This is a genomic window from Curtobacterium sp. NPDC088465, assembly GCF_044753165.1.
In the GTDB taxonomy this organism is placed as follows: domain Bacteria; phylum Actinomycetota; class Actinomycetes; order Actinomycetales; family Microbacteriaceae; genus Curtobacterium.
Genome location: NZ_JBIVMR010000003.1, coordinates 280,832 through 334,670, shown reverse-complemented (window position 1 = coordinate 334,670; position 53,839 = coordinate 280,832). Strand labels below are relative to the sequence as shown.

The following is a 53,839-nucleotide window of genomic DNA, read 5'->3' as shown; positions in this document are numbered from 1 at the left end:
ACCCCACGGAGCGTCCTCCTCGAGCGCCGTCTCGATCACGCGACGCAGGGCGTGCGGCGGGATCGTCCCGGGGTCGACTGCGGTGGTGGTGGTCATGCGGGGACTCCCTGCTGGACGGGCGCGGTGCTGCTGGACTGCGCGGTGCTGCTGGACTGCGCTGTGCTGCTGGACTGGACGGAGGCCGGGGCGCTGCCGCGCCGGACGGCGCGGACCCACCCGGTCGACACCGGCGCGGAGGGATCGGTCTCCGGGTGATCGGTGCGCGCGTGCGCCCCGCGCGACTCGGTCCGGGAAGCCGCCGCGAGCGCGGTGACCCGCGCCAGGTCGAGCAGGGCGCGGTCCTCGTGGTCCCGCACGGTGCGCGCCACCGGCGACCGGAGCGCAGCGAGCGCGCGACGTGCGGCGGCGAGTCCGTCCGCGTCCCGGAGCAGGCCGACCCGCTCCGTCATCTCGGTCTGGACCGCCTGCCGGAGGTCGGTGGCACGGTCCGGGTGGGCGGCGCCTCCAGGCCGTCCGCTGCGGTCCGTCCCGTAGGGCGTCGATCCCGGCACCCCTCCGTCCGGCCGGGAGGCACGGTGCGGCTCCGCCTCCGTGCCCACCTGGTCGTCGGGGACGGTGCGCACGGGCAGGGCCGCGTCGCCGCGCAGGCGCAGCTGCGCGGGTCGTGGGGCACCGATCGCGTCGGCGGTCCGCACGCCGAAGACGAGCCCCTCGAGCAGGGAGTTCGACGCGAGTCGGTTCGCGCCGTGGACGCCGGTGCAGGCGGCCTCGCCGACGGCGAGCAGTCCGGGGAGGCTGGTGCGCCCCTCGCTGTCGGTGGCGATCCCGCCCATCGCGTAGTGCGCCGCCGGGGCGACCGGCACGCCCTCCCGCGTCCAGTCGAAGCCGGCCGCGCGGGTCGCGCGGGTGAGGCCGGGGAAGCGTGCGACGAGCCGGTCCGCGCCGAGCCCCGTGGCGTCGAGGAGCACGGGGGCGCCGCCCTGGTCGCGGACGGCGGCCGCGATGCCGCGGGCGACCACGTCGCGCGGCGCCAGCTCGGCGTCCGGGTGCACGGCGCTCATGAAGCGTCGTCCGGCGGCGTCGCGCAGGACGGCACCCTCGCCGCGGACCGCCTCGGAGACGAGCCCACCGTCGGGTACGGCCAGCCGGGTCGGGTGGAACTGGACGAACTCCAGGTCGGCGAGGACGGCCCCCGCCCGCCAGGCCGCTGCGACGCCGTCGCCGGTCGCGACCAGCGGGTTGGTCGTCTCGCGGTACAGGTGGCCGGCGCCCCCGGAGGCGAGCACGACCGTGTCCGCCTCGATGCGTCGGGGCTCGCCGAGCAGGTCGAGCACGTCCACACCGACCACCGCTCCGTCCCGGACGACCAGGTCGGTGAGGCAGGTGCGCTCCAGGACCGTGACGTGCTGCCGGTGCAGGGCGGCGACGAGCGTGCGCTCGACCGCTGCGCCCGTGGCGTCGCCGTCGGCGTGCAGGACGCGCCAGCGACCGTGCGCGGCCTCGCGCCCGCGCGCCAGGTCGTCGCCGTGGCGGTCGAGGGACGCGGGGTCCGACGTCCGGTCGAACGGGACGCCCAGCGCGAGCAGGTCCCGCACCCGGGCGGGCCCGTCGGCGCAGAGCAGCGCGACGGCGCGCGCATCGGCCCCACCGACGGCCGCGACACGGGTGTCGTGCTCGTGCAGCGCGACGGTGTCGTCGGCGCCGAGCGCGACGGCGATCCCGCCCTGGGCAGCGGCGGTGGCGCCGTCGGCGAGCCCGCCCTTCGTCACCAGGGTGACGTCGTGGCGGGCGCTGGCGCGGATCGCGGCGGTGAGCCCGGCGATGCCGGACCCGACGATGACGACGTGCACGGTGCGGTCCCCGGTGTCCTCGCGCGGGGCCGTCAGCCGCGGGGCTTCGCGGCGAGCATGCGCTCGAGCGCGACCCGGGCGTCGGCCTGCACGTCGGCGGGCACCGTGATCTCGTTGAGGACCTCGCCGCGGACGAGTGCCTCGAGCACCCAGGCGAGGTAGCCCGGGTGGATCCGGTACATCGTCGAGCAGGGGCAGACGACGGGGTCGAGGCAGGTGATCCGGTGCTGCGGGTACTCGGCCGCGAGCCGGTTCACCATGTTGATCTCGGTCCCGATCGCGAACGAGGTCGGTTCGGTGGCGGCGGCGACGGTCCGGCGGATGAGGTCGGTGCTGCCCGCAGCGTCCGCGGCGTCCACGACGGCCATCGGACACTCGGGGTGCACGATGACCTGCACACCGGGGTCCTCCCGGCGGGCCTGGTCGATCTGCTCGACCGTGAACCGGCGGTGCACCGAGCAGAACCCGTGCCAGAGGACCACCTGCGCGTCGAGCAGGGTCTGTGCGTCGTTGCCGCCGAGCGCCTTCCGCGGGTTCCACATGGGCATGCGGTCGGTGCTGATCCCCATGGCCTTCGCGGTGTTCCGACCGAGGTGCTGGTCGGGGAAGAACAGCACGCGCTGCCCCCGCTCGAACGCCCACTCGAGCACGGTCGCCGCGTTCGACGACGTGCAGACGATCCCACCGTTCCGGCCGCAGAACGCCTTGAGGTCGGCGGCGGAGTTCATGTACGTGACGGGGATCACCGGCACGCGGCCGTCGGCGTCGGGCTCGGTGCCGTACACGGCGGCGAGCTCGGCCCAGGCCGCCTCGACGCTGTCGATGTCGGCCATGTCCGCCATCGAGCACCCGGCGGCGAGGTTCGGCAGGACCACACGCTGGTCGTCACGGGCGAGGATGTCCGCCGTCTCCGCCATGAAGTGGACGCCGCAGAACACGATGGCCTCGGCGTCGGGCCGGGTCAGGGCGGCGTTCGCGAGCTGGAACGAGTCGCCGAGGAAGTCCGCGTGCCGGACGACCTCGTCGCGCTGGTAGAAGTGGCCGAGCACGACGACCCGGTCCCCCAGCGTCGCCTTCGCCCGCTCGATGCGCTCGTGGAGTTCCGCGTCGCTCGCGGTCCGGTACTCGTCGGGGAGCTGCCCCTGCCGCGGTGCGGAGGTCGGGATGACGTCGGACATCGACGAGCCGGGGCCGTAGCCCGGGCGGCTGTCGAAGTCCCAGGTCGGCGCGGCGAGGTCGGGGGTGCAGGTGCTGCCGTCGGCCTTGCCGTTGGAGATGAGCTCGATCGTGGTGGCGATGGACACTGTGGTTCCTATCGGTTCTGCGGGTGGTGCTGCCGGGGGTGGGCGGGCTGCAGCGGGCCGTTGTCCGCGTAGGCCAGGTCGGGGTTCGAGCGGTACAGCCGAGCCGGGCGGTGCCGGTCACCGCTCGTGGTCTCGTCCGTCGCGATGACGGCGTCGGACTGCGCGACCTGTCGACGGAAGTTCGCGGGGTCGAGCGTCCGCCCGAGCACGGCCTCGTACACCCCGCGCAGCTCGGCGAGGGTGAACCGGTCCCCGAGGAACGCCTGCGCGATCCGCGAGTACGACACCTTGTTGCGGAGCCGCCAGAGGGCGTAGGCGACGATGTGGTCGTGGTCGAACGCGAGTGCGGGGTGCTCGTCGGCCAGGAACCAGCGGACGTTCCAGTCGTCGGGGACGGACTCGGCCTCGTCGGGGTGGACGAGCGCCCAGTAGACGATCGACACCACGCGGCTCGGCGAACGGTCGACGTCGCCGAACGCGTACAGCTGCTCGAGGTACCGCGGCTGCACGTTCGTCGTCTCGCGCAGGCGCGCCGCGGCGGAGTCCTCGAGCCCCTCGTCCGGGCCGACCCAGCCACCGGGCAGCGCCCACGACCCCTCGAACGGATCGGCGACACGGCGCACGAGCGGCATCCACAGCGCCGGGGCACCGGTGTCGGGGTGCGGGCGCAGGGCGACGATCACGGTGGAGACCGCGACGCGGATGCTGGTGGGATGTGTTTGTGTCATGATGACTCGAAGTGTTCGGGTTGCAATGACACTATCAGGCGGTTCACGGAACCGGAACAGCGCCGTAACGTGCAGGGTCCCCGACGTGCCTACATTGGCGCCATGACGACGGTGACGAGGGTGCACGCCGTGGTGTCCGGCTCGGTGCAGGGGGTCGGCTTCCGGTACTGGACCGCACGCAAGGCAGACGGGCTCGAACTCGACGGGTACGCCAGGAACCTGTTCGACGGGACCGTCGAGGTCGAGGCCGAGGGGCCGTCCGAGGCGGTCGAGGCCCTCATGGCGTTCCTCCGCACCGGTCCGCCGACCGCCACGGTCACCGACGTCGCCCGACGCAGCGTGGTCCCGCACGGCGACGGCGACGGGTTCGCGATCCTGCGCTGACCGCGCTCGGGGTGGACCTGTTCACGAGGACGACACACGGAAGCGGAATACTCGGATCCGTTCAGGCGGTTGCCCTGTCTGCGCGATCCGCGCGCCCTCGTCCTCTCCGCCGTACTCCCCCGTCACTCCCCAGGAGCCCCGCATGACCCAGGCCGTCGATTCCGCCCCGCGCACCGGGAGCGTCTCGCAGCCCTCCGCCGGCGAGACCAGACTCGTGATCGGGCTGCTGCTCGTCTCCGCGTTCGTCGTCATCCTCAACGAGACGATCATGGGCGTCGCGCTCCCCCGGCTCATGGAGGACCTCGACATCTCGGCGGCCACCGGGCAGTGGCTCACCACGGGCTTCCTGCTCACCATGGCGGTGGTGATCCCGATCACCGGGTTCCTGCTCCAGCGCTTCAGCACGCGCCAGGTCTTCATCGCGGCGATGGCGCTGTTCAGTCTCGGCACGCTCGTCGCCCTCGCGGCACCCGGCTTCCCCGTGCTGCTCGTCGGCCGCATCGTGCAGGCCAGCGGCACCGCGATCATGATGCCGCTGCTCATGACGACCGTCCTCAACCTGGTCGAGCCCGCGCACCGCGGCCGCATCATGGGCAACATCTCGATCGTCATCTCGGTGGCGCCCGCCGTCGGCCCGACCATCTCGGGCCTGATCCTCAACGCGTTCTCGTGGCGCTGGCTCTTCGGGTTCGTGCTGCCGATCGCCGTCGCCGCGCTCGTGCTCGGCGTGCTCAAGGTCCGCAACGTGACCACGCCCCGCCGCGCGCCGCTCGACGTCCTGTCGGTCGTGGTCTCCGCCGTGGCGTTCGGCGGGATCGTCTTCGGGCTGTCCAGCTTCGGCGAGGCCGGGTCGACCGGGCCGCTCGTCCCCGTCCTCGCCCTGGTCGTCGGCTTCGCGGCACTGGCGTTCTTCGTCGTCCGGCAGACCCGCCTGCAGCGCACCGACAGCGCCCTGCTCGATCTCCGGACCTTCCGCACGAAGGGCTTCACGGTCCCGATCGTCGCGATGGGCATCAGCTTCATGGCGATGTTCGGCACGCTGATCCTGCTGCCGATCTACCTCGAGCGCGTCCTCGGGCTCGAGGTGCTGACCGTCGGGCTCCTGCTCCTGCCCGGCGGCCTGATCATGGGGCTGCTCTCCCCCGTCGTCGGCCGCATCTACGACCGCCGCGGCCCCCGCGTGCTCCTCGTGCCCGGGTCGATCATCATCAGTGCCGTCCTCTGGGCGCTCTCCACGGTCGGGGTCGACACCAGCGTGTGGTTCGTCCTCGGCGCCCACGTCGTGCTGAGCATCGGCCTCGCGCTCACCTTCACCCCGCTCTTCACCGCCGCGCTCGGTGGCCTGCCGCCGAAGCTGTACTCGCACGGCAGCGCGGTGCTCGGGACGACGCAGCAGCTCGCAGGTGCCGCGGGCACAGCGCTCTTCGTCACGCTCCTGACGATCGGTACGGCCACGGCGGGAGCCGACGCGGACGCCGCCGGGGTCGCCGCCGCGACCGCCTCGGGCGTGCAGACCGCGTTCCTGGTGGGCGGCGTCATCTCCCTCGTCGGCATCCTCACCTCGGCGTTCGTCCGCCGCCCGGCGACGCCCGAGGGCGCACCCGCCGGCGCCCCCGCGATGCACTGACCCGCAACACCACCGGACCGCGCCGACGGTCCGCGATGCCACGTCGCCGACGGCGTGGCATCGTGGGCCGTATGCGGTCGACGGCGCGCGAGGTCAACTGGTCCGGTACGGTCACCTACTCGGCCGAACGGGTCGAACGGCCGCGCACCCTGGAGGAGGCCGCCGAGGTCGTCGCCCGGTCGCAGCGGGTGCACGGGCTCGGCACCCGCCACTCGTTCAACGACGTGGCAGACGCCCACGGGGTGCTGCTCGACCTGACGGGGCTCCCCACGGACCTCGTCGTCGACGCCGCCGCCGGCACGGCCTCGATGGGTGCCGGTACCCGGTACGGGGTGGTCGCGCCGGAACTCGACGCCGCGGGGGTCGCCCTGCACAACACCGGCTCGCTGCCGCACATCTCGATCGGCGGCGCGATCGCCACCGGGACGCACGGGTCGGGCACGACGCTCGGGTCGCTGAGCACCGCCGTCCGGTCGTTCGAGCTCCTCGGGGCGGACGGTGCCGTGCGGACGGTCCGTCGCGGTGACGACGACTTCGACGGGGCCGTGCTGCACCTCGGGCTGCTCGGCATCGTGACGCGCGTCGAGGTGGACGTCGAACCGTCCTACCGGATGCGCCAGGACGCGTACGGGCCCGTCCCGTGGGACCGGTTCGTCGCGCACGTGGCCGACGTGCACGCCGCGGCCTACTCGGTGTGCTCCTACACGGTGTTCGGGGACGAGGTCGGCGAGGTGCTGCTGAAGTCCCGCGTGCCGGACGGCGCCGACGACGTCGACGTCCCGGAGGCCCTGCTCGGCGCACCGCGGCTGCCGGGACGCCCGGCCGACGGTCACGTCACCGCTCGCGACGGCACCGTGGGCCCGTGGTGGGACCGGCTGCCGCACTTCCCGATCGACGCGGTGCCGAGCGTCGGGTCCGAGGTGCAGAGCGAGCACTTCGTCCCGCTGCGGCACGCTGCCGCCGCACTGGAGGCCCTCCGCGGGCTCGCCGACCGCATCCAGCCACACCTGCACGTGTGCGAGCTCCGCACGATGGCCGCCGACCCGTCCTGGCTCAGCCCGACGCAGGGCGAGGACGTCCTCTGCATCGCGTTCACCTGGCGGAAGCACCCCGAGGCGGTCGCGGCGCTGCTGCCGGACCTCGAAGCACGGCTCGCGCCGTTCGACGGCCGGCCGCACTGGGGCAAGACGAGCTCGCTCGACGCCGACGCGGTCGAGGCCCTCTGGCCGCGCCTGCCGGACTTCCGCAGGCTGGTGGCGGCGGCCGACCCGGAGCGGCGGTTCGCGTCCGTGTTCGGTGAGCGGGTGCTGCGGACCTGAGCCGCGCCTCCCGACCGGGGCCACCCCTCACGCGACGGGGGTGACCGTCTTCGTCTCGCCGTCCCAGTGGCGGACCCCGCCGACGGTCAGGGTCTCCGGCAGCGGGGTCGCCCGGAGCGCCGCGACCGCGGCGGGCAGGTCCTCGTCGCGCACCCGACGGGCGAAGGTGACGTGCGGCGACCAGCCGCCGGGCAGCGAGGTCTCCACGGCGTCGGGTGCCCGCCGGTGCACCGCCGCGTGGAAGGCCGCGAGGACCGGGTCCACGACGACGGCACGGACGAGCACGGACCGCCCGGCGCCGGCGGGGAACAGCAGGAGGCCACCGAGCCGGAGCGTCGTCGGCACCGCGGCGTCGAACCCCTCCGGGACCGGCAGCGCGTCGCCGGCCGCGAGGGTGACGTGCGGGTCGTTCGTCCCCGACCGGCCGAGGCTCGGCAGGTCGGCTGCCGTCAGGGCGTCCCACGCGGCGCGGACGGCGGCGTCGGAGTCGGGGTCGAGGACGAGTTCGAGGCTGCGCACGCTCCGAGTCAACCAAGCCCCGCAGCGCCCGGTGCTCGCCGTGCGGCACCTGTGGAGAACGGCACGGATGTAACACGGCGGAACGGATCGTGCGTGTCGCGCCGCGGGCAGCCACACTCGGAACCTGGCCGCGGCATCCCGCGGCTCCCCACGCACCGCCCGTGCACGCCGCCGTCCGGGCTCGCCCCGCCCGGCCCCGCCCCACCCGTCCGGGCACGTCCCCCACGAGGAGCACCCATGTCCGCAGCACCCGTCCTGCCCCAGAAGCCGAAGGGCAGGCGCCCCGTCGGCTGGATCATCGCCGCCGCGGTCGTCGTGGTCGCGATCGTCGTCGCCGTCGTCGTGGCGGCCGTCCGCTCCGGCGGGTCCGAGGGCGCTGCCTCCGGTGACGGCGCCGGGAAGACCGTGACGATCGGCGTCGCCGACAAGTCGCTCGGCTACTGGAGCACGTACACGAAGCTCGCGAAGGACGAGCTCGGCGTGACGGTGGAGCTCACCAACTTCTCGGACTACTCGCTGCCGAACCCCGCACTCAAGGACGGCCAGCTGGACATCAACCAGTTCCAGCACATCCAGTACCTGGCGGACTACAACGTCACCTCGGACGACGACCTGCAGCCGATCGGCTCCACCGCCGTGTACCCGCTGCCGCTGTACGCCACGCAGTACTCGAAGCCGAGCGAGCTGCCCGAGGGTGCGAAGGTCGCGATCCCGAACGACTCGATCAACCAGGCGCGCGCGCTCCTCATCCTGCAGTCCGCGAAGCTCCTCGAGCTCGAGGACGGCGGCTCGGCCTTCTCGACCACGACCGACATCGAGTCGTCGAAGGTCGACGTCCAGCCCCTCGACGCCTCGCAGACCGCGAACGCGCTCCAGCAGGGCTCCGTCGCCGCCGCGGTCGTGAACAACAACTTCGCCACCGCCGCGAAGCTCCCGACCAGCGACATCGTCTTCCAGGACGACCCGGCCAGTGCGAGCGCCGCCCCCTACGTGAACGTCTTCGCGGTGCGCGACGCCGACAAGGACAACAAGACCTACCTCGACCTGGCGAAGCTGTTCCAGGACCCGGCGGTGCAGAAGGCCTTCGCCAAGGACCTGCCCGAGGCCGTCGCCCGCGACGAGAGCGCCACGAAGCTCCAGGCCGAGCTCGCGACGGTCGAGCAGGACGCGAAGGCGGCCAAGCAGTAGTGCCCGCCCTCGTCGAACTCCGCGGCGTCTCGAAGCACTACCGCCGCGCCGACACCGGCGAGACCGTGGTGGCCGTCGAGGACGTCTCCCTGGACGTGCACCAGGGAGAGGTCCTCGGCGTCATCGGGTACTCCGGTGCCGGCAAGTCCACCCTCGTCCGCCTCGTGAACGCCCTCGAGCTCCCCTCGTCCGGCACGGTCACCGTCGGCGGCAGGGAGCTCACCGCGATCCCGGAGAAGGAACGCCGCCTGGCCCGCCGGAAGATCGGCATGATCTTCCAGCAGTTCAACCTGTTCCGCTCGCGGACCATCGCCGGCAACGTCGCGTACCCGCTCAAGGTCGCGGGTGTCGCGAAGGCCGAGCGGGACCGCCGTGTGGCCGAGCTCCTCGACTTCGTCGGGCTGCTCGAGCGCGCGCACGCGTACCCCGAGCAGCTGTCCGGCGGGCAGAAGCAGCGCGTCGGCATCGCCCGCGCGCTCGCCTCGAACCCCGAGCTGCTCCTCGCCGACGAGGCCACGAGCGCCCTCGACCCGGACACCACCTCCGAGGTGCTCGCACTCCTCCGTCGGGTCAACCGCGAGCTCGGAGTCACCATCGTCGTCATCACGCACGAGATGGACGCGGTCCGCCGGATCGCCGACCGGGTCGCCGTGATGGAGAACGGCCGCGTGGTCGAGGTCGGCGACGTCTACGACGTGTTCGCCTCGCCGCAGACCGGTGCGGCGCAGCGCTTCGTGCGCACCGCCCTGCACGACCGCCCCTCGGCGGAGCAGCTCGCGCGGCTGCGGGAACACCACCGCGGCCGCCTGGTCACGGTGCAGATCACCGACGAGGTGGGCCTGCAGAACCGGATCGACGCGGCCTTCCGCACCGCCGGGGTGTCGGCCGAGCTCGTGTTCGGCGGCGTCGGCGAGATCCGCGAACGCCGCATCGGGTCGCTGACCTACGAGTTGACCGCGGACGACCCCGCCGCCGTCGACCGCGCGATCGGGGCACTGCGCGACGGACACGTCACCGTCGACGAGGAGGTCGCAGCATGAACGGCAACGGCTTCCAGAGCGTGATCGACACGTCCGACGTGTTCCTCGCCGCGATCCGCGACACCCTCGTGATGACGCTGGTCTCCCTGGTGTTCGCCGGTGTGATCGGCCTCGCGCTCGGACTGGTCCTGTACGCCACCCGTCCGGGCAACCTGCTCGGCAACCGGGCGGTGTACACGGTCGTCAACGTGCTCGTGAACATCGTGCGCCCGATCCCGTTCGTGATCTTCCTGGCCGCGATCGCACCGCTGTCGCGCGTCGCCGTGCAGACCACGATCGGCGTCCCCGCGGTGACGTTCGCGATCTCGCTCGCGGCGTCCTTCGCGGTGTCCCGGATCGTCGAGCAGAACCTGCTCGCCGTCGACCCGGGCGTGGTCGAGGCAGCGCGGGCGTCCGGGGCCCACCCCGTGTCGATCCTGCTGACGGTGCTCATCCCCGAGGGCGTCGGACCGCTCATCCTCGGCTACACGTTCATCTTCGTGGGCATCGTCGACATGACCGCGCAGGGAGCCCTGATCGGTGGCGGTGGCCTGGGCGAGTACGCGATCGTGTACGGCTCGCAGCGGTACGACTGGTGGATCGTCTACGTGTCCGTGGCGGCGATCGTGGTGATCGTCCAGCTCGGGCAGTTCATCGGCAACCGGCTCGCGCGGGCGACGCTGCGTCGCTGAGGCGCGGACCGGTCGCCCCGGCGATCGACGACGGACGGGAGGCACGGTGCCAGCTGGCACCGTGCCTCCCGTCCGTCGGCGGTGGCGTCCCGCCGCGGGGGTCGCGCCGAGCGAGCACGATCCGTCACGCCAGGCGGTGCTGGCAGCCGAACGTGCCCGCTCGACGGACGGACACGGCATGTCACGCCCGTTCGGCGGGACGGTGCCGGAACGCGGGCGAGGGACAGCGAGCACCCGGCCGTGGCGGCCTCAGGCGGCGGGGGTCTCCGGGACCTCGACGGCGGCGGTCGCGACGCCGGGGTGCTCGTAGTGCGCGCGGACCAGGATCGGCCGGTGGTCGGAGATGCCCGCGGGCAGGGTCTCGACGCCGGCGATGTGCAGCCCGACACTCGTCGCGAAGTCGAAGTGGCCGGTGAACTTGCGGTAGCGCAGGTAGGTCGGCTGGTCGGACAGCGACAGCGCGAAGCCGTGCTCCTCGATCTTCCGGCGCAGGTTCGTCTGGAACCACGGGTAGTTGAAGTCGCCGACCATGATCGCCGGAGCCTCGTCGGACAGCTCACGGACGAACTGGTGGGCCGCCTCGATCTGCTTGCGTCGCAGGGAGTTCGTGGCCGTCAGCGGCGAGGCGTGGAACGAGGCCACGATGACCTCCGTCTCCGCCTCGGTGTCGCGGAGCCGCATCGCGATGAGCCGTTCGTGCGCGGGGGCGAGCACCCGGTCGTGCAGCGACTTCTGCAGCGAGTGGATGCTGAAGTCCTGCACCTCGAAGCGGTCGTCGCGCTTGTAGATCGCGAGACCGAGTCGGTTGGCCTTCGTGGAGGCGGCGAGCGAAAGCCCGGCGACCTCCGGCGCGAGGTCGTTGCTGTCGCACTCCTGCACGCAGATCACGTCCGCCTGCGACGCTTCCGCCAGGGCGGCGAGCTCGCTGTTGGCGGTGTGCTCGCGGAGGTTGTAGCTGACGACGCGCAGCTCGGTCGGCTGCACGGCGGTGCCGTCGGCGATCGTCCCCTGCTGCTGTGGCCCGGCCATGCTGCCTTCCGTCCTGGGTGTCTCGGTCACCCTGCCGCGGCAACCGTACTCGGCTGTCGCGGACAGTTGCTGTGACCGTAGCGCACCCGGGGTCCCCCGCGGGTGACCGTGTCGCGAACGGACAGCGGACGGCCGACAGCCCCGCCGGTCAGCGGACGGCTGACAGCCCCGCCGGACAGCGGACGGCTGACAGCCCCGCCGGGCAGCGGGACGGCGTCCGTCAGCGCGCCGCGGCTCGCACCCGGCGCGCCGGTCGCACCGTGTCCCCCGCGGTCCGGCTCATCAGGACACCCTCGACACAGGCCACCACGAGGAGCACGGCGATCACCCAGAAGGCCACGTCGTAGGGCCCGGTCCCGCCGAGCCCGGCCGCAGCCCGGATGGCCACGGCGGCGACGGCGACCCCGAAGCCCGCTGCGACCTGCTGCAGTGTCGACGAGAGTGTGTTCGCCGGCGTCATGTCCGCCTGCTCGACGTCGGCGAAGGCGATCGTGTTGTACGCCGTGAAGCCGACCGACCGCGCGGCGCCGCTCACCACGAGCAGCACGGCGAGCAGCCAGAACGGGGTGTCCTCGGTCAGGAACACCATCGCGACGACGCTCAGCGCTGCGATCGCGCTCGACACGACGATCACCGGCCGGTAGCCGAACCAGCGGAGGAACGGCGTGGTCATCGGCTTGATCCCGAGGTTGCCGACGAAGACCCACAGCACCGCGGACCCGGCGAGCACCGCGCTCCAGCCCCAGGCGTCCTGGAAGAGCAGCGGCAGCACGAACGGCACGGCCGACACGGCGAGCCGGAACAGGCTGCCCCCGGCGTGCGAGACGCGGAAGGTCTCGAGCCGGAACGACCCGAGGCCCATGATCGGGTGCGGGGCCCGACGGAAGTGCCGCACGGCGAGCCAGCAGCAGACGCCCCCGACCACGCCCGACACGACGACCGCGACCAGGGGGATCTCGTCGAGTGCGAGCAGGGACGCCATCACCACGAGCGAGCCGAGTCCGAGGCAGGCGAGCAGCGACCCACGCCAGTCGAACGGGACGCGTTCCGGAGCGCGCTCCTGCGGCACGAGGACCAGTGCGGCGACGAAGGCGATCACCCCGAGCGGGATGTTGACGAGGAAGATCCAGTGCCAGCTGAGGGTGTCGACGAGCACGCCGCCGACGAACGGGGCGATGATCGGTGCCGCGAGTGCGGGCCAGGTGAGGATCGCGATGGCGGTGACGAGCTGTTCGCGTCCGGCACTCCGCAGGACGACGAGCCGTCCGACGGGCACCATGAGTGCTCCGCCGAGCCCCTGCAGGATCCGCCAGAGCGTCAGCTCGACGAGCCCCTCCGACGCCGCGCACAGGGCGGAGGCCACCGTGAAGAGCGCGATCGCGCCGGTGAAGACCGTGCGGGAACCGACCCGGTCGGTGAGCCAGCCGCTGACCGGGATGAACACCGCGAGCGTGACGAGGTAGGCGGTGATCGCGACACCGATCGCGGCGGAGTCGACGCCGAGGTCGCGGCCCATCGCCGGGGCTGCGGTCGCGAGGATCGTGCCGTCCAGGAGCTCCATGAAGAAGGTGCCCGCGACGAGCACGGCCACCGCCGTGCTCCCCCGTCGTCGTGTCGTCGTCATCGTCGTCATCACGTCGAATGCTATGCCCGCTCGGTTTCTGCCCGACGCAGCCGGCAGGCGCCGGGGCGTACCACCGTTCTGCACCGCAGAATGGGCGGGACGAGGACGTTGCCCGGTGGACCCGGCACCGGGAGCGTTGCCCCAGGAGCACACCGCACGACGCAGGAGGACCGATGACGACCACCCCCGCAGCAGCAGGGCACCCCGTCCGCCCGCCCGGCACCGTCACGACGAAGGGCGCAGCCGACCCCGCCGCCCCCGTCCTCGGCCGGCACGTCCTCGACCACGCGCACCTCCCGGTGATGACGCTCCGCGAGTCCGCCCTCGCCCACAACACCGCCGTCATGCAGTCGTACGTCGACCGCCACGGGCTGCTGCTCGCCCCGCACATGAAGACGCACATGGCCCCGGCCCTCGCCGACCGCCAGGTCCGTGCCGGCGCCTGGGGCGTCACGGTCGCCTCCGTCCAGCAGGCCATGGTCGCGTGGGCACACGGCGTGCACCGGATCCTCGTCGCCAACGAGGTCCTCGACCCCGCCGGCCTCGCCTGGCTCGCCTCCCGCCGGAGCGTCGACCCCGACGCCGACGTGCTCTGCAACGTCGACTCCGTCGCCGGTGTCACCGCGGCGGCGAGCGCCGCCCGCTCCGTCGACGGCACCGTCCACGTGCTGGTCGAGGTCGGGTTCCCCGGCGGCCGGACGGGCGTGCGCTCGGCCGAGCAGGCGCGCGAGGTCGCCGTCGCGGCGCACGACGCGGGTCTCGTCCTCCGCGGGGTGACCGGGTACGAGGGGGGCCTGCCCGACGTCGACACCGCACGCGCCTGGGTCGCCGAGGTCCTCGCGATCGCCAGCGACGTGCGTCGTCTCGTCGCCGGCCGAACCCTGCTCAGCATGGGCGGCAGCGCCTGGTTCGACGGGGTGGTCGACGCCGTGGAGGGCCGTCCGGACGACGTCGACGTGCTCCTGCGCTCGGGCGCCTACCTCACGCACGACGACGGCTTCTACGCCGAGCGCACGCCGTTCGGCCGCCGCCCGGAGGAGGGCTCGCTCCGCCCGGCGATCGAGGTGTGGGGCCGCGTCACGTCCTGCCCGGAGCCGGGCCGCGCGCTGGTCGCGGTCGGCAAGCGCGACGTGTCGTTCGACGAGGGCCTGCCGGTGGTGCGCGGCGTCCGGCCGGGAGGCGCGGCACACGACCCGCAGGTCGTCCCACCACCCGGGGCGGTCACCGTCACCCGCCTCGACGACCAGCACTGCTACCTCGCCCTGGATGACGGGGCGCCCGGGCTGACGCCCGGCGACGTCGTCGTGCTCGGGGTCTCCCACCCGTGCACGGTCTTCGACAAGTGGCGGCAGGTGCAGGTGCTCGCGGACGACGACACCGTCACCGAGACGATCGCGACGTGGTTCTGATGCCCGACGACGAGCAGTCGCCGCCGTCGCCCGTGCCCGCGCGCAACGCCGCACTGTCGCTCCGCCGGGGCCTGACGGTCCTCGACCACGTGGCCGACCGCACCCGGAACGGCGCCGCCTCGGTGTCGCTCGGCGAGCTCGCGACGACCCTGGGCACCGCGAAGTCGACCGTGCTGCGCCTGACCGCGCCGATGGTCGAGACCGACCTGCTCCGCCGCACCCCGGACGCCGGCTTCACCCTCGGGCTCGGCGCACTGCTGCTCGGCCAGAGCTACCTCGAGGGCATCGACCTGCGCGCCGCAGCGGCGCCGTTCATGCGGCGCACCGCGGAGTCGACCGGCCTGACCTGTCACCTGGTGGTGCCGGACGGCACGGACATCGTCTACGTCGACAAGGTCGAGACCCGCGGAACGGTCCGGATGGGGTCACGCATCGGCCACCGCCTGCCGATGCGGAACACCGCCTCCGGCAAGGCGATCGTGGCGTTCGGCGACCCCGGGCTCCTCGGCGCGGTGCTCGCCGTGCCCGCGACCGCGATGACCGACCAGTCGATCACCGACGACGGACGCTGGCGGCAGGAGGTCGACCGCACCCGGGCGCGCGGGTACGGGATCGACGACCGCGAGAACGAGCCGGGCATCCGCTGCGTGGCCGCGCCCGTGCTCGACCACGCGAACCAGGTCGTCGGCGCGATGAGCATCTCGGGGCTGGCGTCCCGCTTCCCGGCGGCGGCGGTCCGCGAGCTCGGCGACGGTGTCGTGCGGACCGCGCTCGAGATCTCGGTTGCGCTCGGGTCCTCGTCGGCACAGCTCGCCCTGCGTCGCACGGCACCGGGTGGGGTGACCCGGTGAGCGCGGGCACGGGGGTCCTCACCCTCGGCGAGACGATGCTCCTGCTGGCCGGCCCCGGTGTCGGCGAGGTGTGCGACCTCGACCACATGCGCGTCGACACCGGCGGGGCGGAGAGCAACGTCGCGATCGGGCTGGTCCGCGCGGGTGTCCCGGCCACGTGGGTCGGACGCGTGGGGTCGGACCCCGCCGGTGACCGGGTCCTGCGGGACGTCGGGCAGGCCGGCGTCGAGGTCGCCGCGGTCGTCGACCCCGAGCGTTCGACCGGGCTCATGATGAAGGAACGACTGCGGGACGGCCGGACCCGCGTGACCTACCACCGTCGACACTCCGCGGGCTCGGCGCTCGCACCGGAGGACGTCCCCGCCGGGCTCGTCGAGCGGTCGGCGCTCGTCCACGTCAGCGGCATCACGCTCGCGCTCTCGGAGTCCGCCCGGCGGACCGTCACCACGGTGCTCGACCGCGCCGAGGCCGCCGGGGTCCCGGTGTCCTTCGACGTGAACCACCGGCAGAAGCTGCTCGACGCCGCGGTCGCCCGGGAGCACTACCGCGCCGTCGCCGCCCGTGCCGCGGTGGTCTTCGCCGGCGACGACGAGGCCCGCATCCTGCTCGGTGACCCGGACGGTGCCGGGGACGACGGGGCGAGCCCGCTGCAGTCCGACGAGGACCTCGCCCGTGGGCTCGCCGACCTGGCCCGTGGTCGTGCCGTGGTGAAGCTCGGCTCCCGCGGCGCCGTCTCGGTCGTGGACGGGCGGACGACCCGCCGCGCGGCGACACCGGTCCGGGTCGTCGACCCGGTCGGTGCCGGTGACGCGTTCGTGGCGGCCTGGCTCGCGGCGACGCTCACGGGGGCCGACGCGGACACCGCGCTCGACCGGGCCGCCGACGCCGGAGCGCTCGCCTGCACCGTCCCGGGCGACTGGCGGTTGCCCGGCCCCGGCGCGACCCCCGACCCGCTCCCCGCCGACGCGCCGGACCCGTCGGACCCGTCGGACCCGTCAGACCCGTCGGACCCGTCAGACCCGGCCGGCCCCCGAGCAACCGCTGTCGACACGGCGGTGCACGACCGCGTCGACCGCTGACCGCGACCACCACCCGTCCGGCACGAACCCGCCCGACCGATCCGAGGAGCCACACCGTGAGCACCCACCACACGTCCACCGGCGACAGCCCGTCGGTGCCGCACCACGGCACCCGGCACGGCGCGGGTCCGGCCGTCGCGATCCTCCGCGGCGGCACGGGCGAGCACGTCGAGGCGGTCGTCGACACCCTGGTGGGCGCCGGCGTCCGCGCGGTCGAACTCACCACGAACACCCCGCGCTGGCGCGAGGGCACCGCCTGGACCGCGCGACGGTTCGGCGACGGCGTCTCCGTCGGGGTGGGCACGGTCCTCGACCCGGAACAGGTCGACGACGCCGCCGACCTGGGGGCGTCCTTCGTCGTCAGCCCGCACCTCGACCCCGCGATCGGCGAGCGTGCCCACGAGCGGGGCCTCGGCTGGTACCCGGGGGCAGCGACGCCGACCGAGATCGTGCGGGCGTGGCGGCTCGGCGCCCGGGCGGTGAAGGTGTTCCCGGCGGCACAGCTCGGCGGCCCCGCGTACCTGCGGCAGGTGCTCGCCCCGCTCGACTTCGTCGACGTGGTCCCGACCGGCGGCATCGGGATCGACGATGCTGCCGACTACCTGGCAGCCGGTGCGGTGGCGGTCGGACTCGGCTCCCCCCTGGTCGGTGACGCCCTGGGCACCGGGGACACGGTCGCGCTGCGGTCCCGCGCGGAGCGGCTCGTCGCGGGGCTCGCCCGGTGACCACCACCGCGGAGGCCGGTGCGCCGTTAGTGCTCCGCGGCGGGTCCGTCGTCGACCGGGACGGCCCCACCCGCGCGGACGTGCTCGTGGAACGCGGTCGGATCACGGCGGTCGGTGCGACGCTCCCCGTGCCGGACGACGCCAGCACGATCGACTGCGGTGGCCGCACGGTCCTCCCCGGGGCCGTCGACGCGCACTCGCACGCCGGGTCCCGGGTCTTCGACGAGGACGTCCAGCTCGCGCTGCTCCGTCAGGGCGTCACGTCGATCGTCACCGGCCAGGACGGCGTCGGCCCGGCCCCCGGCGACGGCAGGTGGGCGGGCCGGTACTTCGCGGCGATCGACGGCCCGCACCCCCGGTACCGCGGCGGCGGCACCACCGGCCTGCTGGCGACGTACGACGGAGCCACGCCGCTGAACGTCGCGACCCTGGTGCCCGCCGGGACGATCCGGCACGAGGTGCTGGGCGACGAGGACCGACCCGCGACCGCCGAGGAGACCACGGCGATGCGCGCGCTCGTCCGCCGCGAGCTCGCCGAGGGAGCGCTCGGGCTCGCCACCGGGCTCGACTACGTGCCGGGGCTGTACGCCGACACCGCCGAGCTCGCGGCGCTCTGCGCGGAGGTCGCCGCCGTCGACGGCGTCTACGTGTCGCACGTCCGCGGCGGGTACGAGGCGAACCTCCGCGTCGGGCTCGATGAGGTCGCCGAGATCGTCCGGTCGAGCGGGGTCCGTGCGCACGTGTCGCACCTGCACGCTCCGGTCGACACGGCCCTCGGCGTGCTCGAGGACCTGGCGGCCGCGGGGGTACGGCTGACCTTCGACGCGTACCCGTACTCCCGCGGGTGCACGATCCTGTCGATGCTGCTGCTCCCCGCCGCGCTCGCGCGCCCCGGCACCGACGACCTCGCCCGCGCGGTCGCCGACGACGCCGGACGCCGCCGGGTCCGCACCGCCGTGCTCGACCGGGTCACCGCGCGCCCGGACCTCGGACCGGGCTGGGCGGACCAGGTCACGCTCTCCCACGTGCCCTCACCGGCGCACCACGACCTGCAGGGCCGCACCCTGACCGACGCCGCCGCGGTGCGACGCACCGAACCCGTGGACCTGGCGATCGACCTGCTCGTCGCCTCCGACCTGCAGGTGACCGCGATCATGCGCGTACCGCACCCGCGCTCCCCCGCCGACCTCGCGCCGCTCGTCCGGCACCCCGGGCACACCGCGGGGTCGGACGGCATCCACGTCGGCACGCACCCGCACCCGCGGGCCACCGGCACCGTGGCGCGGTACCTCGGCGACTTCGTGCGTGCCGGGCTGCTGTCGTGGCCGGACGCCCAGCGGCACCTGTCGACCACCGCCGTCGAGCACCTGCGGCTGGGCGACCGCGGGGTCGTGCGTGCGGGGGCGGTCGCCGACCTCGCGGTGGTCGACCCCGAGCGGGTGGCGGCGCGGTCGACCTACGACGACCCGACGGCCACGGCTGTGGGGACGGACGACGTCCTGGTGGCGGGCGTGCCGGTGCTCGCTGCCGGACGTCTGACGGGCACCACCCCGGGCGCCGGGATCCGGCGTGCGGGCGCGACGGCACCGAGGGGCACCGGAGGTCGGTGAGGTTCCGCTCAGGGAGCGGGACGGCGGGTGACGATCAGGAGGCGCTGGGCAGCACCGCGACGACGTCGATCTCCACGAGGATCCCGGCCAGGTGCGACTGCACGGTCGTGCGGACCGGGTACGGCTCCGAGAAGTGCTTCGCGTACTCCTCGTTGAAGGCGGCGAAGTCCCGGTCCGAGTGCTCGAGGTGGACGGTCGACTTCACGACGTCGTCGAGGGTCGCGCCGTGCTCGGCGAGGACGGCGGCGACGTTGGCCAGCACCTGGGCGGTCTGTCCGGCGACGTCGTCGGCCATCGCCCCCGTCGCCGGGTCCTGCGGCCCGAAGCCCGCGGTGTAGAGGAACCCGCCGGCCACGATGCCCTGGCTGTACGGGCCGGCGGGTGCCGGGGCGTTCGCGGTGACGATGGCGGTCTTCGGCACGGGGACTCCTCTGGTCGTCGGACGCGGTCCGTCCGGGTGGGCCTCCAGGCTAGGGCCGGCCCCACTGCGCGGACCGACCACCCGCCGGAGCCGTTGCGGTGTGCAGAACGCGGGACGGGCCTCCCGGCCGACCACCGACGACCGACCCGTCCGCGACCGGCCACCGGCGTGCCGGAGGGTGCCAGGCGACGGTCGGTACGCTCGGTCCGTGCCCACCGAGAGCCCTGCGCCCGCCGGAGCGGGCCGGTGAGCCGCACCGACGGCGCCGTCACCGGGACGCTCGCGAACGGTCGACGTCGCATCGTCGACCTGGCGACGAGCCTGCCCGTCTGGGCCGCGGTGCTGCTGGTGTGGGGCGGCGGCCGTCTCGTCTCCACGGTCTGGCTGGCGCTCGCCTACCCGCTGATGGCCCGGCAGATGCCGGACAACGCCATCTGGGGCAACGAGCACGGGTTCGGGTCGTTCCTCACCGCGTGGGACGGCCAGTACTACGAGCAGATCTCGGTGCACGGCTACCCGACGACGTTGCCGCTCGATGCCGCCGGGCACGTCGCCCAGAACGCGTGGGCGTTCCTGCCGGCGTTCCCCTTCGCCATCCGCATGCTGACGGCCTCGACCGGGGTGCCGTTCGCCGTGGGGGCGCCCCTCGTCGCGCTGGCCGCCGGGCTCGTGGCGACGTTCCTGCTGCACCGGCTGGTGAGCGACCGTGCCGGCAACGCCGCGGGCATGTGGGCGGTCTTCTTCTTCACGTGCGGTCCGCTGTCGTTCCTGCTGCAGGTCGGCTACGCGGAGAGCACGTTCCTGGCACTGACGTTCGGCGCCCTGCTGGCGCTCGAACGACGGCGCTACGGCCTGCTGACGGTGCTCGGCGTGGTCGCGGCGTTCACCCGTCCCGGGGCGCTCGCGCTGCCGCTCCTGCTCGGGGTCGTCGCACTCGTCCGCTGGGTGCGTGCACGACGAGCCGCCGCGGGCACCGGTGTGCGGTCCCTCGAGGCCTTCCCGGTGGCGGAACGCGTCCGGGTCGTCGCCGCCGGCGTGGTGATGGCCGCGGCGGGGCTGGCCTGGCCGGCCATCGCGGCGCACGTCACCGGGCGGTCGGACGCCTACCTGGAGACCGAGATGTCCTGGTGGGTGAACTTCATCGGGCGGGTCGACTTCACACCGATGACGCCCTGGTTCCTGATCGCCGGGCGGTGGCTCGGGGTCGGTGGGGTCCTGATCGTGGTCGTCCTGCTCGTGGCGTACCCCGTCTGGCTGCTGCGGCGCTCGACCCGGGCGCTCGGCTCGACGACCGTGCTGTACTCGGCCGCCTACGCGCTCTACATCTTCGCGGTGTCCCTGCCGATGGCGTCCACCCCGCGGCTCCTCATGCCGCTCGCGCCGTTGTTCGGCTCCCCCGAGCTCGTCGCCCGGCCCTGGATGCGCTGGACGTTCGTGAGCTGCGCGCTCCTCGGGCAGCCGGTGCTCGTCGCGGTGCTCTGGCTGCTCGGCCCGCCCTGACCCCGGTCGCGGAGCGGTCGGAAGGCCCGCGAAACGCAACGTCGGCGGTTCCTCGCAGGGCTGTACCGCTGCGAGGGACCGCCGACGTTGCGTGGTGCGGAAGGGGGACGGGCTAGAGCTCGACGGTTCCGTGGTGGCCGGTGTCGGGCTGGCTCTGCTTGCCGATCGCGGCCTTCAGGGTCTGCACGAGGCTGCCGACCGGGCCGGTGTCCTGCGTCCAGTACTCGACCGAGTCGCCCTCGACGGTGAGGAGTCGGATGGTCGGGTCCTGTCGGCCGTCCGGGAACCACGCCTCGGCGAACGGGGACCAGAGTTCGTCGATGACGGACTCGTCGCGGGTGACCGTCGCCGTGCCCGCGATCGACAGGTACCCGCCCTGCGACTCGATGGCGACGTTGACGTGCGGATTGCGCGCGATGTCCTCCACCTTCTCGCTGCCGTCCTGCACCAGGAAGCGGAGGGTCCCGTTGAACGCCTTGTCCTGCACGGCCAGCGGACGGGCGTGCAGCTGGCCGTCGTCGCTGACGGTGGTGAGCAGGGCGGTTCGAGCGCCGTGGACGATGTCCGAGATGGCTGCGCGGTGGTCTGCCTGCGTGTCGGTCATGATGCTCCTGTTCGTCGTGCGCCCCGTTGTGCTCGACGTCCGGCCGGGCACTGCCCGGGCGCGTTCCGTTCCCGCCAGTGTGCCCCTCGTCGCTGGGACCTGCCCGCCCGGGTTCCGGCCCCCGCACGAGTGGCTGCGGCGCGGACGCGTGCCGCGCGGGACCGGGCGTGCAGGGCGGGAACGGGCGCACCTGGCGAGATCGGCGCACCTGGCGAGAACGGCGCACCTGGCGAGAACGGGCGTACCTGGCGAGAACGGGCGTACCTGGCGAGGACGGGCGCACTTCGCGGGAACGGGCGTACCTGGCCGTCCGAGAACGGGAGGTACGCCCGGAACGATCAGGTACCGCGGTCGTCATGGGAAGGAACGGGCACGGACGGGCACCCACACGCTCCGACCCAGCGGCCCCACACCGCGCCGCCCCCGGGGCCGAGGGTGACGCGTCAGGCGGCGGGCTCGCGGATCGTCGTCTCGACGTCGACGACCTGCGGGACGCGCGGCATCGAGGCGAAGCCGAACGCCACGGGCGGGTCGAGCGGGGCCAGGGACCCGAGCGGTTCCCCCGCCCAGGACCCCGTGACGGCGGTGACGTCGTGCGCCCCGGTCACGCCGTAGTACTCGCGGCGGCCACCACCGGCGGTGCCGGCCGTGCCCGCGCCGGGCGCGACCAGTCGTGCGACCGGGTCGATCACGCTGAGCCACCGGGGATCACGCGCGATCGGCTTCGGCACGATGCGGAGCACCCGCCCGAGCGGTGAGATGGATCCGACGTCGATCGAGGCGCGGAGCGGGCCGGCGTCGAGCTCGAGACCACGAGCGGTGCGGCGGGCGTCGATGTCGACCACCGACACCGTGTCGAAGCGGTAGGTCCCGGAGACGTACGCGGCCACGATCTCGTCCGGAGCGAGCAGCACGCTCGATCCGTCCGGCTGCTCCACGAAGACGTCCGTGAAGGCTCCGAACGGCGACTGGTCCCACATGCCGACGACGAACCGCACGCCGGACGTCGTGCCGACGCCCATGATGCGACCACGGAACCGACGCTCGACGATGTTGGGGCGGGGCGACATGCGGTGGACGGTACCCGGCGCTGCCGTGAGTCGGCGTGACGGCGGTGGGGCGCGCCTCCCGGCCGACGGGACGCTGCCGGACCCGGCCCAACGGGAAGCACCCCGCGCCACGGAATCCCGTGGTGCGGGGTGCTTCTCGTTGTGCACGAGCAGGCCGCACCGGCCCGCCCCGAGCCGCACCGCCCCGCCCCGCCCCGCCCCGAGCAGCACCGGCCCGCACCGAGCCGCACCGGCCCGCCCCGAGGAGGCGTCCGCCTACGGCACCGGCACCGGCTCGGCGAGCAGCTCGCGCACCCGCGGTGCGACCCGCGTGCCGTAGAGCTCGATCGACCGCATCATGTCCTCGTGCGGCAGGCGACCCGTCGCGTACCGCATGTCGAAGCGCGAGACGCCGAGGATCCGCATGTTCCGGGCGATCTTCCGCGCCACCGTCTCCGGCGACCCGACGTACAGCGACCCGCCGGCGGACAGTCCCGCCTGGTACTGCGCGGCGTCGAGGGGCGGCCAGCCGCGCTCGCGGCCCAGCCGGTCGGTGACGGCCTTGTGGTACGGCCAGTAGCGCTCGGCTGCCTCGGCGTCGGTCTCGGCGACGAAGCCCGGCGAGTGCATCGCGATGGGCTGCTGCGGGAGCTCGAGCTGCGTGAGCGCCTGGCGGTACAGCCGCGAGAACGGGGCGAACTGCGCCGGCTGCCCGCCGATGATCGCGAGGAACAGCGGCAGGCCGTAGGACGCCGCACGGATGACGGACTGCGGCGAGCCGCCGACGCCGATCCAGGTCGGGATCGGGCCGTGCTCGAGCTTGGGGAAGACGTCCTGGTCGACGAGCGCCGCGCGCTTCGTGCCGGACCACGTCACCGCGTCCCCACCGCGCAGGGCGTTCCAGAGCTGCAGCTTCTCCTCGAACAGGACCTCGTAGTCGGCCAGGTCGTAGCCGAACAGCGGGAAGGACTCCGTGAACGAGCCGCGGCCGAGGATCACCTCGGCGCGCCCGTCCGACAGGGCGTCCACGGTGGCGAAGCGCTCGTACACGCGCACCGGGTCGTCCGAGGACAGGACGGTGACGGCGGAGCCCATGCGGATCGACGAGGTGCGGGCGGCGATGGCGGCGAGGACGACCTCGGGGGCGCTGACCACGAAGTCCTCGCGGTGGTGCTCCCCGACGCCGATGAAGTCGATCCCGACCTGGTCCGCGAGGACGGCCTGGTCGACGACGTCGCGGATGCTCTGCGCGTCCGAGCGGAGCGAACCGTCGGCACGCTCGGTGACGTCTCCGAAGGTGTCGAGGCCGAGCTGGACCGGCCCGATGCGCTCGGGTGCGGGCGGCGGGACGTCCGACGGGCGGTCGGTGCCGAATGCGTTGCTCATGTGCGCCTCCTGATCGATGCGTTTGCATGAACTGTAGCACCGCGGGAGCCGGACGTACAGCCCCGACGGCGCGCGCCCGGCGGGTCACCAGACCGCCGGCGTACCGTGCCGCGCATGGCGAACATCCCCGACCAGACCGGCCGTCGCATCGTCGTGACCGGCGCGAACAGCGGCACGGGCAAGGAGACCGCGAAGCGGCTCGCCGGTGCCGGCGCGAGCGTCGTGCTCGCCGTCCGCACCACCGCGAAGGGCGAGGACGCCGCGACCGAGATCCGCCGGGAGCACCCGGGCGCCGACCTCGAGGTGCGCGAGCTCGACCTCGCCGACCTCGGCAGCGTCCGCCGGTTCGCCGCGGGGATCGCCGAGGACGGCCGTCCCCTCCACGTCCTGGTGAACAACGCCGGCGTGATGGCCCCGCCCGAGCGCTTCGAGACCGCAGACGGCTTCGAGCTGCAGTTCGGCACGAACTTCCTGGGACACCTGGCGCTCACGAACCTGCTGCTGCCGACGTTGCTCGGCACGGCCGCGGGCAGCGACGACGCCCGGCCCCCGCGCGTCGCGACGATGTCGAGCCTCGCCGCCATCCCCGGCAGCATCCGCTTCACCGACCCGCAGTGGGAGCGCGGCTACAACGGCTGGCGGGCCTACTCGCAGTCCAAGCTGGCCGACCTGCTCCTCGCGCTGCACCTGCACCGGCTGTCCGTCGAGCGGGACTGGCCACTCGTCAGCACGGCGGCCCACCCCGGCTACACGCGCACGAACCTGCAGTCCACCGGCCGCTCGCTCGGCCGGTCGCGTCCGGTCCGCGCGAGCGACCGCGCGCTCCCCTTCACGCAGGCGGTGGAGCAGGGCGCGGAGCCGCTCCTGTACGCCGCCGTCGGTCCGGCCGCGGTCGGCGGGGCCTACTACGGGCCGTCCGGGTTCGGGGGCCTGACCGGACCGACCACGACGGTCTCGGTGCCGCGCTCGGCGCGCAGTGCGGACCTCGCCCGGTCGCTCTGGGCGGTCGCCGAGGACCTCACCGACACGCACGCGCCCGCCTGACCGCTGGCTCGGCACCCGCACCGGCCGGGAGGCACGACCCGACCGCGCCCCGACGGCGTCAGAACCGCAGGTGGTCGCGCGCGAACGCGTCGATCACCCCCGCCTTGAGGGCACGCTGTCCACGGGCGGTCGGGTGCACGTCGTCGGACTGCATCCACTCCGGGTGACCGGACAGCGGCTGCCCGACGTCGACGTAGGTGCCGCCGTCGCGCCGGGTCGCCCGCTGCAGGGCGTGCGAGATCGTCGCCAGCTGCGCCGGCGGGGCCTGCTCGTTCCACACGGCGCTCAGCCCCACCACCCGGGCTCCGGGCAGGTCGCGGTGGACGAGGGCCACGAGCTGGTCGGTGGCGCTCGTCACCTGTGCGTCGTCCTCGCCCAGGTCGTTCGAGCTCGCCTGCACGAAGACGACCCGGGGGCGCAGGTCGACCGCACGCTTGACGAGCCCCGGGTAGGCACTGGCGCACGCGTCCGGGTCCCCCGTGGCGACGACGCCGGCCCCGTCGCAGGACAGGTTCGTCAGCTGCCACCGTTCGGTCCGGGCGAGGAGCGCGGGCCAGGCCTGCTCCGGCGTCAGGCCGTGGCCGCCGCTCACCGAGTCGCCGATGACGACGATCCGCTCCCCCGGGGCGTGGTCCCAGGCGCGGCCGGTCGGGCTCGGCGAGGAGGCCGCGGCCACCGAGGAGTCCTCGCTGCAGCCGACGAGGGCGAGCGCGGTGAGGGCGGCGAGCGTCGTCGCGAGGACGGCTCGACCGCGGGGACGGCGCCGCGGAGCGGGGTCACCGATGCCCGCGACGGTGCGCGGGGACGGCCGTGTGGTCGGGGTCACGACGGGGACCGTACGCCGCCGGACCACGGCGGGACCGGCCGGTGCGCTGCTGCTCCTCACAGCATCGGGGACGTCCGGGCGGGACGCTCACGCCCGGTGCAGCTCCACCGAGCCGTCGAGGCGTCCCGGGTGGGCGAGCCGCGCGTGCTGCAGCACCGTCCGACCGGGCCCGACCGCGGCGGCGACGACGGACAGCGTCGCGACGTGGCCGTCCGGCTCGACCGCGTCGCGCAGGATCGCGTCCGGGTGGTCCGGGGGCAGGGCCGCGGAGTCGGCGAGCACGCCGAACCAGCCGCTCCAGCCGTCGCCCGCGTCGTCGCCGAGGTCGGCGGTGCGGAGTTCGTCGAACGGGCCGAGCGCCGGCGGCCCGGCCGGCGCCGGGGCCGTGCGGAAGGCCTCGAGCCACCGGCCGACCCGCGGCGCGGCGGGGTCGTCCGGGGCTCCGTGGGTCACCATGTGCACGCCGGGCTCGAGCAGGGTCGTCCGCACCGCCCTGCCGTCCCAGGTGTCGACGGCGGCGCCCTCGGCCGTGGCCCGCACCAGGTTGAACGCACGCGTGCTCGGGAGCGAGCCGCCCGCGCCCGGCGCCGCGCCGGTCAGCGCGTCGAGCGGCAGCACGCCGCGGGTGGTCCAGGTGCCGTCGTCGCTCGGCACCGGTTCGGCACGGTTCAGCACGACGGCGAGCCCCGCGGCGTCGGACGCGGCGAGCCACGCTCCGCCGGCCGACCGGTCGCGCACACCCCGGACGGCGGGGTCGAGCTCGGGCCACCAGGCGGCGGGCGGGTCCCAGGGACGGTCGGGCGACTCGTCACGGAGCGCCAGCACGGTGACGGGCCACGCGGCGCCGGGGTCGACGCGGACGACGACGGTGCACATGGGCTCGATCCTCGCACGGCCGTCCGGGTAGCGTGACCGACGTGGATGCTGCAGCAGGTCGCCGTCTGTCCGTCGTCGTCGGGATCACCGGGGGCATCGCCGCCTACAAGGCCGTGGGGGTCGTCCGCGACCTCGTCAAGCGCGGCCACGACGTGCACGTCGTCCCGACCGAGGGTGCACTCCGCTTCGTCGGACTGCCGACGCTCGAGGCGCTGAGCCGGAACCCGGTCACGACGAGCGTCTGGGACGACGTGGCCGAGGTGCGGCACGTGGCGCTCGGACGCCGGGCGGACCTGGTCGTCGTCGCGCCCGCGACCGCCGACTCCCTGGCGCGGATGGCCCACGGACTCGCCGGGGACCTGCTCGGGACGACGCTGCTCGCGACCGAGGCGCCCGTGGTCGTCGCCCCCGCGATGCACCCGCAGATGTGGGAGCACCCCGCGACCCGGGCGAACGTCCGGACCCTGCGCGACCGCGGGGTGCACTTCGTCGGGCCGGTGGTCGGCGCGCTGACGGGTGACGACGCCGGGATCGGCCGGATGGCGGAACCCGAGGACATCGCGGCCGCGGCGCTGGCGGTGCTCGACCGACCGACCGAGGCGGGCCGACGGGACCCGGGCGGGGCGGGCCTCCCGGCCGGTGCCGCAGCGGGGTCGGGGACGGGGGCGCGGGGCGACCAGGGCGACCTCGCCGGGGTGCGTGTCGTCGTGAGCGCGGGAGGGACGCGCGAGCCGTTCGACCCGGTGCGCTTCGTCGGCAACCGGTCGAGCGGACGCCAGGGCGTGGCGATCGCCGCGGACGCCGTCCGACGCGGCGCGACCGTGACGCTCGTCGCCGCGAACGTGGACGCCGGGCTCACCGCGGAGCTCGGTGCGACCGTGGTGCCCGTCGGGTCCGCCCAGGAACTCGCCGACGCGGTGCACGCCGCGGCGGTCGACGCCGACGTGGTGGTGATGACCGCCGCGGTCGCGGACTACCGACCGGCCGAGGTCCGCCCCGACAAGCTGAAGAAGGACGACCAGGGCGACACCATGACCCTCGAGCTCGTCCGCAACCCCGACGTGCTGGCCGACCTCGTCCGAGCACGCCGCACGGGTCAGGTCATCGTCGGGTTCGCCGCGGAGACCGAGCCCGACAGAGAGGCCCGGATCGCCCTCGGACGCGCCAAGATCGCCCGGAAGCCGGCCGACCTGCTCGTCGTGAACCACGTCGGGTGGGACGCGGGCTTCGAACGCGAGGAGAACGCGATCGAGGTGCTCGTGCCCGGCGGCGACGTCGTCCGGGAGACCTCCGGCAGCAAGGCGGACGTCGCCACGGCGGTGCTCGACCTCGTCGCGACCGCCCTGACCTGAGCGACGCCCGACACCCGCTCGGGCGAGGGCGTGCACGATGGGCGCATGCGACGACGCGAGCGCGCCCGACGTGCCACCCGGACCGCCACCATGCTCGCCGTGCTCCTCGGCGGAGCCGGCGTCACCCACTTCCTGCGCCCGCGGGGCTACGACCGGATCCTGCCGGAGGGCCTCCCCCCGCGCCTGACCACGGTCGCCTCCGGCGTGGCCGAGCTCGGCATCGCCGCCGGACTCGCCGTGCCGGCCACCCGTCGCGCGTCCGGCTGGGCGGCAGCGGCACTGTTCCTGGCGGTCTTCCCCGCGAACGTCAAGATGGCCGCCGACCTCCTCGACAGCCCACGCGCAGGGCGCGCCGCACGGCTGGTCGGCGTCGCGCGGCTCCCCCTGCAGGCGCCGCTCGTGGCCTGGGCCGTGCGCGTCGGACGACACGCGCCACGACGGTGACCGACGCGGTCCGCCAGCGGGCGGCGGTCCCGCTCGTGCACCGGCCCGTCGCCGTGCACGCGTGGGAGGACATCGTGTTCGCGCACTGGCGGCGGGACCCGGCCTCGCTCGCCCGGCTCGTGCCACGCGGCACCCGGCCCGACGTGGTCGACGGCAGCGCGTGGGTGGGTCTGACCGCCTACGTGTTCCGCGAGACGGCCCTCCCGCCGCTCCCGCCCTCACGACGACTCGGTTCGATGACCGAGGTCACGATCGAGATCGCGACCGTCGACACCAGGGGTCGCCACGGCATCGTCTACCGCACCGTCGACACCGGCCACGTCCCCGCCATCGTCGCCGCGAACACGCTGCTCGGCGTGCCGTACACGTTCTCCCACGTCCGGGCGACGCGTCGCGGGGACACCCTCGACCACCGGTCGGTCCGGCACCCGGCCCGGGCGACGCACCCGGTCCGCTGGGCGCGGGCGCTCGTGCACGCGGGGAACGCACGCCCGCCGCGACCCCGCCCGCGGCACGACGTCCTCGTCCGGGTCACCGCGGGCGACGTCGTGGACACGCCGCTCGCCGCCGCGCTCACCACGCGCGCCGGCATCCACGCGCGGCACCTGGCGCAGACGCTCTTCTGGCAGCGGCAGCACGCGCCGCTGACCGTCCGCAGCGCCCGGCTCGAGCGGCTCGAGGGCGACCTACCGGACGCCGTCGGGCTGCCCGGGCTCCTCGACCGCGACCCCGACTCACTGCTCGTCGTGGACGCGACGACCGTGCGCTACGCGTGGGGCGAGGTGGTCCGGTGAGCGACGACCCGTTCGACCTCGACCGGTTCGTGCGTGCACAGGAGGGCGTCCACGAGCAGGCACTCGCGGAGCTGGCGGCCGGCCGGAAGCGGTCGCACTGGATGTGGTTCGTGTTCCCGCAGCTCGCCGGCCTCGGGCGCAGTGCGACGGCGCAGCGGTACGCGATCGAGGGGCTCGCCGAGGCGCGGGCGTTCCTGGCACACCCCGTGCTCGGTCCGCGCCTGCTCGAGGCTGCCCGCACCGTCGTCGACGCACCGGCCCGGAGCGCGGACGACCTGTTCGGTGGGATCGACGCGCTGAAGGCGCGGTCGTCGGCGACCCTGTTCGCCAGGGCCGCCGAGGACCCGGCTCCGTTCCGTGCCCTGCTGGACCGGTGGTTCGACGGGACCGAGGACCCGGTGACGGTCCGGCTGCTCGACGCCACCTGAGGCACGGCGGCCGACGGACGACCGTTCACATATCAGGTACGGTGATCAGGCGTCGACACCGACCGGTCCGGCGCTCCCGACCGTCCACCGAGAACGAGGACACCCGCATGCCGGTCCCCAGCAGCGCCCCCACCGAGCACCAGCTGCTCCGCGACACCGTCCGCCACAAGATCCACGCCGCGATCATGGACGGCACGCTCGAGCCCGGTGAACGCCTCAACGACGACGAGCTCATCGCCTGGCTCGGCGTCTCCCGCACCCCGATCCGCGAGGCCCTCAGCCAGCTCGCCCGCGCCGGTCTCATCGAGATGGCACCGAACCGGTACACCCGGGTCACCACCCCGAAGGCCGAGGAGGTCGTCGAGGCGATGCAGACCCTCGGCGTGCTGTTCGGCGGGGTCGTCCGGCTGGCCGTCCCCCGGCTCACGGCACCGACGCGGAAGAAGATCCTGGCGCAGCTCGACCGCACGATCACCGAGCTCGACGCGCACGACGTCCCCGCCGTCAACCACGACGCGCTCTCGGTCTTCGGGCTGTACGTCGACGCCTGCGGCAACGAGAACCTGCAGCGGGTGTGCCGCGACACGACCGACGGTCTCGCGTTCCGCCTGCGCCTGCCGAACCTCGACGAGCTCATCGACTGGGACCAGCTGACCGCGGACTTCCGCCGGCTGCGCGACGCGACCGAGAGCGGTGACAACATCGCCGCCGAGCTCGCGACCGAGGCGATCCACCTGCTCCCGGGCGAGAAGCGGCACCGCTCCAGCTGAGCGCACCTGTCACGTCGTACAGGAACGCCCGTCCCGGACCTCGTGACGGGCGTTCCTGCACCCGGCGTCAGCACCCCGCACGGCACTCGGTCACACGCCCGTGGGGACCGGTAGCATCGCTCCGACCCGCTCGAACAGCCTCGACCCGACGACCCGGGAGCACCGCATGAGCCACCGCCAGCCGGACCGCACCGAGATCGCCGCGCGCCTCGCCGCCGCCGTCGGACGCATCAACCGCCGTGCGCGCACCGACTCGGCCGCGCTGGGCTACGGGCTCGTCTCCGCACTCGCGACGATCCAGGCCGAGGGACCCCTGCGCCCCGGCGACCTGTCGCGGATCGAGGTCGTCACGAAGCCCACGATGACGCGCATCCTCACCGAGCTCGAGCAGCGCGGCTTCATCGAACGCGAGGCCGACCCGCGGGACGGCCGGGCGTTCATGGTGTCGGCCACCCCCGCTGGCATCGCTGCCGTCGAACGGGCCCGCTCCGACCGCACCGGCATCGTCGCCGGGCTCATCGCGGACCTGCCCGACGACGACGTCGACTCCATCGCCGCCGCCCTTGCCGCCCTCGAACGGATCGGCCAGGGCGAGCGCTCCCAGGAAGCACACACCTCCGGGCGCTGATCCGGCGGCGTCAGCACCGTTACCGAACCGTTACCAAGGGGTGGACGGACGGTTCTGCCAGGGCTTCCGGACGGGCTGTCCAGGCTGACACGTCATCGTGACGGCTTCGCCCGAGCAGGCGGCCACCCGGTCGCCCAGCGGCGGACGGACGGGCCCCACACCACCGTCCGGTCCTCCCCCGGCTCGCGGCTCCCCCACGACGGCCGTCCCGACGGTCGTGCACGCTCCCCCACACCCGCGTGCCCGATCCGGCGTGCCCGGGAGTCGCCCTCCAGCCGGCCGACCACCGGAACCGATGACGCGAACCACCCCCGAAGCCCCCATCACCGCGACCACCCGACGCCAGGCGCTCGACTCCCCGAGCCGCCGTGTCCGCCGTGCGCTCCGCAGTCGCTCCGCCCTCGTCGTCGGGGGCGTTGCCGCCGTCGCCCTCGTCGGCGGACTCGCCACCGTCGGCACACAGCCGGCCATCGGCGAGGCCATCGGCGTCCCCTCCGCGAGCGCCTCGGCCACCCCCGCGCTGCACGGCGCGGACCTCGACCGCGCCCAGGCCGCCGCGACCATCGCGACCGCCCGCACGGTGCTCGCCGACGCGAACGACAAGACCGACACGCGCGCCCTCGAACGCCAGGTCGCAGCCCTGTCGGACTACCGCGGCATGTCCGGCTCCGCGATCACCACCCGCATCGCCTCGACCGTCGACGCCACGACGCAGGTCGCCGACGAGAGCGCGTCCCAGGACAAGGCGGACGCCGACGCGGCGGCAGCAGCAGCAGCGCAGGCGAAGGCCGACGCCGAGGCGAAGGCCGCAGCCGAGCGTGCGGCAGCGGAGGCCGCGGCAGCAGCCGAGCGCCTCGCCGCTGCGAACACCGTCGCCGGCGCCAAGGCCACGGCGTCCTCGATGGCGTCGTCGCAGTACGGCTGGGGCTCCGCGCAGTTCCAGTGCCTCGACAACCTGTGGACCAAGGAGTCCGGCTGGAACTACCGGGCCGTCAACCCGAACGGTGGCGCGACGGGCATCCCGCAGGCGCTCCCCGGCTCGAAGATGGCCACGGTCGCGGCCGACTGGCAGACCAACGCCACCACCCAGATCACCTGGGGGCTGCGGTACATCAGCGCGGCCTACGGCACGCCCTGTGCCGCGTGGGCCCACTCGCAGGCGAACAACTTCTACTGAGCCGCGAGCGGGTGACGGGCGTCACCGGATGACGGACGGGAGGCACGGTGCCGGCGGGCGCCGTGCCTCCCGTCCGTCCCGTGGTCCGTCGTCGTCGCCCTGCCGCCGTGCGAGCGAGCCCGTCCGGTCAGCCGACGCGCGCGATGCGCACGTCCACGCGGCCGAGCGCGAGCCCGCGCTCGCCCGCGACGCGGAGCGCGGCGTCGTGCGCCGCACGCGCCGCAGCCCGCGCGGGGGTCGATCCGTCGGTGCCGATGACGACGCGGAGGACGTCGTCGTCGAGCACCACCCGGGACACCGGCGCACGCGAGGCGAGCCGCCGGGCGGACTCGACCGCGCTGCCGAGGGTCGGCCGCGCGCGGTACAGGTCGGCGACGCCGGGCGCCGCGAGGACCGCGGCCTCGATCGCCGCGGCCGTCTCGTCGTCGATGCTCATGCGCGGCCCTCCTCGTCGGTCGCTCCGGATGCAGCCTGGCCCCCGTCGTGCGCGGGCGGGAGCGGGGGCAGGAGGTCCCGGACGTGCACGTCGACCGCCTCGACACGGAGATCGGTCTGCTCGGCGAGGATCTCGGCGACGGCCTGGCGGACGTGCTCGGCGGTGGCGTGGATCGGTGCCCCCGACCGGATCGCCAGCTCGACCAGGACCCGGACGGGAGCATCGAGCAGCGTGACGTCGCCCTGCAGCGCGCAGCGGGCGATCACGACACCGGGGACGACGTCCCCGGCCGTCCGGACGAGGGACCGGATGGCTCCCTCGGTCATCACGGGACGCTCGGTCGGGACGGACGGGCGCAGCGGGACGTCGCGACCGGCGCGGGCCTCGAGCGAGATGTTCGCCAGGACACCGCCGATCCACGACTCGTCCGCGGGTGCCTCCTGAGCAGCGGCGGTGTCGAGCGAGCCGAGGGACGACTGTCGGAGCCGGACGAGTGCGGCGAGCGCGTTCTGGCACGCCGCGGAGTCGTCGATGCTCGGGTCGGCCGGTTGCATCCCGGCGTCCAGGTAGTCCGCGAGCTCGTCGATGGTGTGGCCGTCGAGGTCCTCGGGTTCGAGCGCGTCGAGCGGTACGTCGTCGGGGCGCGTGCGGTCGGGTCCGGTCATCGCCATGCCTCCATGAGACGGATCATGTTCTTCCTCGCACGCGAGAGCAGGCCACGCACGGTCGACACCGGCAGGTCGAGCTCCTCGGCGATGTCCTCGTAGCGGTACTCGAGCATCTCCTTCATCACCCAGCACCGCCGCTGCGCCTCGGGGAGCTCGGCGAGGGCGGTCTCGACCGCCTCCTCGCGGGACCGGGCCTCGGCGACCCGCTCGGGAGCGTCGTCCCGCGGTGCCGCGACCTCGAGCTCGGTGACGTCGAGGTGCTCGCGCCGCGCCCGGATGCGGTCGATGCACTTGCGACTGAGGATCCGCATGAGCCACGACTTGACCTTGGCGCCGTCGTCGAGCGCGTCGAGCCGGTTCCACGCGGTGATGAAGGTCTCCTGCACGACGTCGTCGAGCTCGTCGGTCGATCCGAGGGTCCGCCGGGCGTAGGCCCGGAGCAGGGGTGTGTACCGCCGGATCAGGACCTCGAACGCCCGGACGTCGCCGTCGGACGAGCGGCCCGCGAGGACGGCGTCGTCGAGGTCGGCGAGGGGCTGGTACGGCACACCACCCTTCTACCGGTCAGTGGTGGAGGAAGTCTGGGCGGGTGGCCGCGCACGACGGTGGGCTCGGCTCCGTGACCCCGGTGCGCCAGGATGTGGGCATGAGCCACGTCACCGCCGTCTGCCGCGTCGACCAGCTGCTCCGCGACGCAGGCACGATCGGCATCACCGCCATCGACAAGCGCCCGGTCGTGGGGCCCGTCCGTGTCCGCCCGCTCGGGCTCCACGCCGACGTGCAGGCGGACCGCAAGCACCACGGCGGCGAGGACCAGGCGGTGTACGCCTACGCCGACGAGGACGCCGCGTACTTCGCCGAGGCCCTGGAGCGCGACGTCCCACCCGGGCTGTTCGGCGAGAACCTGCGCACGAGCGGGGTCGACGTCACGGGTGCCGTCACGGGCGAGCGGTGGCGCATCGGCGAGACGCTCGAACTCGAGGTGACCATCCCACGGGTGCCGTGCGGGACCTTCGCCCGCCGGATGGGGATCCCCGGCTGGGTGAAGCGGTTCGCCGCGGAGAACCGGCCGGGTGCCTACCTCCGGGTCCTGCACAGCGGACCGGTGGCAGCCGGCGACCCGGTGGTCGTCACACACCGCCCGGAGCACGGCGTCACGATCGGCGAGATCTCGGCCGGCCCGTCACCCGAGCGGGCCCGCGCGGTGCTGGACTCCGGCGACCGACTCGCCCCGACGGTCGTCCGTGACCTCGCGAAGGTCCTCGCGCGCGGCCGGGTCTGACCCTTCCGCCCGACGGCCCGCTGCCGGGTCGAGGGGGCGCCGGTTCCGCGGGAGACCGGCGACGACCAGGTCGTACGAGTTCGCCACGAGGTCCTCGACCATGGTCTCGTCGAGACCGTCCCCCGGTGACAGCGTGATCCAGTGACGCTTGTCCATGTGCCACCCCGGGCTGATCTCGGCGTGGTCGCGGACGAGTGCCGCCCCGTGCGGCGGCGCGCACTTCAGGTTGACGATGGGCACCCCGCGCAACGTCGTGGCGAGCACGAACATCCGGCCGACCACCTTGTGGACGACGGACTGCTCGCCGAAGGGCTGCGTCTCCTCGACCGCGGGCAGGGCCAGTGCCGTCCGGAAGGTCACCTCGTGCAGTGCTGCGCCGTCCATCGCACCAGCATGCCGCACACGCCTCGTTCGGGGGGATCAGGGAATGAGTCCTGCTCGGGTACGCTCGGTCCGCCGTGCACCCGACGCGGCGGCCGCGCGAGCGGTCACGACCCGTCCCAGGGGAAGAACCCGTGCGCATCATCCACAGCCTCGGCGTCGCCGCCGTCACCACCGCTCTCGCCGCGTCCGTCGTGCTCGGCGGCGCGACCACCGCCTCCGCCGCGCCGAAGACCTACGCGAACTGCACCGCCGTCCACAAGGTGTACTCCGGTGGCATCGCGAAGAAGTCGGTGACGAAGAACCGGGTGACCTCCGGTGGGAAGACCACCTACCGCGCACTCAAGGGCACCGTCAAGAAGGACGACGCGCTCTACGGGGCCAACAAGAAGATGGACCGCGACGGCGACGGGATCGCCTGCGAGAAGAGCTGACGTCCGCCGGACCGAGCGTCCGGCCAGCCCGGCGACGGACCGCTCGGTCGACCGGGGCGCTCGATCGCCCGGCGCTCGCGGCCGCCCGCGGCCGCCCGCGGTCAGAGCGTCGGGACGCCCTCGTGCCCCGACCTCGGCCGGGCCGTACCGGCGACGCCGGCGACGACGGAGCCCGCGGGGACGTCCTTCGTCACGACCGTGTTCGCGCCGACCACGGAGTCCGCGCCGATCGTGATCGCGCCGATCAGCGACGACCCGGCACCGAGCACCACGCGGTCACCCACGGTCGGGTGCCGCCGCCGCCCCGGACCGTGCTCGCCCCCGCGCCCGCCGAGCGTGACGCCGTGGAACACCAGCACGTCGTCACCGATGACCGCCGTCTCCCCGATCACGACGCCGAGGCCGTGGTCGATGAAGAAGCGCCGGCCGATGCGGGCGCCGGGGTGGATCTCGATGCCCGTGATCGATCGAGCGACCTGCGCGACCACCCGGGCCGCGAACCGGGATCCAGGGAGACCACGCGCGAGCCACAGCCGGTGCGTGAACCGGTAGGTCCAGATCGCGTGCAGCCCCGAGTAGACCACCGCGTTCTCCAGGTCACCCCGGGCAGCGGGGTCACCGCGGCGTGCCGCAGCGAGGTCCTCGCGGACCCGCCACAGCACGCCGCGTCGGACGGCACGCGTCACGCAGTGAGCCCCTCGAACAGCGGCGTGGACAGGTAGCGTTCGCCGGTGTCGCACACGATCGCGACCACGCGCTTGCCGGCGTTCTCCGGACGGGCGGCGATCTCGACGGCGGCGTGGATGATCGCGCCCGACGAGATGCCGGCCAGGATGCCCTCCTCGGTCCCGAGCGCGCGGGCGAGCCGGAGTGCGTCGTCGAGCTCGACGTCGAACACCTCGTCGATGACCTCACGGTCGAGGACCTCGGGGACGAAGTTGGCGCCGATCCCCTGGATCTTGTGCGGCCCCGCCTTGCCCTCGGTCAGCAGCGGGGAGTCCTTCGGCTCGACGGCGACGATCTGCACGCCCGGCACGCGCTCCTTGAGCACCTGACCGACACCCGTGATCGTCCCGCCGGTCCCGACACCGGCGACGAAGACGTCGACGTGGCCCTCGGTGTCGCGGAGGATCTCCTCCGCCGTGGTCCTGCGGTGGATCGCGGCGTTCGCGGCCGTCTCGAACTGGTGGGCCAGGATCGCGCCGGGGGTCTCGTCGACGATCTGGCCCGCGCGCGCCACGGCGCCCTTCATGCCCTCGGAACCCGGGGTCAGGACGATCTCGGCGCCGAAGGCACGGATCAGGGCACGCCGCTCGACGCTCATCGTCTCGGGCATCGTGATGACGACGCGGTAGCCGCGGGCGGCGCCGACCAGCGCCAGGGCGATGCCGGTGTTGCCGGACGAGCCCTCGACGACGGTGCCGCCGGGGCGCAGCTCGCCGGACTCCTCGGCCGCGTCGATGATCGCGACACCGAGGCGGTCCTTGACGCTCGAGCCCGGGTTGTAGAACTCGAGCTTCGCGAGGACCTCGGCGCCGTCGGCCTTCGGCAGGCGGTTGAGCCGGACGAGCGGGGTGTTGCCGAACGCCTGCGAGATGTTGTCGTAGATGGTGCCGGTCATCCGTTGTCGTCCTCCGGGTCGAGTTCTCACGCCGTCGGTGGCGGCGCTGCGGTCCGCTCGCGATCCTAGCGACGGCGCCCGGTGTTCCCCTGTCGATGACGCCCCTTGACACGGCGGGCGCACACCGCGCCTCCCGGCCACCCCTGCCCCACCGCGCCCGCGCCCGCGCGGCTCAGCGCAGCGCGCTCCGCGCGAACCGCTCGTCCGTCGCTTCGAGGACCCGCAGCACGTTCCCCCCGGCGAGCGCCCGCAGGTCGTCGTCACCCCAGCCGCGTCGCCGCAGCTCCTCCGCGAGCACCGGGTACCGCGACACGTCCCGCAGGTCCGGCGGCAGCACGGGCGTGCCGTCGTAGTCGCCACCGAGGCCCAGGTGGGCCGCGCCCGCGACCTCACGGGCGTGGTCGACGTGGTCGGCGACGTCCGCCACCGTGACGAGCGGCGGTTCCCCCTCGGACCCCGCTTCCTCCCAGTCGGCCCACGCGCGGGACACGAACTTCGGCACGAAGGTGATCATCACGACGCCCCCGTTGTCGGCGAGCCGGGCGAGCACGTCGTCGGGCACGTTCCGCGGGTGGTCGTCGACGGCGACGGTGGACGAGTGGCTGAAGACGACCGGCTGCGTCGCGACGTCGAGGGTGTCCCGCATCGTCGCCGGCGCGGTGTGCGACAGGTCGACGAGCATGCCGATCCGCTCCATCTCGGCGACGACCTCGCGTCCGCGGTCGGTCAGGCCGCCGTGTGCCCGGGCGCCGGTGGCCGAGTCGGCCCAGGTCGTGTCGTCGTTGTGCGTCAGCGTCATGTAGCGGACGCCGAGCCGGGCGAAGGACCGGAGCACCGCGAGGTCGTCGCCGATGGAGTGCCCGCCCTCGGCGCCGAGCAGCGACGCGATCCGTCCGGCGTCGACGGCGGTGCGCAGTTCGGCAGCGGTGCGGACGAAGGTCAGGTCGTCGGGGTACCGCGCGATGATCCGGTGCGCGGTGTCGATCTGCTGCAGGGTGGTGCGCACCGGGTCCGGGTCGTCCGACGGCACGAACACCGACCAGAACTGGCCCACGACCCCGCCGGCCCGGAGCTTCGGCAGGTCGGTGTGCAGCGTGCCCTGTCCGCGGTCGATGCCCTCGACGCCGGAGTCGTGCGACTCGCGGCGCTCCCACGGGAGGTCGTTGTGTCCGTCGATGACCGGGAAGGCGAGGGTGTCGAACGTCATGTCGCCGACGCTACCGCGTGGTCGCGCCGTCGCTAGGCTCGCGGTGTGCTCCCCGTGACGCTCCGGACCGACCGGCTCGTGCTCTCCGCGCCGGGTCCCGCCGACGCGGAGGCCGTCATCGCGTACGCGAACGACCCGGACGTCATCGCGTTCACCCCGGTCCCCGTGCCGTACGGGCACGCCGAGGCCCGTCAGTGGCTCGACCTGGTCGAGGTCGGGTGGCGTGACGACACCCGGTACGACTTCGGGATCCGCCGTGCGGAGGACCCCCGGCTGCTCGGTACCGTCGGCGTCTTCGGCTTCGTGGACGGCGCCGGCGAGATCGGCTGGGCGCTGCACCCCGACGGCCGCGGGCAGGGCCTGATGGCCGAGGCCGCCGATCGTGTGCTGGCGTGGGCGTTCGCCGCACCGCCGGACGGGCTCGGCCTGGTGCGGGTGCAGTGGCGCGCACTCGGGACGAACGCCGCGTCGTCCGCGACGGCCCGGCGGATCGGCATGCGCTTCGAGGGTCGGTCCCGATCGGCCGTCGTGCACCGGGGCGCCCGCAACGACCAGCTGCTCGCCGCGGTGCTGCGCGACGACGACCGCACGGTGCCGCAGGTCTGGCCGGACGCGTGACCGTCGCCTTCCGGGTGGTCACCGAGATCGCCGCTCCGGTGGAGCGCGTCTTCGCGCTGTCGCTCGACATCGGCGCGCACGAACGCTCGATGGCCGACACCGACGAACGCGCCGTGGCCGGGACGACGTCCGGCACCATCGGGCTCGGCGAGAGCGTCACGTGGCGCGCGCGGCACTTCGGGATCGTCTGGTCGATGACGAGCAGGGTCACCGCCCTGGAGGCTCCGGGTCGCTTCGTCGACGAGCAGGTGCGTGGTCCGTTCGCCCGGTTCCGGCACGAGCACCGGTTCGAGCCGTCGGCCGACGGGACGCGGATGGTCGACGAGGTCGTCTTCCGGGCGCCCCTCGGCCCGCTCGGCTGGCTGGCCGAGCGGGTAGCGCTCGCCCGCTACCTGCCGCGGTTGATCGCCGCGCGCAACGCATCGCTGCGCGACGAGCTCGAGCGGGACGGGGACGGTCAGCGGGGGGCGAGCTCCCCGAGCGCGTCGTAGGCCGCCGCCACGGCGTCGACCCGGGCACGCCCTGCCGGCCCGGAGGCTTCGTACACGTCGTTCGCGATCGCCGCGACGACCGCGAAGAGCGCCGCCATCGAGTCGAACGCCGACGGCGAGTCCACCGGGCAGAGCACTGCGGTCGCCGCGGGCGCCGCGATCACGGCTGCGGTCGGGTCGCCGAGCACGACCACGTCGGCGCCGGTCGCGACGCAGTGCCGCACGAGCCGTTCGGCACCCGCCGCGTGCCGCCTGACCGTGACGAGCACGACGAGGTCGCGGCGGTCGAGGTCGGCGACCTCCTCGCCCAGGCGCTGCCCCGGTGCCGGACCGATCCGGACGTCCGGTCGCACCTGGGCCAGCTGCGACCGGAGCTGCATGGCGACGGGGTGCGCGCCGCGTTCCCCGAAGACGAGCACCCGCCGGGCACGGACGATCCGGCGGGCGAGCCGGACGCGGTCGGCCCGGGCGAGCGAGGCGAACGCGGCGTCGAGGTTGCGTGCCTCGACGGCCCGCTGGTCGACGTGCGCGGCGTCCTCGGCGGCCCACGGCAGGCCGCTCCCCCGCGCGGACATGAGCTCCTGGCGGACCTCGGCGGCGTCCTGGAACCCCAGGGACCGGACGAGCCGCGAGACGGTGGCCTTCGACGTGCCCGACTCGGCCGCGAGCTCGGCGGAGGTGCCGACGAGCAGCAGCTCCGGATCGTGCCGGACCATCGCGGCGACCCGGCGTTCCGCGGGCGACAGGCGGTCCCAGACGGCGTCCACCCGGGCACGGACGTCGGGCGCGGCGCTCACCGGGTCTCCGCACGGTCGTCGGCGATGCGCTCGACGGCGACGGCCAGCGCGTCGAGGCCGAGCGCGACGTCGTCCTCGGAGACGAACTCGTCCGGGTGGTGGCTGATGCCGTCGGGGTTGCGCAGGAACAGCATCGCGACGTCGGTGACCAGCCCGAGGGACATCGCGTCGTGCCCGGCGCGCGAGAAGAGCTCCGCTGGTGTGGCCTCCCCGGTCGCGGCGATCCCCGCACGGACGGCGTCCATCAACACCGGGGCACAGAACACCGCCGGGGCACGGTGCACCTCGGTCGGCGACACGGTCACGCCACGACGGGCTCCGATCTCGTCGAAGACCGCCGTGATCGACTCCCAGACGCGGTCACGTCCCTCGTCGAACTCCCCCCGCAGGTCGACGCTGAACCGGGCCAGGCCGGGGACGACGTTGACCGCCCCGGGCTCGACGGACATCGTGCCGACGGTGCCGACGTGCTGCTCGGCGCGACAGATCCGCTCGACGGCGAGCGCCGCCTCGGCCGCGGCGAGCAGCGCGTCGTGACGCCGCTCGTACGGGGTGCCGCCGGCGTGCCGTGCCTCGCCGACGGCCTCGACGGTGAACCGCCGGGCGCTCGCGATGCTCGTGACGACACCGAGCGCCTGCCCCGCCTGCTCGAGGTGGGGGCCCTGCTCGATGTGCGCCTCGAGGTAGCCGACGAGCCGCTCCGGGGGCAGTGCCGCCTCGCCGACGCGTTCCGGATCGAGCCCGAAGTCGGTGAAGGCCCGGCGGAGCGTGACACCGTCGCCGTCCTCGAGGTCCCACCACGCGTCGTCCCAGACCCCCGCCACGGCCGACGAGCCCAACAGTGCCTTGCCGAAGCGCGTCCCTTCCTCGTCGGAGAACGCGATCACCTGCAGCGCGAAGGGCAGCGGGCCGGAGGCCGTGAGCCGCGCCACCGTGCGGATCGCCATGAGCACGCCGACCACTCCGTCGTACCGGCCGGCGTCCACCACGGTGTCGAGGTGTGAGCCGAGCAGCAGCACGGGTGCGTCCGGCGTCGCACCGTCGACGATGCCGTGCAGGTTGCCCGCGGCGTCCTGCCAGGTGCGGAGTCCGGCGTCGCGCATCCACTCCGCGACCACGGCGTTCACCCGGGCGTGCTCTGGCGACAGGTAGACGCGGGTGGTGCGTCCGTCGTCCTGCGAGATCCCGGCGAGCGCGTCGCACCACCGGACGATCGTCGCGGCGTCGGCGATCGCCCGGGCGCTCGCGGTCGGCGCCGCGGGGACCTCGGCCGTCGCGGGTCCGGTCGTCGTCGTCACAGGGCTGCCCCGACCGGCGCGACGCGGCCGGCGTGGACGTCGAGCGCGGCGTCGACCCCGGCGCCATGCGGGACGGCGTGCCCGGCCCGGCGCAGGCAGTGTTCGAGGGCGGCCAGCGTGCGCACGACGGTGTCCTTGCGGGCGTTGTAGCCCATCGTGCCGATGCGCCAGACCCGTCCGTGCAGCGGCCCGAACGAGGTCCCGATCTCGATGCCGTGGTCCTCGAGCATCGCGCCCCGTACCTCGTCGCCGACGACGCCGTCCGGGATCTCCACGGCGACCACGTTGTGCATCTTGTGCGCGACGTCACCGAACACCTGCAGTCCGAGCGCCTCGACCCCGGCGAGCATCGCGCGACCGGCGATCGCGTGGCGCTCGACCACGGCGTCCCGCCCCTCCTCGAGCAGGATGCGGGCGCACTCGTTCGCGGCGTAGAGCATCGACGCGGCCTCGGTGTGGTGGTTGAGGCGCCGCGGGCCCCAGTAGTCGAGGATCATCGCGAGGTCGAGGTAGTTCGAGCGGATCGGGTCGTCGGACACGACGTCGTCGGCCTCGCGGATGCCGGCCTCGATGCTGCGGCGGCCGTCGAGCACCGCCACGGCACGCGGCGACAGGGTGATCGGTGCACTGCCGGAGGGGCCGCCCAGGCACTTCTGCAGGCCGGCGCTCACGACGTCGATGCCCCAAGCGTCGGTCTCGAGCGGGTTGCCGCCGATGCTCGCCGTCGCGTCGGTGTAGAGGAGGGCGCCGTGCCGGTCACAGATCGCCCCGAGCTCGTCGAGCGGCTGGTTCATCGTCGTCGAGGTGTCGCCCTGCACGATCGCCAGGACCTTCGGTCGGACCCGGCGCACCGCGTCCTCGATCACGGACGGCGGGAAGACCTGCCCCCACGCGGTCTCGATGGTGTGCACCTCGGCACCGGCACGGGTCGCGATCTCGGCGAGCAGGTGCCCGAAGCGTCCGAAGACCGGCACGAGCACCCGGTCCCCCGGGGCGAGCAGTGACACCAGGGCCGCTTCGATGCCGGCGCGGGACGTGCCGTCGACGAGCACGGTGGCGTCGTTCCGTGTCCCGAAGACCTGGCGGTAGAGCTCCTGCGTCGCGGTCATCGTCGTCGTCATCCACGGGTCGTACTGCCCGACGAGCGGGGTCGACAGCGCGCGGAGCACGCGGGGGTCGGCGTCGATCGGCCCCGGTCCCATCAGGAGTCGGGCGGGTGGGTTGACTGGCTGCGTCATGATGCCTCCGTTCCGGGAACGAGCGTAGCGAAACGTCCGTTTCGTGCGTGTTGCGGCGCCGCGGGGCGGTCGAGCAGGACCCCCTCGACGGCGGTGACCCCGTGGCCGGCCGTCGCCACGAGCCGCCCGCGGAGCCAGGTCTCGGTGACGACCCCGAGCGTGTGCAGGCCGGCGTACGCGGACACCGGGTTGCGGTGGGCCAGGGCCGACACCTCGACGACGCCCTCGGCCGCCGGGTCGAGGACGGCGAGGTGCGCGACCGCACCCGGCGCGATCCGACCGCGGTCGTGGAAGCCGACGACCGCCGCGGGGCCGGTCGTGAACCAGGGCAGGACGGCCTCGAGCGGGAGCCCCCGGCGCACGGCCTCGGTCCAGACCGCCCGGAAGCCCACCTGGAGTCCGGCGATGCCGCCCCACGCCGACCCCCAGTCGTCGGTCTTCAGGTCGGCTGTGGACGGCGAGTGGTCCGACACGACGCAGTCGATCGTGCCGTCGAGCAGCCCCGCCCAGAGCGCGTCGCGGTTCGCGTCGTCGCGGATCGGCGGGCAGCACTTGAACTCGGTCGCGCCGTCCGGGATCGACCCGGCCTCGAACGCCAGGTAGTGCGGACATGTCTCGACGGTCACCCGGACCCCGTCGGCCTTCGCGGCGCGGATCATCGGGAGGACCCCGGCGTCGGACAGGTGCAGCACGTGCACGCGAGCACCCGTCGACCGCGCGCCGTCGAGGACCCGCGCGACGGCGGACTGCTCGGCACGGCCCGGACGGGTGGCGAGGAAGTCGGCGTACCGTCCGCCGAGCGTCTCGTGCGGCACGAGGTGGTCCGGGTCCTCGGCGTGCACGATGAGCAGGGCGTCGAGCTCGGCGACCTCCTCGATCGCCGCTCGGAGCCGTGCCGGGTCGAGGTGCGGGAACTCGTCGACGCCGCTCGGCGCGGTGAAGCACTTGAAGCCGAAGACCCCGGCGTCGTGCAGCGGACCGCGTGCTCCGGCGTTCGCGGGGACCGCGCCGCCCCAGAACCCGACGTCCACCGCGACCCGGCCCGCGGCGCTCGCCCGCTTCACCGCGAGGGCGTCGACGTCGACCGTTGCCGGGATCGAGTTCAGCGGCATGTCGATGATCGTGGTCACCCCACCGAGTGCGGCCGCTCGCGTGGCCGAGGCGAAGCCCTCCCACTCGGTGCGACCGGGTTCGTTGACGTGCACGTGCGTGTCGACGAGCCCGGGCAGGAGCACGTGCTCGTCGGGCACGGTGCGGTCGAGCGGAGCCACGACCGCGGCACCGAACGGCAGGACCGCGTCGACCACGCCGTCGCGGACCACCACCGCGGCCGGGCGGAGGACGCCGTCGACCCACGCCCGCCGAGCGCGGAGCACCAGGTCGGCGCCCACCGCGGCGCTCATGCCGAGGCCCCCGCGAGCACGATCGGCGCGGCGACGTCGGACCTCTGCAGCGTGAACCCGGACAGGAGCCCGGTCACCGGCTTCGGTGGCGGAGGCGCGTACTCGCCGGTCTTGCCCGTGCGCAGCCCGAGCCGGACGAGCGACTCCGCGAGCACCGTCGCCGCAGCCACCCCGTCGACCACCGGCGCACCGATCTCGTGCGAGACCTCGGCACAGAACGCCGCCATGCCCGCGCAGCCGAGCACCACCGCATCGGCGCCGCCGGCGAGCACGGCGCGGCACTCCTCGACGACGAGCTCCCGGGCGCCCGACGTCGGATCGTCGAGCTGCAGCACCGGCACCTCGCACGCACGGACCTCGGTCACCCGGGACGCGAACCCGTAGCGCTCCGCGAGCTCCCACGCCCGTCCGGTCGTGCGCGCCAGCGTCGTGACGACCCCGAACCGGCGCCCCAGCATCGCAGCGGCGTGGAAGCCGGCCTCGGCGATCCCGAGCACCGGCCCGGCGGCCAGCTCGCGCGCGGCGTCGAGACCCGGGTCGCCGAAGCACGCGACGACGTACGCGTCGACACCCTCCTGCTCGCCGAGCGCGATCTGCTCCAGGAGCCCGGGGACCGCCAGGGCCTCCTCGTAGTGACTCTCGATCGAGGCGGGTCCGGTGGTGGGCGTCACCGCCTCGACGACGGTGCCGGGTCCGGCGACCGCGGCCGCGGCGCGGCCGATCGAGGCCGTCATCGACGGGGTGGTGTTGGGGTTGACGACGCGGATGCGCAAGCGGGGCCTTTCAGGCGGGGGTGGGGACGAGGAGGAGGTGGTGGACCCGGGCGGCGACGGTCCGGCCGGGAGGCGTGTCGCGCCTCCCGGCCGGGGTCGGTGCAGGGGTGTGGCGGACGGTCAGTCGCGTCCTGCCGCCGCGCCGTCGTCGACCGTCGGGTCCTCCGATGCCAGCACCGGCATCCGCGGCGACCGACGCTCGAGCGCCCAGAAGACGACCAGCCCGAGCCCGCAGCCGATGAACCAGCTGTAGTTGCTCAACCACGGCAGGACACCCGTCGCGGGCGGCAGCACCGCGCTGGCGACCGACACCGCGCCGGCGAGCAGCAGGGTCCACATCGCGTTCGGGTTCCAGCCCGCGCGGTACCAGTACCGGGCGGTGGGCTCCTTCGTGTACATGTCGTCGACCGCCACCCGCTGCTTCGCGACCAGGTAGTAGCCGGCGATCAGGATCCCGAACAGCGGGCCGATCAGCGCGCCGAGGATGCCGAGCGTGTAGAGGATCGCCTGGTCGTTGCCGTACCAGTTCCACGGCGTCAGCAGCACGGAGCCGACCGCGGCGATCATGCCGCCCGTCCGCCAGCTGATCCTCCGCGGGGCGACGTTCGAGAAGTCGAACGCGGGGCTGATGAAGTTCGCGACGATGTTGATGCCGACCGTCGCGGTGACGAACGTCAGGCCGCCGAGCAGGATCGCGAACGGTGCGTCGATCGCCTGGACCGTCTCGATCGGGTCGGTGATGAGCTTGCCGAACACCGGGACCGTCGCGCTCGCGCAGAGCACGGTGAGCACCGAGAAGAACAGGAAGTTGATCGGCAGGCCCCAGAGGTTGCCGCGCTTGACGGCTCGGAACGAGCGACCGTAGCGCGAGAAGTCTCCGAAGTTCAGCATCGGGCCGGAGAAGTAGCTGACGACGATCGCCACGGCCGAGAGCATGACCGGGATCGAGGCACCGAACGACATCGGCGCGCCCGTGTGCAGCGTCAGCGAGATGTTGCCGATGCCGGCCCGGGCGACGAGGTAGACGGCGAGCGCGATCATCACGACGTAGACGGCCGGACCGGCGAAGTCGATGAAGCGGCGGATCGCCTCCATGCCCATCGAGAAGAGCGCGGCCTGCGCGACCCAGAGGATGCCGTACGAGATCCAGCCCAGCGCGGAGAGCCCGAGGAACGAGTGGTCGAGCAGCGCCGCTGAGCCCGGGAGGAACTTCAGGAACACGATGTTGAGCGACTGCGCGGCGAGGAAGGTCTGCACGCCGTACCAGGCCGTCGCGATCAGGCCGCGGATGACGGCGGGGACGTTCGCCCCGATGACGCCGAACACCGCGCGGTTGATGACCGGGTACGGCACCCCGGTGCGCTGGGACGGCTTCGCGACGAGGTTCGCGAACACCTGCACGATGAGGATGCCGACGACCAGGGCGACGAGCACCTGCCAGCTCGCGATGCCGAGCGCGAAGAGCGACCCGGCGGTGACGTACCCGCCGACCGAGTGCACGTCGGACATCCAGAAGGCGAAGATGTTGTAGCTCGTCCATCGCTGCTCGCGCAGCGGGGCGAGGTCCTCGTTGGTGAGCGCCGGGTCGTACCCGGGCTTGACGATGCCGGCGCCGGCGGCTGCCGACGACGTCGTCCGGGGGGCGTGGGGCGCGGCGACCGGGGTCGCGATCTCTGTGACCAAGGCGTCCTCCGTGGGAGTGTGCGGCGGGGGTCCCCGCTCGAGGACGACGCTACGAAGGCACTTCGCGTCGCCCGTTTCCCTCGTGTAACGGTCGTGTGACACGGACAGCCCGCTGGAACGCTCGTTCCGGGCGGCAGCTGCGGGATGCCGCAGGGAACGCCGCAGGTCCTGCCCCAAGCCCGTCCAGGCCGCCCGACCGGCTCCATCATCGAGGGATGACCACGGGCATCCGGATCGACCACGTCGGCGTCACCGTGCCGGACGTGGAGGCCGCCACGGCGTTCTTCGCGAACGCCTTCGACGCCGTCGTGCTGTACGACGTGCGCCGGACCACCGACGAGCCGAACGGCACACCGGAGGCCCACCGCTACCTCGGCATCCCGTCGTCGATGGCGCAGGGCGCGATCCGCATGCTCGCGCTGCCCGAGGGACCCGGACTCGAGCTCTTCGAGTACCGCGGGCCCGACCAGCGCGCCGCCGCGCACCCGTCGGACCTCGGGTGGCAGCACCTGGCGCTGTACGTCGACGACCTCGACGCAGCCCTCGCCCGCGCGGAGTCCGCCGGTGCCGTCCGCAACTCGGACCCGCGGCCGCTGCGTGGCGAGGAGGCCGGGGAGGGCAACCGGTTCGTCTACACGCGCACCCCGTGGGGGTCGACGCTCGAGCTGGTCACCTACCCGACGCCGCAGCCGTACCTGCTGCACGCGCCGCGGGCGAAGTGGGCGCCGTGGCCGGACGTCGCCCAGCTCCGGCAACTGGACCGGGCCTGACCGCATCAGGCTCGTGAACGGCCTGGAGGCACGGCTCGCGGCCGCCGCGCCGGTCACTGCGGGCGCCGGGTCGCGTCCACGTCGAGAGGCGGACGGGTCAGCGGGACGGCTCGACGAGCAGGTCGGCAGCGTCGCGCGGCGCGAAGCGCTGCGCGAAGTCCCGGTCGTTCGGGATCCAGACGTCGCGCCAGAGCGCGTCGTGACTCCGGCCGAGTGCCCGGTCACGGGCCGTACCGCGGCGAGCTGCGGTGTCGAGGTCGACGTCGCACCAGACGGTCGCGTCGAGCGCGGGCAACGCCTCGGGGTGGAAGAGTCCGATGAGGTCCAGGACGAGGATCCTCGCCTGCGGGAGCGGTTCCTCGGGACCGAGGGCCCGCCGTGCCCAGTCGTACCGCTGGAAGTGCCCGGGCCGTCCTCCTCGGAACGGTTCCAGTACCGTCGAGACCAGGCGGTCGCGCTCCACCCCGTCCCAGTCCGAGGAACGGCGGTGCGATCGAGCGGGGTCCAGGAAGTCGTCGCCGCGGAGGCGCACGGCATCGGGCAGTGCTGCGACGAGGCCGCGTGCGAGCGTCGACTTGCCGGAGCCGCAGAAGCCGGAGATGCCGACGACCAGCGGGTGCCCCACGACCCGCGCTCGCTCGGCGATGTGCTCGAGGACGGTGTCCTGGTCCATCCGGCGAGTGTACGAGGAGCGGTCACTCCCGACGTCGATCCGGTGCGCCTCCGCTCACCGACCGGGACGGAACTGCACCTGGTTGGAGGTCGATGACGAGCAGCGCAGTGACGGTGGGCATGCCCGACCCTCTCACCGGGCGGTTCCGGGAGGGACCGGCTACCGGGAGTCCCCGGACGTCGTCGCGCGGAGGCGGTCGTCGACCTCGCGAGCTTCGGCGGAGGACCCGAACGCGAGGGTGACCTCACCGCCGGTGAGGGGTTCCATGACCTGGGGTGCCGAGAGCACCCTGCCGTCGAGGAGGATCGCCATGCGCTCGTCGATCGTCTCGCGGGTGGCCGAGGCCAGGACATCGCTGTCGGTCCTGTCGAACTGCAACACGATCGAGCCGCCCGCACCCTCACCGTCGGAGCGGTGCGCGGAGGTCGGCGTGATCGAACCGAGCGACTTCGCCAACCGGTAGGTGGTCGCGCCGTCCTGGTCACACGCCGACGCTGCGACGTCAGTGGTGACCGGAGGCGCAGTGCACGCCTCCTCGACCTCCGACACGACGGCTCGGAGCTGCAGCGACTTCATCGCCGGACCGTCAGCAGGCGGCGCCTGGGCCGCGCAACCGGTGAGGACCGCGACCAGGCCAGCGGCGGCCGCGAGGCGAGTGACCCGTGAACCCTGCATCGCACCAGGGTAGGACTCGACGGGAACGCACGACAGTCCCCCGCCCGCCGGCTGCCCCGTAGTGTCGTGCTGATGTCAGACAACCCGTACGGCGAAGTCCCCGCCCTGCCCGTTGCATCCGTCTTCGGCATCATCGTCTTCGTCGTGCACCTGGTGTTCCTGCTCCGGTCCGGACGGTTCACCTGGCAGCGCGCGACCGTCGCTGGGGTGATCGCTGTCTACGCCGCGGGCATCCTCGCGAACACCGTCTTCCCCGTGTTCCTCGATCCGCTCCCCGACGCTGAGCCGTGGACGCCAGCGCTGGCGCTGATCCCGTTCTCCGACTACGAAGCTGCGGACGCGGTGACCAACGTGGTCGTGTTCGCCCCGCTGGGCGTCCTGATCCCGCTCCTGATGCGCCGCCCGTCCTGGTGGAAGGTCCTCCTCGCCGCCGCGGCGGTGAGCCTGGCGATCGAACTGCTGCAGCTTGCTGCGCAGCGGCTCTTCTCCGGTGGCCACGTCGCCGACGTCAACGACTTCATCTGGAACACCGTCGGTGGGGTCCTCGGCTACGCGGTCTTCGTCCTGGCGTCACGGACGCCGGGCCTGTCCCGTCTCCTCGACGTCTTCCGCTGGCACCCGGCACCGAGGGAAGAACACGTCGCCTGAGATCGTACGATGCGGCATGGTTGCTGCTGTGGAACCGTGGACCTGGGCGACGACCTACAAGCTCGTCCTGACGAGCTACATCTGGCTCGCTGGAGCTGTCGCTCCGACCGGTGCGGTCATCACCTGCATCGTCATCGCCATCCGGGGCGGTGTCTCGCTCGACGGAGCCGCCAGCGCCCTCCTGTTCGTCGTCGTCTTCGTCGTCGTCTTCGCCGTGATCGCCGCCGTCGGCGCTGCCGTGGCGCTGCCGTTCACCCAGCTCCTCGGCCGCGCGCTCCGACGCACTCGGAGCCGTGCCGTCCGTGTGAGCGCACATGCCGTCCTCGGCGGAACACTCGCCGCGATCGGCATGCAGGTGCTCCTGCTGGCCTTCGAGGACGACCACCTCACTTGGCAGTACCCACTGGCCGTCTCGGTCCCCGCAGGGATCGCGGCTGCCATCGGCCGCTGGCGACTCGACGAAGCGGAACGCCGCCGGTCGTTGCTGTCCGAGTAGCCGATCGGGTACCGGGTCCCGCGTCAGCACTCATCGCTTGCTGGTGGTCGCTCCCGCCAGAGGACCTCGCCGTCGCAACGGGTGCTCGTCGGGTGCATCCCGATCCGCAGGGCGACACGTGCTGAGGCTCCGTGCTCCGGGTGGATCCGCGCCCTGAGCTCCCGCACGTCGACCGAGCGCAGCCACGTCGCTGCGCGCTCCGCGGATTCGGTCGCGAACCCGTGCCCTTGCGCGCTCGGCGTGACGAGCCAGGCGAGGTCCGCCGTCGTGACCTGGGCGGTCCGGTGCAGGGTCGCCTGCACGAACCCGATCGGCGCGCGGCCCTGGCGGGGGTGGATGATCCAGTTCAGCCACCCTGCGGTGCCGTCCTGGGACCGACCCCGGACCTGACGGGTGTAGCGCGCACGGAGTTCCTCCAGGCTCGGCGGTCCGCCGCCGGTGAAGTGGTACAGCTCCACCGGCGCGAGCACGTCCACCATCACGTCGGCGTGTTCGACGGTCAGGGGTTCGAGGCAGAGACGGTCTGCGCTGAGCGGGACGGCGCGCGGCCACGGCATGCTCGCATCCTTCCAGCCGTTCAGTCGATCACCGGACGTCCGCCGAGACCAGCAGCCACGGGCCGGAGGCGTTTCCCAGCACCGAGCGTCACCTCCTGCTGCACGGAGGTGCGCACCGTGACGGCGGTGTCCGCGACGTGACGCGTGCTGGTCGGGAACCACGCGCGGCCGGGGGTGACCAGGATGAGGAGACCGTCGACGTCTCCGACGGCAGCGAACTCGCTGGTGGGCTCGTTCCCGTAGGGCTGGAGGTCTGCTGCTCGCAGGGTCGCGACCGCGGCGAGGACGTCCGGGACTGCCATGCCGATCTCGCTCACGCACACGAGATCGGCAGCGCCGAAGGACTCCACCTCTCGGGGAGGCAGGGCTCGACGTTCGATGAGTTCCAGTACCTGGTCATCAGGGCCGTCGAAGTACATCGACCGCGAGTCCCACGACGGGGGTCCTCCGAACTCCGTCCGATCGTCGACCGACAGGAGCAGCACGCGCTGTCCGAGCCACCGGCGGGCCAGGTCGAACGACCCGGTCGGGATGGTGAACGCGAGGTGGTGAGCGCCCTCGAAGTCGCTCTCCACGAAGCGCAGCCGGCTCAGGCCGATGGCCACGGTCACGCTCGGACCGTCCCGCTCGACCTCACACCCGAGTCGGTCGAAGAACCCGGCAACGACCGACGCGGACCGTGTGGGCAACAGGGCTTCTCCGATCTGCATGCGTCCACCTCACACCCGTGGCCCTGGACCATCGATCACCAGACGCGCACCATGAGCTCGGACGGGTCAGCCGACGGTGCGAAGCCGAACTGCGCGGAGAGACCGTGCGCGTCTCGGGTCGACGGGAGCGTGCGCTCCAGGCCGGGCGGTCCGAGGTCCTCGACCACGGCAGCGAGGAGCATCCCGCCCTCTCCTCGACCACGTACTCCCGGTGCGACGAACGTCGTCGTTCCGCGCCCCTCGGCTCCGGTAGCTCGCTCGGCGTGATCGCGACGACAGTGCCCGTGGGCCGAGCTGTCCGGTGGAGCGCGATACTGATCGGATGACAGCACCACTCGTCTCGGACGTCGCGCACGCCGGGCTCACCGTGGACGACCTCGACGACGCGCTGGTGCTGTGGTGCTCCGGTCTCGGCTTCGCGCTCGAACGGACCTTCACGCTCGACACGCGGACCACGACTGCGACCACCGGTGTCCAGGGATCCACCATCCGTGCAGCCACGGTCACGCTCGGGGACCAACGGATCGAACTGCTGCAGTACGACGCTCCCCGCTCGGGTCGAGCATCCGACTCCCCCGCGCGCACCGGCACGGTCCACATCGCGCTGACCGTGTCGGACCTCGACCGCGTGCTCGACCTCTGCGCAGCACACGGCTGGCGGCCCGTCGGGGAACCGCACGAGATGACCAGTGGCGTCCGGACCGGCACACGGATCATCTACCTCGAGGGGGCGCTCGGCGGCTTCCTCGAACTGATCGCCCCACCCCAGCTTCCCTGACGCCACGAGCGGGGACGGCCTCGGGTCGCTCCCCGGAGCGCATCGCCCTGACGCGAGTGGTCGATGATCGCGATCGCAGACTCGACCGTGCCCGTCCGGTCAGAGCGCGTGCGTCCCGAGCAGCGCCCCGGCCACGTAGGTCGCCGCGAGCGCGAGTGCCCCGCCGACGACCACCCGCAGCGCCGCGCGACCCCGACGGGCACCGCCGAGCACCGCACCGGTCGTGCCGGTCAGGGCGAGCGCGACGAGCGAGGCGGTCACGGTGACCGGCACACGGAGGGGTTCCGGCGCGAGCAGCATCGCGAGGAACGGCAGCAGTGCGCCGACCGTGAAGGTCGCCGCCGACACCCAGGCGGCTCGCCAGGGGCTGACGATCTCGTCCTCGGCGTCGTGCAGGGCCGCTTCGGCGCGGCGACGACGGACCTCGGGCCGCGTCAGCTCCCGCGCGACGGCATCCGCGACGTCCCCCTCGACCCCGAGCGACCGGTAGTGCGCCGCGAGCGCCGGGGCGTCCTCGGCGTCGGCCTCGAGCTTCGCCTGCTCGGCGGCCTGCCCGGTGCGCTGCGCATCGCGGGCACCGCTCACCGAGATGTACTCGCCGAGGGCCATCGAGATCGCCCCGCCGACGAGCGCCGCGGTGCCGGCGGCGACGATCGGCCCCGTGCCCGCGCCGGCTCCGGCGACCCCGACGAGCACGGCCGCGACGGACACGATGCCGTCGTTCGCGCCGAGCAGCCCGGCCCGGAGCCAGTTGAGCCGCGCGGCGCTGGTGGCGTCGTCGTGCTCGGAGGTGGGGAGCGAGAGGTCCGAAGCGGTCGACATGACGGCCATCGAACCACTCCGGAGCGGTTCGCGCCAGCAAGGTGAGGCAAGCCTGATCAGGGCTTTCGTGGTGAGGCGAGCCTCACCTCACCGAACGGAGGCCGCCTGCCAGACCCGGGTCGGACGGCCGTTCAGCGCGTGCGGGAACGGGTCACCGACCGGTCGGAAGCCCGCGCTCGTGTAGAGCGCGAGGGCGGGTGCGTTGTCGTCCAGCGCGTGCAGCTCGCACCGGTCGTGCCCGGCGGCTGCGGCGGCGTCCACCGCGGCGGTGAGCAGTCGACGGCCGAGTCCGTGACCCTGTGCCGCCGGCGCGACCGCGAGGAGGCTGAGGTACGCACCGTCGCTCGGCGCGCCGCCGGTGCCGGGTGCGGTGACGAGGGCGAACCCGAGCGGGGCGCCGCCGTCGTCGGCGACCACCAGGGCCACCCGCTCTGCGGCGAACTTCTCGCGCGCACGTGCGCGCACGGCGTCGGAGGCCGGCACCCCGTCCCGGTCCGCGACGGCGGCGACCCAGAGCGCGATGCACGCGGCCGCGGTCGCTTCGTCGTCCGCGGTGCGCACGACGAAGGACGACCCGATCACCCGACCACCATACGTCGCACGCCCCGACCGGCGGTCAGGTCGGAGCCCGCCGCGCGATCGGTCAGACGGTCGCCCGCGAGCCGACCCGGTACCGGGCTCCGCGGTGCTCCTCCGGCAGCCGGTCGCCGCGGCCGTGCAGCTTGTGACGGAGCGACCCCTCGACGTACTCGTCCGGGTAGGCACCGCGCGCGCGGAGCTCGGGCACGACGAACTCGATGACGTCCTCCCACGTGCCGGGGGTCACCGCGTACGCCAGGTTGAACCCGTCCACGTCGGTCTGCTCCTGGATGTCGATCAGCTGCTGGGCGATCGTCGCCCCGGAGCCGACGGCGACCGGACCGAGGCCGCCGATCGCCGTGTGCTCCGCGATGTCCCGGACCGTCCAGTTCGACCCGTCCTCCCCCGTCGCCGCGGACAGGTTCGCCGCTGCCGACTGGATGGCGTTCGACTCGATGTTGCCGAGCGGCTCGTCCAGGTCGTACTGCGACAGGTCGACGCCCATCCAGCCGGAGTTGAGCACGAGCGCGCCCTCGGCCGACGCG

At 73.6% G+C, this 53,839-nt stretch carries 62 protein-coding genes (2 of these 62 cut by a window edge); 28 read left to right on the top strand and 34 right to left on the bottom strand.

Features of this window, described 5'->3' with window-relative positions; genetic code table 11:
- The 4 genes in view from nadC to ACIP6W_RS13335 are tightly spaced (at most 32 nt apart) and all read right to left on the bottom strand, a layout consistent with a single transcriptional unit that may run on beyond the window.
- Positions 1-96: the 5' end (the start) of a carboxylating nicotinate-nucleotide diphosphorylase gene (nadC, locus tag ACIP6W_RS13350; RefSeq protein WP_400430004.1), read on the bottom strand. 792 nt of this gene lie to the left of the window's left edge; 96 of the gene's 888 nt are visible here — the first part of the coding sequence; the start codon lies at positions 94-96; its stop codon lies off the left edge, out of view.
- Positions 93-1,850 (bottom strand): L-aspartate oxidase, encoded by a 1,758-nt coding sequence (locus tag ACIP6W_RS13345; protein ID WP_400430002.1) that lies wholly within the window; start codon positions 1,848-1,850, stop codon positions 93-95. The genes nadC and ACIP6W_RS13345 overlap by 4 nt, the downstream gene beginning before the upstream one ends.
- Positions 1,851-1,882: 32 nt before the next feature.
- Positions 1,883-3,154, bottom strand: coding sequence for a quinolinate synthase NadA (gene nadA / locus ACIP6W_RS13340; protein ID WP_066655365.1), 1,272 nt, complete (start codon positions 3,152-3,154; stop codon positions 1,883-1,885).
- Between the two features lie 8 nt (positions 3,155-3,162).
- On the bottom strand, positions 3,163-3,882 hold the full coding sequence (locus ACIP6W_RS13335; RefSeq protein ID WP_066655366.1) for an NrtR DNA-binding winged helix domain-containing protein: 720 nt from the start codon (positions 3,880-3,882) through the stop codon (positions 3,163-3,165).
- A gap of 102 nt (positions 3,883-3,984) precedes the next feature.
- On the opposite strand from ACIP6W_RS13335, the gene ACIP6W_RS13330 reads away from it, so the two are divergent.
- The 3 genes from ACIP6W_RS13330 (at position 3,985) to ACIP6W_RS13320 (ending at position 7,212) form a co-directional block, all read left to right on the top strand.
- Positions 3,985-4,266 carry an acylphosphatase gene (locus ACIP6W_RS13330; protein ID WP_066655367.1) on the top strand — a complete coding sequence of 94 codons (282 nt, stop codon included), beginning with the start codon at positions 3,985-3,987 and terminating at the stop codon, positions 4,264-4,266.
- Between the two features lie 142 nt (positions 4,267-4,408).
- A complete protein-coding gene (locus ACIP6W_RS13325) occupies positions 4,409-5,893 on the top strand; it encodes an MDR family MFS transporter (RefSeq protein WP_209685014.1) in 1,485 nt (494 codons plus the stop codon).
- Positions 5,894-5,964: 71 nt separating this feature from the next.
- Positions 5,965-7,212 (top strand): D-arabinono-1,4-lactone oxidase, encoded by a 1,248-nt coding sequence (locus tag ACIP6W_RS13320; RefSeq protein ID WP_209685013.1) that lies wholly within the window; start codon positions 5,965-5,967, stop codon positions 7,210-7,212.
- 27 nt (positions 7,213-7,239) lie between these two features.
- Here the strand turns inward: ACIP6W_RS13320 and ACIP6W_RS13315 are convergent, their stop codons facing one another.
- Positions 7,240-7,731 carry a 2'-5' RNA ligase family protein gene (locus ACIP6W_RS13315; RefSeq protein ID WP_251159606.1) on the bottom strand — a complete coding sequence of 164 codons (492 nt, stop codon included), beginning with the start codon at positions 7,729-7,731 and terminating at the stop codon, positions 7,240-7,242.
- 237 nt (positions 7,732-7,968) lie between these two features.
- On the opposite strand from ACIP6W_RS13315, the gene ACIP6W_RS13310 reads away from it, so the two are divergent.
- The 3 genes from ACIP6W_RS13310 to ACIP6W_RS13300 are packed head-to-tail and all read left to right on the top strand — an operon-like array spanning position 7,969 to position 10,630.
- On the top strand, positions 7,969-8,919 hold the full coding sequence (locus tag ACIP6W_RS13310) for a MetQ/NlpA family ABC transporter substrate-binding protein (protein WP_209685011.1): 951 nt from the start codon (positions 7,969-7,971) through the stop codon (positions 8,917-8,919).
- Complete coding sequence (locus ACIP6W_RS13305) at positions 8,919-9,959, top strand: methionine ABC transporter ATP-binding protein (RefSeq protein ID WP_209685010.1); 1,041 nt, start codon at positions 8,919-8,921, stop codon at positions 9,957-9,959. Before ACIP6W_RS13310 ends, ACIP6W_RS13305 begins: the two co-directional genes overlap by 1 nt.
- Positions 9,956-10,630, top strand: a complete 675-nt coding sequence (locus ACIP6W_RS13300; protein ID WP_066655373.1) for a methionine ABC transporter permease — start codon at positions 9,956-9,958, stop codon at positions 10,628-10,630. Before ACIP6W_RS13305 ends, ACIP6W_RS13300 begins: the two co-directional genes overlap by 4 nt.
- 249 nt (positions 10,631-10,879) lie before the next feature.
- Here ACIP6W_RS13300 and ACIP6W_RS13295 read toward each other — a convergent pair whose 3' ends face one another.
- Together ACIP6W_RS13295 and ACIP6W_RS13290 are read right to left on the bottom strand one after the other, a co-directional pair.
- Entirely contained in the window at positions 10,880-11,659 is a 780-nt protein-coding gene (locus ACIP6W_RS13295) for an endonuclease/exonuclease/phosphatase family protein (RefSeq protein ID WP_209685009.1), read from the bottom strand.
- 220 nt (positions 11,660-11,879) lie between these two features.
- The gene (locus tag ACIP6W_RS13290) at positions 11,880-13,292 is read right to left on the bottom strand and encodes an MFS transporter (protein ID WP_235426351.1); all 1,413 of its coding nucleotides are present in this window, start codon (positions 13,290-13,292) and stop codon (positions 11,880-11,882) included.
- A gap of 164 nt (positions 13,293-13,456) precedes the next feature.
- Between ACIP6W_RS13290 and ACIP6W_RS13285 the strand changes: the two genes are divergently transcribed.
- Genes ACIP6W_RS13285 through ACIP6W_RS13265 form a run of 5 tightly spaced genes read left to right on the top strand, consistent with a single transcriptional unit; the run spans position 13,457 to position 18,957 of the window.
- On the top strand, positions 13,457-14,692 hold the full coding sequence (locus ACIP6W_RS13285) for an alanine racemase (RefSeq protein WP_251159607.1): 1,236 nt from the start codon (positions 13,457-13,459) through the stop codon (positions 14,690-14,692).
- The gene (locus ACIP6W_RS13280; protein WP_066655376.1) at positions 14,692-15,543 is read left to right on the top strand and encodes an IclR family transcriptional regulator; all 852 of its coding nucleotides are present in this window, start codon (positions 14,692-14,694) and stop codon (positions 15,541-15,543) included. The genes ACIP6W_RS13285 and ACIP6W_RS13280 overlap by 1 nt, the downstream gene beginning before the upstream one ends.
- Positions 15,540-16,622, top strand: a complete 1,083-nt coding sequence (locus ACIP6W_RS13275; RefSeq protein WP_251159608.1) for a sugar kinase — start codon at positions 15,540-15,542, stop codon at positions 16,620-16,622. Before ACIP6W_RS13280 ends, ACIP6W_RS13275 begins: the two co-directional genes overlap by 4 nt.
- A 56-nt stretch (positions 16,623-16,678) precedes the next feature.
- Complete coding sequence (locus ACIP6W_RS13270; protein WP_200884104.1) at positions 16,679-17,347, top strand: bifunctional 4-hydroxy-2-oxoglutarate aldolase/2-dehydro-3-deoxy-phosphogluconate aldolase; 669 nt, start codon at positions 16,679-16,681, stop codon at positions 17,345-17,347.
- Positions 17,344-18,957 carry an amidohydrolase family protein gene (locus tag ACIP6W_RS13265; protein WP_251159609.1) on the top strand — a complete coding sequence of 538 codons (1,614 nt, stop codon included), beginning with the start codon at positions 17,344-17,346 and terminating at the stop codon, positions 18,955-18,957. The genes ACIP6W_RS13270 and ACIP6W_RS13265 overlap by 4 nt, the downstream gene beginning before the upstream one ends.
- A gap of 34 nt (positions 18,958-18,991) precedes the next feature.
- Here ACIP6W_RS13265 and ACIP6W_RS13260 read toward each other — a convergent pair whose 3' ends face one another.
- Positions 18,992-19,378 (bottom strand): RidA family protein, encoded by a 387-nt coding sequence (locus ACIP6W_RS13260; protein ID WP_066655379.1) that lies wholly within the window; start codon positions 19,376-19,378, stop codon positions 18,992-18,994.
- Between the two features lie 246 nt (positions 19,379-19,624).
- On the opposite strand from ACIP6W_RS13260, the gene ACIP6W_RS13255 reads away from it, so the two are divergent.
- Positions 19,625-20,878: a hypothetical protein gene (locus ACIP6W_RS13255; RefSeq protein WP_251159610.1), complete on the top strand. Its 1,254-nt coding sequence runs from the start codon at positions 19,625-19,627 to the stop codon at positions 20,876-20,878.
- 112 nt (positions 20,879-20,990) lie between these two features.
- Here the strand turns inward: ACIP6W_RS13255 and ACIP6W_RS13250 are convergent, their stop codons facing one another.
- From ACIP6W_RS13250 to ACIP6W_RS13240, 3 genes are all read right to left on the bottom strand, one after another.
- Positions 20,991-21,482, bottom strand: a complete 492-nt coding sequence (locus tag ACIP6W_RS13250; protein WP_209685002.1) for a pyridoxamine 5'-phosphate oxidase family protein — start codon at positions 21,480-21,482, stop codon at positions 20,991-20,993.
- 443 nt (positions 21,483-21,925) lie between these two features.
- Positions 21,926-22,552, bottom strand: a complete 627-nt coding sequence (locus ACIP6W_RS13245; protein ID WP_400429995.1) for a hypothetical protein — start codon at positions 22,550-22,552, stop codon at positions 21,926-21,928.
- Positions 22,553-22,807: 255 nt separating this feature from the next.
- A complete protein-coding gene (locus ACIP6W_RS13240; protein WP_235426353.1) occupies positions 22,808-23,917 on the bottom strand; it encodes an LLM class flavin-dependent oxidoreductase in 1,110 nt (369 codons plus the stop codon).
- A 114-nt stretch (positions 23,918-24,031) separates the two neighbouring features.
- On the opposite strand from ACIP6W_RS13240, the gene ACIP6W_RS13235 reads away from it, so the two are divergent.
- The gene (locus ACIP6W_RS13235) at positions 24,032-24,961 is read left to right on the top strand and encodes an SDR family oxidoreductase (RefSeq protein ID WP_400429992.1); all 930 of its coding nucleotides are present in this window, start codon (positions 24,032-24,034) and stop codon (positions 24,959-24,961) included.
- 58 nt (positions 24,962-25,019) lie between these two features.
- On the opposite strand, the gene ACIP6W_RS13230 is transcribed toward ACIP6W_RS13235, so the two are convergent.
- Together ACIP6W_RS13230 and ACIP6W_RS13225 are read right to left on the bottom strand one after the other, a co-directional pair.
- Entirely contained in the window at positions 25,020-25,787 is a 768-nt protein-coding gene (locus tag ACIP6W_RS13230) for an SGNH/GDSL hydrolase family protein (protein WP_400429990.1), read from the bottom strand.
- An 87-nt stretch (positions 25,788-25,874) separates the two neighbouring features.
- The gene (locus ACIP6W_RS13225; protein ID WP_209684999.1) at positions 25,875-26,663 is read right to left on the bottom strand and encodes an NRDE family protein; all 789 of its coding nucleotides are present in this window, start codon (positions 26,661-26,663) and stop codon (positions 25,875-25,877) included.
- 65 nt (positions 26,664-26,728) lie between these two features.
- Between ACIP6W_RS13225 and ACIP6W_RS13220 the strand changes: the two genes are divergently transcribed.
- The 7 genes from ACIP6W_RS13220 (at position 26,729) to ACIP6W_RS13190 (ending at position 32,256) form a co-directional block, all read left to right on the top strand.
- A complete protein-coding gene (locus ACIP6W_RS13220) occupies positions 26,729-28,015 on the top strand; it encodes a phosphopantothenate--cysteine ligase family flavoprotein (RefSeq protein WP_066658508.1) in 1,287 nt (428 codons plus the stop codon).
- 45 nt (positions 28,016-28,060) lie between these two features.
- Positions 28,061-28,459, top strand: coding sequence for a hypothetical protein (locus ACIP6W_RS13215; RefSeq protein ID WP_400429988.1), 399 nt, complete (start codon positions 28,061-28,063; stop codon positions 28,457-28,459).
- Positions 28,456-29,253 carry a DUF2071 domain-containing protein gene (locus tag ACIP6W_RS13210; RefSeq protein ID WP_066655398.1) on the top strand — a complete coding sequence of 266 codons (798 nt, stop codon included), beginning with the start codon at positions 28,456-28,458 and terminating at the stop codon, positions 29,251-29,253. The genes ACIP6W_RS13215 and ACIP6W_RS13210 overlap by 4 nt, the downstream gene beginning before the upstream one ends.
- Entirely contained in the window at positions 29,250-29,681 is a 432-nt protein-coding gene (locus tag ACIP6W_RS13205) for a DUF1810 domain-containing protein (RefSeq protein ID WP_066655400.1), read from the top strand. The genes ACIP6W_RS13210 and ACIP6W_RS13205 overlap by 4 nt, the downstream gene beginning before the upstream one ends.
- Before the next feature lie 107 nt (positions 29,682-29,788).
- On the top strand, positions 29,789-30,451 hold the full coding sequence (locus tag ACIP6W_RS13200; RefSeq protein ID WP_081985319.1) for a GntR family transcriptional regulator: 663 nt from the start codon (positions 29,789-29,791) through the stop codon (positions 30,449-30,451).
- Between the two features lie 166 nt (positions 30,452-30,617).
- Positions 30,618-31,079, top strand: a complete 462-nt coding sequence (locus ACIP6W_RS13195; protein ID WP_066658510.1) for a MarR family winged helix-turn-helix transcriptional regulator — start codon at positions 30,618-30,620, stop codon at positions 31,077-31,079.
- Positions 31,080-31,374: 295 nt separating this feature from the next.
- Positions 31,375-32,256, top strand: a complete 882-nt coding sequence (locus ACIP6W_RS13190) for a phospholipase (protein WP_209684996.1) — start codon at positions 31,375-31,377, stop codon at positions 32,254-32,256.
- Positions 32,257-32,383: 127 nt separating this feature from the next.
- Here ACIP6W_RS13190 and ACIP6W_RS13185 read toward each other — a convergent pair whose 3' ends face one another.
- The 3 genes from ACIP6W_RS13185 to ACIP6W_RS13175 are packed head-to-tail and all read right to left on the bottom strand — an operon-like array spanning position 32,384 to position 33,908.
- The gene (locus ACIP6W_RS13185; protein WP_209684995.1) at positions 32,384-32,692 is read right to left on the bottom strand and encodes a hypothetical protein; all 309 of its coding nucleotides are present in this window, start codon (positions 32,690-32,692) and stop codon (positions 32,384-32,386) included.
- The gene (locus tag ACIP6W_RS13180; RefSeq protein WP_400429984.1) at positions 32,689-33,363 is read right to left on the bottom strand and encodes a hypothetical protein; all 675 of its coding nucleotides are present in this window, start codon (positions 33,361-33,363) and stop codon (positions 32,689-32,691) included. Before ACIP6W_RS13180 ends, ACIP6W_RS13185 begins: the two co-directional genes overlap by 4 nt.
- Complete coding sequence (locus ACIP6W_RS13175; RefSeq protein ID WP_066655417.1) at positions 33,354-33,908, bottom strand: RNA polymerase sigma factor; 555 nt, start codon at positions 33,906-33,908, stop codon at positions 33,354-33,356. The genes ACIP6W_RS13180 and ACIP6W_RS13175 overlap by 10 nt, the downstream gene beginning before the upstream one ends.
- A gap of 98 nt (positions 33,909-34,006) precedes the next feature.
- Here ACIP6W_RS13175 and ACIP6W_RS13170 point away from each other — a divergent pair, with 98 nt between their 5' ends.
- On the top strand, positions 34,007-34,642 hold the full coding sequence (locus ACIP6W_RS13170) for an MOSC domain-containing protein (RefSeq protein WP_209684993.1): 636 nt from the start codon (positions 34,007-34,009) through the stop codon (positions 34,640-34,642).
- Here ACIP6W_RS13170 and ACIP6W_RS13165 read toward each other — a convergent pair.
- On the bottom strand, positions 34,544-35,026 hold the full coding sequence (locus ACIP6W_RS13165) for an MmcQ/YjbR family DNA-binding protein (protein WP_209684992.1): 483 nt from the start codon (positions 35,024-35,026) through the stop codon (positions 34,544-34,546). The genes ACIP6W_RS13170 and ACIP6W_RS13165 overlap by 99 nt on opposite strands.
- 131 nt (positions 35,027-35,157) lie before the next feature.
- On the opposite strand from ACIP6W_RS13165, the gene ACIP6W_RS13160 reads away from it, so the two are divergent.
- On the top strand, positions 35,158-35,457 hold the full coding sequence (locus ACIP6W_RS13160) for an excalibur calcium-binding domain-containing protein (protein ID WP_200884105.1): 300 nt from the start codon (positions 35,158-35,160) through the stop codon (positions 35,455-35,457).
- 101 nt (positions 35,458-35,558) lie between these two features.
- On the opposite strand, the gene epsC is transcribed toward ACIP6W_RS13160, so the two are convergent.
- The 3 genes from epsC to ACIP6W_RS13145 all read right to left on the bottom strand — a co-directional run bounded on the left by epsC (position 35,559) and on the right by ACIP6W_RS13145 (position 38,285).
- A complete protein-coding gene (gene epsC / locus ACIP6W_RS13155; RefSeq protein ID WP_307810424.1) occupies positions 35,559-36,143 on the bottom strand; it encodes a serine O-acetyltransferase EpsC in 585 nt (194 codons plus the stop codon).
- Positions 36,140-37,078: a cysteine synthase A gene (cysK, locus tag ACIP6W_RS13150; RefSeq protein WP_209684990.1), complete on the bottom strand. Its 939-nt coding sequence runs from the start codon at positions 37,076-37,078 to the stop codon at positions 36,140-36,142. The genes epsC and cysK overlap by 4 nt, the downstream gene beginning before the upstream one ends.
- Positions 37,079-37,250: 172 nt before the next feature.
- Positions 37,251-38,285, bottom strand: coding sequence for a dipeptidase (locus ACIP6W_RS13145; RefSeq protein ID WP_209684989.1), 1,035 nt, complete (start codon positions 38,283-38,285; stop codon positions 37,251-37,253).
- A gap of 45 nt (positions 38,286-38,330) precedes the next feature.
- Between ACIP6W_RS13145 and ACIP6W_RS13140 the strand changes: the two genes are divergently transcribed.
- Both ACIP6W_RS13140 and ACIP6W_RS13135 read left to right on the top strand, forming a co-directional pair.
- Positions 38,331-38,903: a GNAT family N-acetyltransferase gene (locus ACIP6W_RS13140; RefSeq protein WP_209684988.1), complete on the top strand. Its 573-nt coding sequence runs from the start codon at positions 38,331-38,333 to the stop codon at positions 38,901-38,903.
- Entirely contained in the window at positions 38,900-39,394 is a 495-nt protein-coding gene (locus ACIP6W_RS13135; protein ID WP_066655433.1) for an SRPBCC family protein, read from the top strand. The genes ACIP6W_RS13140 and ACIP6W_RS13135 overlap by 4 nt, the downstream gene beginning before the upstream one ends.
- Here ACIP6W_RS13135 and ACIP6W_RS13130 read toward each other — a convergent pair.
- The 6 genes from ACIP6W_RS13130 to ACIP6W_RS13105 all read right to left on the bottom strand — a co-directional run bounded on the left by ACIP6W_RS13130 (position 39,361) and on the right by ACIP6W_RS13105 (position 46,586).
- Positions 39,361-40,191 carry a MurR/RpiR family transcriptional regulator gene (locus ACIP6W_RS13130; protein ID WP_066655435.1) on the bottom strand — a complete coding sequence of 277 codons (831 nt, stop codon included), beginning with the start codon at positions 40,189-40,191 and terminating at the stop codon, positions 39,361-39,363. The two genes, ACIP6W_RS13135 and ACIP6W_RS13130, sit on opposite strands and share 34 nt — an antisense overlap.
- Positions 40,188-41,489 (bottom strand): allantoate amidohydrolase, encoded by a 1,302-nt coding sequence (locus ACIP6W_RS13125; protein WP_209684987.1) that lies wholly within the window; start codon positions 41,487-41,489, stop codon positions 40,188-40,190. The genes ACIP6W_RS13130 and ACIP6W_RS13125 overlap by 4 nt, the downstream gene beginning before the upstream one ends.
- Positions 41,486-42,727, bottom strand: a complete 1,242-nt coding sequence (locus ACIP6W_RS13120) for a pyridoxal-phosphate-dependent aminotransferase family protein (RefSeq protein WP_400429980.1) — start codon at positions 42,725-42,727, stop codon at positions 41,486-41,488. The genes ACIP6W_RS13125 and ACIP6W_RS13120 overlap by 4 nt, the downstream gene beginning before the upstream one ends.
- Positions 42,724-44,130 (bottom strand): allantoinase AllB, encoded by a 1,407-nt coding sequence (gene allB, locus ACIP6W_RS13115; protein ID WP_400429978.1) that lies wholly within the window; start codon positions 44,128-44,130, stop codon positions 42,724-42,726. Before allB ends, ACIP6W_RS13120 begins: the two co-directional genes overlap by 4 nt.
- Complete coding sequence (locus ACIP6W_RS13110) at positions 44,127-44,903, bottom strand: aspartate/glutamate racemase family protein (protein WP_400429976.1); 777 nt, start codon at positions 44,901-44,903, stop codon at positions 44,127-44,129. The genes allB and ACIP6W_RS13110 overlap by 4 nt, the downstream gene beginning before the upstream one ends.
- 120 nt (positions 44,904-45,023) lie before the next feature.
- Positions 45,024-46,586, bottom strand: coding sequence for an NCS1 family nucleobase:cation symporter-1 (locus tag ACIP6W_RS13105; RefSeq protein ID WP_251154560.1), 1,563 nt, complete (start codon positions 46,584-46,586; stop codon positions 45,024-45,026).
- 215 nt (positions 46,587-46,801) lie between these two features.
- On the opposite strand from ACIP6W_RS13105, the gene ACIP6W_RS13100 reads away from it, so the two are divergent.
- Complete coding sequence (locus ACIP6W_RS13100) at positions 46,802-47,356, top strand: VOC family protein (protein WP_209684983.1); 555 nt, start codon at positions 46,802-46,804, stop codon at positions 47,354-47,356.
- 97 nt (positions 47,357-47,453) lie between these two features.
- Here the strand turns inward: ACIP6W_RS13100 and ACIP6W_RS13095 are convergent, their stop codons facing one another.
- Both ACIP6W_RS13095 and ACIP6W_RS13090 read right to left on the bottom strand, forming a co-directional pair.
- Complete coding sequence (locus ACIP6W_RS13095; RefSeq protein ID WP_271825060.1) at positions 47,454-48,029, bottom strand: uridine kinase; 576 nt, start codon at positions 48,027-48,029, stop codon at positions 47,454-47,456.
- 159 nt (positions 48,030-48,188) lie between these two features.
- Positions 48,189-48,605 carry a SecDF P1 head subdomain-containing protein gene (locus ACIP6W_RS13090; protein WP_400429974.1) on the bottom strand — a complete coding sequence of 139 codons (417 nt, stop codon included), beginning with the start codon at positions 48,603-48,605 and terminating at the stop codon, positions 48,189-48,191.
- Between the two features lie 171 nt (positions 48,606-48,776).
- Between ACIP6W_RS13090 and ACIP6W_RS13085 the strand changes: the two genes are divergently transcribed.
- Both ACIP6W_RS13085 and ACIP6W_RS13080 read left to right on the top strand, forming a co-directional pair.
- Complete coding sequence (locus tag ACIP6W_RS13085) at positions 48,777-49,352, top strand: VanZ family protein (protein WP_400429972.1); 576 nt, start codon at positions 48,777-48,779, stop codon at positions 49,350-49,352.
- 16 nt (positions 49,353-49,368) lie between these two features.
- The gene (locus ACIP6W_RS13080; protein ID WP_326495370.1) at positions 49,369-49,848 is read left to right on the top strand and encodes a hypothetical protein; all 480 of its coding nucleotides are present in this window, start codon (positions 49,369-49,371) and stop codon (positions 49,846-49,848) included.
- Positions 49,849-49,871: 23 nt separating this feature from the next.
- Here the strand turns inward: ACIP6W_RS13080 and ACIP6W_RS13075 are convergent, their stop codons facing one another.
- The 3 genes from ACIP6W_RS13075 to ACIP6W_RS13065 form a co-directional block, all read right to left on the bottom strand.
- Positions 49,872-50,405, bottom strand: a complete 534-nt coding sequence (locus tag ACIP6W_RS13075) for a GNAT family N-acetyltransferase (protein WP_209684977.1) — start codon at positions 50,403-50,405, stop codon at positions 49,872-49,874.
- Between the two features lie 20 nt (positions 50,406-50,425).
- Positions 50,426-51,016 carry a VOC family protein gene (locus ACIP6W_RS13070; protein ID WP_400429969.1) on the bottom strand — a complete coding sequence of 197 codons (591 nt, stop codon included), beginning with the start codon at positions 51,014-51,016 and terminating at the stop codon, positions 50,426-50,428.
- Positions 51,017-51,150: 134 nt separating this feature from the next.
- Positions 51,151-51,297, bottom strand: coding sequence for a hypothetical protein (locus ACIP6W_RS13065; RefSeq protein ID WP_251159630.1), 147 nt, complete (start codon positions 51,295-51,297; stop codon positions 51,151-51,153).
- Positions 51,298-51,437: 140 nt separating this feature from the next.
- On the opposite strand from ACIP6W_RS13065, the gene ACIP6W_RS13060 reads away from it, so the two are divergent.
- A complete protein-coding gene (locus ACIP6W_RS13060; protein WP_251159631.1) occupies positions 51,438-51,893 on the top strand; it encodes a VOC family protein in 456 nt (151 codons plus the stop codon).
- A gap of 99 nt (positions 51,894-51,992) precedes the next feature.
- Here ACIP6W_RS13060 and ACIP6W_RS13055 read toward each other — a convergent pair whose 3' ends face one another.
- The 3 genes from ACIP6W_RS13055 to ACIP6W_RS13045 all read right to left on the bottom strand — a co-directional run.
- Positions 51,993-52,715: a VIT1/CCC1 transporter family protein gene (locus ACIP6W_RS13055; RefSeq protein WP_066658527.1), complete on the bottom strand. Its 723-nt coding sequence runs from the start codon at positions 52,713-52,715 to the stop codon at positions 51,993-51,995.
- An 87-nt stretch (positions 52,716-52,802) separates the two neighbouring features.
- Positions 52,803-53,297, bottom strand: coding sequence for a GNAT family N-acetyltransferase (locus tag ACIP6W_RS13050; RefSeq protein WP_400429966.1), 495 nt, complete (start codon positions 53,295-53,297; stop codon positions 52,803-52,805).
- A gap of 61 nt (positions 53,298-53,358) precedes the next feature.
- On the bottom strand, positions 53,359-53,839 hold the final stretch of the coding sequence (locus ACIP6W_RS13045; protein WP_400429964.1) for an LLM class flavin-dependent oxidoreductase. 920 nt of this gene lie beyond the right edge of the window; 481 of the gene's 1,401 nt are visible here — the last part of the coding sequence; the start codon falls outside the window, past its right edge; it ends in the stop codon at positions 53,359-53,361.

Excerpts from the sequence above, each read along its gene's own strand:
- cysK (WP_209684990.1), bottom strand. The coding sequence starts at position 37,078 with ATGACCGGCACCATCTACGACAACATCTCGCAGGCGTTCGGCAACACC.
- ACIP6W_RS13245 (WP_400429995.1), bottom strand. The coding sequence starts at position 22,552 with ATGTCGCCCCGCCCCAACATCGTCGAGCGTCGGTTCCGTGGTCGCATC.
- ACIP6W_RS13120 (WP_400429980.1), bottom strand. The coding sequence starts at position 42,727 with ATGACGCAGCCAGTCAACCCACCCGCCCGACTCCTGATGGGACCGGGG.
- ACIP6W_RS13335 (WP_066655366.1), bottom strand. The coding sequence starts at position 3,882 with ATGACACAAACACATCCCACCAGCATCCGCGTCGCGGTCTCCACCGTG.
- allB (WP_400429978.1), bottom strand. The coding sequence starts at position 44,130 with ATGAGCGCCGCGGTGGGCGCCGACCTGGTGCTCCGCGCTCGGCGGGCG.
- ACIP6W_RS13085 (WP_400429972.1), top strand. The coding sequence starts at position 48,777 with ATGTCAGACAACCCGTACGGCGAAGTCCCCGCCCTGCCCGTTGCATCC.
- ACIP6W_RS13285 (WP_251159607.1), top strand. The coding sequence starts at position 13,457 with ATGACGACCACCCCCGCAGCAGCAGGGCACCCCGTCCGCCCGCCCGGC.
- ACIP6W_RS13310 (WP_209685011.1), top strand. The coding sequence starts at position 7,969 with ATGTCCGCAGCACCCGTCCTGCCCCAGAAGCCGAAGGGCAGGCGCCCC.
- ACIP6W_RS13080 (WP_326495370.1), top strand. The coding sequence starts at position 49,369 with ATGGTTGCTGCTGTGGAACCGTGGACCTGGGCGACGACCTACAAGCTC.
- ACIP6W_RS13090 (WP_400429974.1), bottom strand. The coding sequence starts at position 48,605 with ATGAAGTCGCTGCAGCTCCGAGCCGTCGTGTCGGAGGTCGAGGAGGCG.
- ACIP6W_RS13225 (WP_209684999.1), bottom strand. The coding sequence starts at position 26,663 with ATGTGCACCGTCGTCGTCCGCGTCGACCCCGGCGCCGCGTGGCCCGTC.
- ACIP6W_RS13075 (WP_209684977.1), bottom strand. The coding sequence starts at position 50,405 with ATGCCGTGGCCGCGCGCCGTCCCGCTCAGCGCAGACCGTCTCTGCCTC.
- ACIP6W_RS13295 (WP_209685009.1), bottom strand. The coding sequence starts at position 11,659 with ATGGCCGGGCCACAGCAGCAGGGGACGATCGCCGACGGCACCGCCGTG.
- ACIP6W_RS13145 (WP_209684989.1), bottom strand. The coding sequence starts at position 38,285 with ATGACGTTCGACACCCTCGCCTTCCCGGTCATCGACGGACACAACGAC.
- ACIP6W_RS13165 (WP_209684992.1), bottom strand. The coding sequence starts at position 35,026 with ATGGACGGCGCAGCACTGCACGAGGTGACCTTCCGGACGGCACTGGCC.
- ACIP6W_RS13215 (WP_400429988.1), top strand. The coding sequence starts at position 28,061 with ATGCGACGACGCGAGCGCGCCCGACGTGCCACCCGGACCGCCACCATG.
- ACIP6W_RS13330 (WP_066655367.1), top strand. The coding sequence starts at position 3,985 with ATGACGACGGTGACGAGGGTGCACGCCGTGGTGTCCGGCTCGGTGCAG.
- ACIP6W_RS13235 (WP_400429992.1), top strand. The coding sequence starts at position 24,032 with ATGGCGAACATCCCCGACCAGACCGGCCGTCGCATCGTCGTGACCGGC.
- ACIP6W_RS13250 (WP_209685002.1), bottom strand. The coding sequence starts at position 21,482 with ATGACCGACACGCAGGCAGACCACCGCGCAGCCATCTCGGACATCGTC.
- ACIP6W_RS13320 (WP_209685013.1), top strand. The coding sequence starts at position 5,965 with ATGCGGTCGACGGCGCGCGAGGTCAACTGGTCCGGTACGGTCACCTAC.
- ACIP6W_RS13290 (WP_235426351.1), bottom strand. The coding sequence starts at position 13,292 with ATGACGACGATGACGACGACACGACGACGGGGGAGCACGGCGGTGGCC.
- ACIP6W_RS13195 (WP_066658510.1), top strand. The coding sequence starts at position 30,618 with ATGAGCCACCGCCAGCCGGACCGCACCGAGATCGCCGCGCGCCTCGCC.
- ACIP6W_RS13325 (WP_209685014.1), top strand. The coding sequence starts at position 4,409 with ATGACCCAGGCCGTCGATTCCGCCCCGCGCACCGGGAGCGTCTCGCAG.
- ACIP6W_RS13190 (WP_209684996.1), top strand. The coding sequence starts at position 31,375 with ATGACGCGAACCACCCCCGAAGCCCCCATCACCGCGACCACCCGACGC.
- ACIP6W_RS13180 (WP_400429984.1), bottom strand. The coding sequence starts at position 33,363 with ATGGCGATGACCGGACCCGACCGCACGCGCCCCGACGACGTACCGCTC.
- ACIP6W_RS13095 (WP_271825060.1), bottom strand. The coding sequence starts at position 48,029 with ATGGACCAGGACACCGTCCTCGAGCACATCGCCGAGCGAGCGCGGGTC.
- ACIP6W_RS13055 (WP_066658527.1), bottom strand. The coding sequence starts at position 52,715 with ATGTCGACCGCTTCGGACCTCTCGCTCCCCACCTCCGAGCACGACGAC.
- ACIP6W_RS13280 (WP_066655376.1), top strand. The coding sequence starts at position 14,692 with ATGCCCGACGACGAGCAGTCGCCGCCGTCGCCCGTGCCCGCGCGCAAC.
- ACIP6W_RS13100 (WP_209684983.1), top strand. The coding sequence starts at position 46,802 with ATGACCACGGGCATCCGGATCGACCACGTCGGCGTCACCGTGCCGGAC.
- ACIP6W_RS13170 (WP_209684993.1), top strand. The coding sequence starts at position 34,007 with ATGAGCCACGTCACCGCCGTCTGCCGCGTCGACCAGCTGCTCCGCGAC.
- ACIP6W_RS13200 (WP_081985319.1), top strand. The coding sequence starts at position 29,789 with ATGCCGGTCCCCAGCAGCGCCCCCACCGAGCACCAGCTGCTCCGCGAC.
- ACIP6W_RS13240 (WP_235426353.1), bottom strand. The coding sequence starts at position 23,917 with ATGAGCAACGCATTCGGCACCGACCGCCCGTCGGACGTCCCGCCGCCC.
- ACIP6W_RS13300 (WP_066655373.1), top strand. The coding sequence starts at position 9,956 with ATGAACGGCAACGGCTTCCAGAGCGTGATCGACACGTCCGACGTGTTC.
- ACIP6W_RS13065 (WP_251159630.1), bottom strand. The coding sequence starts at position 51,297 with ATGCTCCTCGCTGCCGTGGTCGAGGACCTCGGACCGCCCGGCCTGGAG.
- ACIP6W_RS13185 (WP_209684995.1), bottom strand. The coding sequence starts at position 32,692 with ATGAGCATCGACGACGAGACGGCCGCGGCGATCGAGGCCGCGGTCCTC.
- ACIP6W_RS13060 (WP_251159631.1), top strand. The coding sequence starts at position 51,438 with ATGACAGCACCACTCGTCTCGGACGTCGCGCACGCCGGGCTCACCGTG.